The 56,162-nt window shown below is 69.3% G+C and carries 55 protein-coding genes (1 of these 55 running past the window's edge); 25 read left to right on the forward strand and 30 right to left on the reverse strand.

The genetic code is table 11. From position 1 onward, the window contains the following. Positions 1-134 precede the first annotated feature (134 nt). The gene (locus ACFYPC_RS12810; RefSeq protein WP_388674344.1) at positions 135-908 is read right to left on the reverse strand and encodes a class I SAM-dependent methyltransferase; all 774 of its coding nucleotides are present in this window, start codon (positions 906-908) and stop codon (positions 135-137) included. A gap of 73 nt (positions 909-981) precedes the next feature. Then, positions 982-2,646, reverse strand: coding sequence for an FAD-dependent monooxygenase (locus ACFYPC_RS12815; protein WP_388674346.1), 1,665 nt, complete (start codon positions 2,644-2,646; stop codon positions 982-984). A 99-nt stretch (positions 2,647-2,745) separates the two neighbouring features. Here ACFYPC_RS12815 and ACFYPC_RS12820 point away from each other — a divergent pair, with 99 nt between their 5' ends. Continuing rightward, on the forward strand, positions 2,746-3,333 hold the full coding sequence (locus tag ACFYPC_RS12820) for a TetR family transcriptional regulator (RefSeq protein ID WP_388674348.1): 588 nt from the start codon (positions 2,746-2,748) through the stop codon (positions 3,331-3,333). 172 nt (positions 3,334-3,505) lie between these two features. Here ACFYPC_RS12820 and ACFYPC_RS12825 read toward each other — a convergent pair whose 3' ends face one another. The 3 genes from ACFYPC_RS12825 to ACFYPC_RS12835 all read right to left on the reverse strand — a co-directional run bounded on the left by ACFYPC_RS12825 (position 3,506) and on the right by ACFYPC_RS12835 (position 6,228). After that, positions 3,506-3,757, reverse strand: coding sequence for a hypothetical protein (locus tag ACFYPC_RS12825; protein ID WP_388674350.1), 252 nt, complete (start codon positions 3,755-3,757; stop codon positions 3,506-3,508). 104 nt (positions 3,758-3,861) lie between these two features. After that, a complete protein-coding gene (malQ, locus tag ACFYPC_RS12830; protein WP_388674352.1) occupies positions 3,862-5,967 on the reverse strand; it encodes a 4-alpha-glucanotransferase in 2,106 nt (701 codons plus the stop codon). After that, the gene (locus ACFYPC_RS12835) at positions 5,968-6,228 is read right to left on the reverse strand and encodes a hypothetical protein (RefSeq protein WP_388674354.1); all 261 of its coding nucleotides are present in this window, start codon (positions 6,226-6,228) and stop codon (positions 5,968-5,970) included. A gap of 245 nt (positions 6,229-6,473) precedes the next feature. On the opposite strand from ACFYPC_RS12835, the gene ACFYPC_RS12840 reads away from it, so the two are divergent. From ACFYPC_RS12840 to ACFYPC_RS12850, 3 genes are read left to right on the forward strand one after another with little or no spacing between them, the layout of a single operon-like run. Then, a complete protein-coding gene (locus ACFYPC_RS12840; protein ID WP_388674356.1) occupies positions 6,474-7,007 on the forward strand; it encodes a PadR family transcriptional regulator in 534 nt (177 codons plus the stop codon). Beyond that, positions 7,004-7,792 carry an ABC transporter ATP-binding protein gene (locus ACFYPC_RS12845; RefSeq protein WP_388674358.1) on the forward strand — a complete coding sequence of 263 codons (789 nt, stop codon included), beginning with the start codon at positions 7,004-7,006 and terminating at the stop codon, positions 7,790-7,792. Before ACFYPC_RS12840 ends, ACFYPC_RS12845 begins: the two co-directional genes overlap by 4 nt. Beyond that, positions 7,789-9,132: an ABC transporter permease gene (locus tag ACFYPC_RS12850; protein ID WP_388674360.1), complete on the forward strand. Its 1,344-nt coding sequence runs from the start codon at positions 7,789-7,791 to the stop codon at positions 9,130-9,132. Before ACFYPC_RS12845 ends, ACFYPC_RS12850 begins: the two co-directional genes overlap by 4 nt. Positions 9,133-9,342: 210 nt before the next feature. On the opposite strand, the gene ACFYPC_RS12855 is transcribed toward ACFYPC_RS12850, so the two are convergent. Then, positions 9,343-9,879 (reverse strand): HNH endonuclease, encoded by a 537-nt coding sequence (locus tag ACFYPC_RS12855; protein WP_266699227.1) that lies wholly within the window; start codon positions 9,877-9,879, stop codon positions 9,343-9,345. Between the two features lie 272 nt (positions 9,880-10,151). Here ACFYPC_RS12855 and ACFYPC_RS12860 point away from each other — a divergent pair, with 272 nt between their 5' ends. Together ACFYPC_RS12860 and ACFYPC_RS12865 are read left to right on the forward strand one after the other, a co-directional pair. Beyond that, the gene (locus ACFYPC_RS12860) at positions 10,152-11,246 is read left to right on the forward strand and encodes a mechanosensitive ion channel family protein (protein WP_388674363.1); all 1,095 of its coding nucleotides are present in this window, start codon (positions 10,152-10,154) and stop codon (positions 11,244-11,246) included. A gap of 148 nt (positions 11,247-11,394) precedes the next feature. Continuing rightward, positions 11,395-12,015 (forward strand): Uma2 family endonuclease, encoded by a 621-nt coding sequence (locus ACFYPC_RS12865; protein WP_388674365.1) that lies wholly within the window; start codon positions 11,395-11,397, stop codon positions 12,013-12,015. A 64-nt stretch (positions 12,016-12,079) separates the two neighbouring features. Here the strand turns inward: ACFYPC_RS12865 and ACFYPC_RS12870 are convergent, their stop codons facing one another. The 5 genes from ACFYPC_RS12870 to ACFYPC_RS12890 form a co-directional block, all read right to left on the reverse strand. Further along, positions 12,080-12,262, reverse strand: coding sequence for a hypothetical protein (locus ACFYPC_RS12870; protein ID WP_388674367.1), 183 nt, complete (start codon positions 12,260-12,262; stop codon positions 12,080-12,082). After that, positions 12,255-12,665, reverse strand: coding sequence for a hypothetical protein (locus ACFYPC_RS12875; RefSeq protein WP_388674369.1), 411 nt, complete (start codon positions 12,663-12,665; stop codon positions 12,255-12,257). The genes ACFYPC_RS12870 and ACFYPC_RS12875 overlap by 8 nt, the downstream gene beginning before the upstream one ends. 260 nt (positions 12,666-12,925) lie before the next feature. Further along, on the reverse strand, positions 12,926-13,876 hold the full coding sequence (locus ACFYPC_RS12880) for a hypothetical protein (RefSeq protein ID WP_388674371.1): 951 nt from the start codon (positions 13,874-13,876) through the stop codon (positions 12,926-12,928). A gap of 152 nt (positions 13,877-14,028) precedes the next feature. Then, a complete protein-coding gene (locus ACFYPC_RS12885) occupies positions 14,029-14,532 on the reverse strand; it encodes a hypothetical protein (protein ID WP_388674373.1) in 504 nt (167 codons plus the stop codon). Positions 14,533-14,538: 6 nt separating this feature from the next. Further along, positions 14,539-14,868, reverse strand: coding sequence for a hypothetical protein (locus tag ACFYPC_RS12890; protein WP_388674375.1), 330 nt, complete (start codon positions 14,866-14,868; stop codon positions 14,539-14,541). A 325-nt stretch (positions 14,869-15,193) separates the two neighbouring features. Here ACFYPC_RS12890 and ACFYPC_RS12895 point away from each other — a divergent pair, with 325 nt between their 5' ends. From ACFYPC_RS12895 to ACFYPC_RS12955, 13 genes are all read left to right on the forward strand, one after another. Further along, entirely contained in the window at positions 15,194-16,405 is a 1,212-nt protein-coding gene (locus ACFYPC_RS12895) for an ROK family transcriptional regulator (RefSeq protein WP_388674377.1), read from the forward strand. Positions 16,406-16,468: 63 nt separating this feature from the next. Beyond that, positions 16,469-17,806 (forward strand): ABC transporter substrate-binding protein, encoded by a 1,338-nt coding sequence (locus tag ACFYPC_RS12900; RefSeq protein ID WP_388674379.1) that lies wholly within the window; start codon positions 16,469-16,471, stop codon positions 17,804-17,806. A gap of 7 nt (positions 17,807-17,813) precedes the next feature. Then, entirely contained in the window at positions 17,814-18,758 is a 945-nt protein-coding gene (locus tag ACFYPC_RS12905; protein ID WP_388674381.1) for a carbohydrate ABC transporter permease, read from the forward strand. Between the two features lie 4 nt (positions 18,759-18,762). Continuing rightward, positions 18,763-19,659 (forward strand): carbohydrate ABC transporter permease, encoded by an 897-nt coding sequence (locus ACFYPC_RS12910; protein WP_388674383.1) that lies wholly within the window; start codon positions 18,763-18,765, stop codon positions 19,657-19,659. A gap of 5 nt (positions 19,660-19,664) precedes the next feature. Further along, positions 19,665-20,930 carry a 6-phospho-beta-glucosidase gene (locus tag ACFYPC_RS12915; protein ID WP_388674385.1) on the forward strand — a complete coding sequence of 422 codons (1,266 nt, stop codon included), beginning with the start codon at positions 19,665-19,667 and terminating at the stop codon, positions 20,928-20,930. Further along, positions 20,927-21,931, forward strand: a complete 1,005-nt coding sequence (locus ACFYPC_RS12920) for an N-acetylglucosamine kinase (protein WP_388674387.1) — start codon at positions 20,927-20,929, stop codon at positions 21,929-21,931. Before ACFYPC_RS12915 ends, ACFYPC_RS12920 begins: the two co-directional genes overlap by 4 nt. 432 nt (positions 21,932-22,363) lie before the next feature. Further along, positions 22,364-23,872, forward strand: coding sequence for a hypothetical protein (locus ACFYPC_RS12925; protein ID WP_388674389.1), 1,509 nt, complete (start codon positions 22,364-22,366; stop codon positions 23,870-23,872). A 29-nt stretch (positions 23,873-23,901) separates the two neighbouring features. Continuing rightward, the gene (locus tag ACFYPC_RS12930; protein WP_388674391.1) at positions 23,902-24,927 is read left to right on the forward strand and encodes a glutamate ABC transporter substrate-binding protein; all 1,026 of its coding nucleotides are present in this window, start codon (positions 23,902-23,904) and stop codon (positions 24,925-24,927) included. Between the two features lie 89 nt (positions 24,928-25,016). Continuing rightward, positions 25,017-26,342: a hypothetical protein gene (locus ACFYPC_RS12935; RefSeq protein WP_388674393.1), complete on the forward strand. Its 1,326-nt coding sequence runs from the start codon at positions 25,017-25,019 to the stop codon at positions 26,340-26,342. 71 nt (positions 26,343-26,413) lie between these two features. Continuing rightward, positions 26,414-28,903 carry a tetratricopeptide repeat protein gene (locus ACFYPC_RS12940; RefSeq protein WP_388675221.1) on the forward strand — a complete coding sequence of 830 codons (2,490 nt, stop codon included), beginning with the start codon at positions 26,414-26,416 and terminating at the stop codon, positions 28,901-28,903. Next, a complete protein-coding gene (locus ACFYPC_RS12945; protein ID WP_388674395.1) occupies positions 28,904-30,259 on the forward strand; it encodes a PP2C family serine/threonine-protein phosphatase in 1,356 nt (451 codons plus the stop codon). A 103-nt stretch (positions 30,260-30,362) separates the two neighbouring features. Then, the gene (locus ACFYPC_RS12950; protein ID WP_388674397.1) at positions 30,363-31,709 is read left to right on the forward strand and encodes a VWA domain-containing protein; all 1,347 of its coding nucleotides are present in this window, start codon (positions 30,363-30,365) and stop codon (positions 31,707-31,709) included. Between the two features lie 73 nt (positions 31,710-31,782). After that, positions 31,783-33,114: an FHA domain-containing protein gene (locus tag ACFYPC_RS12955; RefSeq protein ID WP_388674399.1), complete on the forward strand. Its 1,332-nt coding sequence runs from the start codon at positions 31,783-31,785 to the stop codon at positions 33,112-33,114. Between the two features lie 175 nt (positions 33,115-33,289). Here the strand turns inward: ACFYPC_RS12955 and ACFYPC_RS12960 are convergent, their stop codons facing one another. Beyond that, positions 33,290-34,270: a methyltransferase domain-containing protein gene (locus tag ACFYPC_RS12960; RefSeq protein WP_388674401.1), complete on the reverse strand. Its 981-nt coding sequence runs from the start codon at positions 34,268-34,270 to the stop codon at positions 33,290-33,292. A gap of 194 nt (positions 34,271-34,464) precedes the next feature. On the opposite strand from ACFYPC_RS12960, the gene ACFYPC_RS12965 reads away from it, so the two are divergent. Beyond that, complete coding sequence (locus tag ACFYPC_RS12965; RefSeq protein ID WP_384373772.1) at positions 34,465-34,869, forward strand: globin; 405 nt, start codon at positions 34,465-34,467, stop codon at positions 34,867-34,869. A gap of 25 nt (positions 34,870-34,894) precedes the next feature. Here the strand turns inward: ACFYPC_RS12965 and ACFYPC_RS12970 are convergent, their stop codons facing one another. The 3 genes from ACFYPC_RS12970 to ettA are packed head-to-tail and all read right to left on the reverse strand — an operon-like array spanning position 34,895 to position 37,665. Beyond that, positions 34,895-35,587 carry a hypothetical protein gene (locus ACFYPC_RS12970; RefSeq protein ID WP_388674403.1) on the reverse strand — a complete coding sequence of 231 codons (693 nt, stop codon included), beginning with the start codon at positions 35,585-35,587 and terminating at the stop codon, positions 34,895-34,897. Further along, positions 35,584-35,994 (reverse strand): acyl-CoA thioesterase, encoded by a 411-nt coding sequence (locus ACFYPC_RS12975; protein ID WP_388674405.1) that lies wholly within the window; start codon positions 35,992-35,994, stop codon positions 35,584-35,586. The genes ACFYPC_RS12970 and ACFYPC_RS12975 overlap by 4 nt, the downstream gene beginning before the upstream one ends. 6 nt (positions 35,995-36,000) lie before the next feature. Next, a complete protein-coding gene (ettA, locus tag ACFYPC_RS12980) occupies positions 36,001-37,665 on the reverse strand; it encodes an energy-dependent translational throttle protein EttA (protein ID WP_388674407.1) in 1,665 nt (554 codons plus the stop codon). Positions 37,666-37,843: 178 nt separating this feature from the next. Between ettA and ACFYPC_RS12985 the strand changes: the two genes are divergently transcribed. After that, complete coding sequence (locus ACFYPC_RS12985) at positions 37,844-38,116, forward strand: DUF1876 domain-containing protein (RefSeq protein WP_388675223.1); 273 nt, start codon at positions 37,844-37,846, stop codon at positions 38,114-38,116. A 117-nt stretch (positions 38,117-38,233) separates the two neighbouring features. Here the strand turns inward: ACFYPC_RS12985 and ACFYPC_RS12990 are convergent, their stop codons facing one another. Together ACFYPC_RS12990 and ACFYPC_RS12995 are read right to left on the reverse strand one after the other, a co-directional pair. Next, positions 38,234-40,297: a sigma-70 family RNA polymerase sigma factor gene (locus tag ACFYPC_RS12990; RefSeq protein WP_388674409.1), complete on the reverse strand. Its 2,064-nt coding sequence runs from the start codon at positions 40,295-40,297 to the stop codon at positions 38,234-38,236. A 184-nt stretch (positions 40,298-40,481) separates the two neighbouring features. Beyond that, positions 40,482-41,129, reverse strand: a complete 648-nt coding sequence (locus ACFYPC_RS12995; protein WP_388674411.1) for a TetR/AcrR family transcriptional regulator — start codon at positions 41,127-41,129, stop codon at positions 40,482-40,484. 149 nt (positions 41,130-41,278) lie between these two features. On the opposite strand from ACFYPC_RS12995, the gene ACFYPC_RS13000 reads away from it, so the two are divergent. Together ACFYPC_RS13000 and ACFYPC_RS13005 are read left to right on the forward strand one after the other, a co-directional pair. Then, positions 41,279-43,477 (forward strand): MMPL family transporter, encoded by a 2,199-nt coding sequence (locus tag ACFYPC_RS13000; protein ID WP_388674413.1) that lies wholly within the window; start codon positions 41,279-41,281, stop codon positions 43,475-43,477. A 194-nt stretch (positions 43,478-43,671) separates the two neighbouring features. Then, the gene (locus ACFYPC_RS13005; RefSeq protein ID WP_388674414.1) at positions 43,672-44,676 is read left to right on the forward strand and encodes a TIGR01777 family oxidoreductase; all 1,005 of its coding nucleotides are present in this window, start codon (positions 43,672-43,674) and stop codon (positions 44,674-44,676) included. Positions 44,677-45,473: 797 nt separating this feature from the next. On the opposite strand, the gene ACFYPC_RS13010 is transcribed toward ACFYPC_RS13005, so the two are convergent. The 11 genes from ACFYPC_RS13010 to ACFYPC_RS13060 all read right to left on the reverse strand — a co-directional run bounded on the left by ACFYPC_RS13010 (position 45,474) and on the right by ACFYPC_RS13060 (position 54,444). Beyond that, entirely contained in the window at positions 45,474-48,044 is a 2,571-nt protein-coding gene (locus ACFYPC_RS13010) for a phage/plasmid primase, P4 family (protein ID WP_388674416.1), read from the reverse strand. Positions 48,045-48,503: 459 nt separating this feature from the next. Continuing rightward, positions 48,504-48,713, reverse strand: coding sequence for a hypothetical protein (locus ACFYPC_RS13015; RefSeq protein WP_388674418.1), 210 nt, complete (start codon positions 48,711-48,713; stop codon positions 48,504-48,506). Continuing rightward, positions 48,710-48,955 carry a hypothetical protein gene (locus tag ACFYPC_RS13020; protein WP_388674420.1) on the reverse strand — a complete coding sequence of 82 codons (246 nt, stop codon included), beginning with the start codon at positions 48,953-48,955 and terminating at the stop codon, positions 48,710-48,712. Before ACFYPC_RS13020 ends, ACFYPC_RS13015 begins: the two co-directional genes overlap by 4 nt. A 577-nt stretch (positions 48,956-49,532) precedes the next feature. Continuing rightward, positions 49,533-49,919, reverse strand: a complete 387-nt coding sequence (locus ACFYPC_RS13025; protein ID WP_388674422.1) for a hypothetical protein — start codon at positions 49,917-49,919, stop codon at positions 49,533-49,535. Continuing rightward, entirely contained in the window at positions 49,903-51,222 is a 1,320-nt protein-coding gene (locus ACFYPC_RS13030) for a hypothetical protein (RefSeq protein ID WP_388674424.1), read from the reverse strand. Before ACFYPC_RS13030 ends, ACFYPC_RS13025 begins: the two co-directional genes overlap by 17 nt. 214 nt (positions 51,223-51,436) lie before the next feature. Next, positions 51,437-51,670, reverse strand: coding sequence for a hypothetical protein (locus ACFYPC_RS13035; protein WP_388674426.1), 234 nt, complete (start codon positions 51,668-51,670; stop codon positions 51,437-51,439). Beyond that, positions 51,667-51,879, reverse strand: a complete 213-nt coding sequence (locus tag ACFYPC_RS13040) for a hypothetical protein (protein WP_388674428.1) — start codon at positions 51,877-51,879, stop codon at positions 51,667-51,669. Before ACFYPC_RS13040 ends, ACFYPC_RS13035 begins: the two co-directional genes overlap by 4 nt. 80 nt (positions 51,880-51,959) lie before the next feature. Further along, entirely contained in the window at positions 51,960-52,448 is a 489-nt protein-coding gene (locus ACFYPC_RS13045) for a hypothetical protein (protein WP_388674430.1), read from the reverse strand. Further along, positions 52,445-53,014 carry a hypothetical protein gene (locus ACFYPC_RS13050; RefSeq protein WP_388674432.1) on the reverse strand — a complete coding sequence of 190 codons (570 nt, stop codon included), beginning with the start codon at positions 53,012-53,014 and terminating at the stop codon, positions 52,445-52,447. The genes ACFYPC_RS13045 and ACFYPC_RS13050 overlap by 4 nt, the downstream gene beginning before the upstream one ends. A gap of 159 nt (positions 53,015-53,173) precedes the next feature. Continuing rightward, positions 53,174-53,602 (reverse strand): hypothetical protein, encoded by a 429-nt coding sequence (locus ACFYPC_RS13055; RefSeq protein WP_388674434.1) that lies wholly within the window; start codon positions 53,600-53,602, stop codon positions 53,174-53,176. Positions 53,603-54,144: 542 nt separating this feature from the next. Next, positions 54,145-54,444 carry a hypothetical protein gene (locus ACFYPC_RS13060; RefSeq protein WP_388674436.1) on the reverse strand — a complete coding sequence of 100 codons (300 nt, stop codon included), beginning with the start codon at positions 54,442-54,444 and terminating at the stop codon, positions 54,145-54,147. Between the two features lie 244 nt (positions 54,445-54,688). Between ACFYPC_RS13060 and ACFYPC_RS13065 the strand changes: the two genes are divergently transcribed. Then, complete coding sequence (locus tag ACFYPC_RS13065; RefSeq protein ID WP_388674438.1) at positions 54,689-54,964, forward strand: hypothetical protein; 276 nt, start codon at positions 54,689-54,691, stop codon at positions 54,962-54,964. 107 nt (positions 54,965-55,071) lie between these two features. Here ACFYPC_RS13065 and ACFYPC_RS13070 read toward each other — a convergent pair whose 3' ends face one another. Both ACFYPC_RS13070 and ACFYPC_RS13075 read right to left on the reverse strand, forming a co-directional pair. Further along, the gene (locus ACFYPC_RS13070) at positions 55,072-55,296 is read right to left on the reverse strand and encodes a hypothetical protein (protein WP_388674440.1); all 225 of its coding nucleotides are present in this window, start codon (positions 55,294-55,296) and stop codon (positions 55,072-55,074) included. Further along, on the reverse strand, positions 55,289-55,675 hold the full coding sequence (locus tag ACFYPC_RS13075; protein ID WP_388674442.1) for a DUF6415 family natural product biosynthesis protein: 387 nt from the start codon (positions 55,673-55,675) through the stop codon (positions 55,289-55,291). Before ACFYPC_RS13075 ends, ACFYPC_RS13070 begins: the two co-directional genes overlap by 8 nt. A 151-nt stretch (positions 55,676-55,826) precedes the next feature. Between ACFYPC_RS13075 and ACFYPC_RS13080 the strand changes: the two genes are divergently transcribed. Further along, positions 55,827-56,162 carry the start of a helix-turn-helix domain-containing protein gene (locus tag ACFYPC_RS13080; protein WP_388674444.1) on the forward strand. The gene runs 816 nt beyond the window's last position, so 336 of the gene's 1,152 nt are visible here — the first part of the coding sequence; the start codon lies at positions 55,827-55,829; its stop codon lies beyond the right edge, outside the window.

The following is a 56,162-nucleotide window of genomic DNA, read 5'->3' on the forward strand; positions in this document are numbered from 1 at the left end:
GGGGGGGGCGGCCGCCCCCCCCCGCCCCCCCCGGCGGGGGGGCGGGGGGGGGGGGGGGGGGGGGGGGGGCCCGCCGCCCCCCCCCCCCCCCCCCCCCCCGCCGGCCATGACCCGTTCTCGCCGGTCATGGCCGCTTACCGCTTGCGCGCCGAGAGGACCGGCTGGAAGAAGCCGCTGACCTCCGGTGCCGCCCACTCGGCCTCGATGAAGCCGGCGTCGGCGACGAAGCCGGTCAGCCTGCGCCGGGTGAGGGCCCAGTAGGTGGTGCGCCGCACTGTGACGCGCCAGTCGTCTGCGTCGGGAAGGAGCTGGAAGAACTCCAGGTCGTAGTGTTCACCGTCGTCGTGCCAGTCCCAGAGCTGGAAAGTGACGGCTCGGCCGCCCGGTGTCCGCGCGAGCTGCGGAGGGGCCGAGAGGGGCCGGGACGCGAGGATCTCATCGTAGGGGCGGGTGCTGATGACCAGCAGTCCCCCGCTGCGGAGGACGCGGCGCATCTCGGCGAGTGCCGCAAGAACGTCCTCCTCGGTGAGCAGGTGGGGAAGGGCGTTGTCGGCGCACAGGACGACGTCGAACGCGGCGTCGGCGAAGGGCAGTTGCCGCATGTCGGCCACGGCCGCGGGCAGTCGCACCTCGCGGAGAGCCGCCTCCCGCGCCGCGCGGCCGACCGCCACCGGACTGATGTCGGAACCCGTGACCCGGTGACCGCACCGGCCGAGACCGATCGCCTGGGTACCGATCCCGCAGGAGCAGTCGAGCACCGAGGCGGGACCCGCGCCGAGCCTTGTCCGGATCATCGCGTCCAGAGCCTCACCCTGCCGGGCCATGCTCGCGTCCCAGTCGGCGAAGATGAGGTGGTAGTCGGCCGCGAGCTGATCGTAGAAACCTGCCACCGAAGCGTCGTCGCCCATACCGCTGAGGCTAGTCGGCGGGGCCTGTTCCGGATGACGAACATACAGGCCAACTGACCGCCTACCGGGGCAGTTACTGAGGGACTCGGCCGGCCAGCGCCTGCCCGCCCAGCGCCCCGCTCAGCGCCCCGCCCAGCACCACGGCGAGCGCCGCCTCGACGGTCTCCGCGTCCGGCGATTCCGCGGCCCAGGCCACGTACCCATCGGGCCGCACCAGCAGGGTCGTACGCCGCTCACTCGCCCAACTCTCCACGGCGAGGCGGTCCTTGCGAGCCTCGTGCTCCCCGGCCCGGTACGCCCGTGCAGCCACCCCCGGGGTGACGAGGACGAACCTGCCGCCGCGCAGGGCCTCGTAGAGACGGCCGTTCTCCAGAGCGACGTCCGGTACGCGCTTGCCGACGAGGGGGTGGGAGCCGCGCGCCGCCCCGTACTCGTATCCGATGCCCGTGATCTGGCCGGCGGCCTTGCGGCCGGCGGGGCCGACGTGGTTGAGGAGCGTGGTGGCGACGGCACGGAGCGCCAGCGTCCAGGGGTCCTTGGCCATCGCGAGCCGTACGATGCCGCCACTGCTGCGCAGCACCGACCTGCCCACGGGGTGGCGCTCGGCCTGGTAGGTGTCCAACAGGCCGGTGTCCGCATGGCCGTTGACGACCGACGCGAGTTTCCAGCTCAGGTTCGCCGCGTCCTGAAGGCCGGTGTTCATCCCCTGACCGCCGGCCGGGGTGTGGACGTGGGCGGCGTCCCCGGCGAGGAACACCCGGCCCACCCGGTAGGCCGGCGCCTGGCGCTCGTCACTGTGGAAACGGGACATCCAGCGGGCGTCGCGCATGCCGTAGTCGCGGCCGAGGGCGAGGCGGGTGATCTCCCTGATCTCGTCGAGCCCGACCGGCTCACTGTCGGGGATTTCGCGGCCGCGCTGCCAGCAGATCACACGGTGGTAGCCGTCGCCGAAGGGCGCGATGAAGGCGAAGGCGTCACCGGCGGCGTCGGCGGTCAGGACCTTCTCCGGCTGCTCATCGAGCAGCACGTCCGCGAGGATGACGGACCGGATGACCGACTTACCGGGGAACGACAGCCCGATCGCGTCACGGACCGCACTGCGCATCCCGTCCGCACCGACCACGTACGCGGCCCGCAGCCCCGCCTGCTTCCCGTCGGCACCCCGGACTTCGAGGTTCACCCCGTCCGCGTCCTGGCTCAGTCCGGTCACCTCGGTCTCGTACACGAACCGCACCCCGGCCTCCTCCGCCCGCCGCCGCAACGCCTTCTCCACCTCGTACTGCGGGATCACGAGGAGGTGGTTGAAACGGGAGGGGAGAGAACCGAGCTGGACGGTGAGCCGCCCGAAGAGCCGGATACGGTCGAGGGTCTGCCCCTTGGCCTCCAGGTCGTCGGCGAGGCCGCGGGCGTCGAGCTGCTCCAGGCTGCGGGCGTGCAGGACGAAGGCGCGCGAGAGATTGCTGATCTTCTGCGGGCGCTTCTCGACGAGCGTGACGGGGACGTGGGCGGTGGCGAGGTCACCGGCCAGCAGGAGCCCGGTGGGACCGGAACCGACGACGATGACGGCGCTGGGCGCGGCTGACTCCCCGGGCGCCCCGGTCGCGGCGGACTCGGCGGTCTCCGCGGAGTCGGCCGATTCGGCGGTCTCCGCGGAGTCGGCCGATTCGGCGGTCTCCGCGGACTCCGCGGAAATGGCGGCCTCGGTGGCGGTGGATGCGGTACGGGTCTTGCCGTTCATGGCGACCTCCTGATGCCAACGCTTGTTTGCCAACGCTTGTTTGCCAACATAAGGCGACCGCACTGGACTGTCAACGCATGTTGGCCTACGGTTGTTGGCATGGCAGTGAAAGAACCCCCCGCGAGCGCCGACTCCCCCCGCCGTTCCGACGCCACCCGCACCGCGATCCTCGCCGCGGCCCGCGAACGCTTCGCGGCCGACGGCTACGAGCGCGCCACGATCCGCGCCATCGCCAAGGACGCGCGGATCGACCCCTCCATGGTGATGCGCTACTACGGCTCGAAAGACGGGCTGTTCGCCGCCGTCCTCGACGTCGATCTGCGACTGCCGGATCCACAGGACATGGACCCGCACGACGTGGGCCGCGTCCTGGTGGGCCACTTCCTCGACCTCTGGGAGCAGAACGAGGTGTTCACCGCGATGCTCCGCGTCGGCGTCACGAACGAGGCCGGCGCCGAGCGGATGCAGAGCGTCTTCAGGGACCAGATCGCGCCCGTCGCCCTGCGCGCCTGCCCCGATCCCGAGCAGGCGCCGGCCCGGGCCGCGCTCTGCGCCTCACAGCTACTCGGGTTGGCGCTCACCCGCTATGTCCTGCGGTTCCCGCCGACCGTGGCGCTGTCCCGCGAGGAGATCGTGGTGTGGCTGGGACCGACGGTGCAGCGGTATCTGACGGCGCCCAACCCCTAGGGGCACCAGCGGCCCCGGGAAACACGTCGAGGGAGCCCGCAGGCCCCAACGGGCGCGGACTCCCTCGACGGAACGGAAAGAGGCGGAAGCGGGCCTAGCTCTGCTTGTAGCCCTGCTTATAGCTCTGCTTATAGCTCTGTTAGTAGCTCTACTTGTAGCCCCGCTAGTAGCTCTACTTGTAGCTCTGCTTCTGGCCCAGGTTCTTGTCGGACTTGTCGAGAACCATCACAAGACCGGCGATGACCGCGAACAGCAGGAGCGGAGCGGCGACGAAGAGCCCCAGCGTGTCGATCACGCTCAGGCCCGTGCCGGGGTCGTCGCCGTCGTCGCGGGTCAGCGCGAGCGCGGGAGACGTCATGAGCAGCATCATCAGCGTCGTACCGGCAGCCAGGGCGCCGGCGCGCAGGGCGTTCTTCTTGTCCACGGTGCCAACGTAGCGAACGCCCGAGTGGCCCGCGCGCCCGGGGGTGCCGTAGGGAGGGCTCAGCGGGTGCCGTAGGGAGGTTCGCGGGGTGCCGTAGGGAGGGCTCAGCGGCTCCCGCCCGCGTGCCCGCCGTCTCCCGCGCGGCCCCGGAGCACATCGATCAGCGCGTGCAGCCGGGGCGAGGCGGCCAACTCCTCCAGCGTCACCGGCCGCCCCTCCGCGTCGGCGATGGGCAGCCGCCAGTTCGGGTACTGGTCCCACGTGCCCGGCAGGTTCTGCGGGCGGCGGTCGCCGACCGTGTCCGGGAGCCAGACACCGATCATGCGGGCCGGGGTGCGCAGCAGGAACCGGTGCACGGCCTGGATCTCGGCCTCCTCCGACACGGTGGAGCACCCACCGCCCGCGCCCCACAGCAGCCCGAGCCGGGCCAGCAGCGCCAGCCACTCCCCCGTCTCGGCGGCCGCGGCGGCCCGCTCATCCTCCAAGGTGCCGGTCAACAGGCCGAGCCGGTCGCGTAGTTCGACGTGCTCGCCGGTGAGCCGGGCGGCGGTGGACGGGAGGTCGTGGGTGGTGGCGGTGGCCAGGCAGTCGGCGCGCCAGCGTTCGGGGGGAAGCGGCAGTCCGTCGCCGTCCCAGTCCCGTTCGAACCACAGCACCGACGTGCCGAGCACGCCGCGCTCGTGCAGCGACTCCCGCACCCCGGGTTCCACGGTGCCGAGGTCCTCGCCGATCACCAGCGTCCCCGCGCGTGAGGCCTCCAGGGTCAGTATCGCGAGCATCGCCTCGGCGTCGTAACGGACGTACGTCCCCTCTGTGGGCGGCTGCCCCTGCGGGACCCACCAGAGCCGGAACAGACCCATGACGTGGTCGATGCGCAGGGCGCCCGCGGAGCGGAGGAGGGCGCGCAGGAGGCGGCGGTAGGGGGCGTAGCCGGACTCGGCCAGGCGGTCCGGTCTCCAGGGCGGCAGGCCCCAGTCCTGGCCGCGCGCGTTGAAGGCGTCCGGGGGTGCGCCGACCGACATGCCCGCCGCGAAGTACTCCTGCTGGGCCCAGGCGTCGGCCCCGTCCGGATGCACCCCGACGGCGAGGTCGTGCACGAGCCCGACGGCCATGCCCGCGTCGCGCGCGGAGCGCTGGGCGGTGGCGAGTTGGGCGTCGGTGAGCCAGGCGAGGCGGCTGTGGAAGTCGACGCGGTCCATCAACTCCCCCCGGGCGCGGGTGGTTTCGGGTGAGCGCGGGTCGCGCAGGCCCACGGGCCACTCCTGCCACCGGGAGCCGTACACCTCGGCGAGCGCGCACCAGGTGGCGTGGTCCTCCAGCGCCTCGCCCTCCTCGGCGAGGAAGTCGACGTACTCGGCCCGCCGTCCGGGACCGAGCGGCACCTCGCGCACCAGTTCCAGCGCCTCGCGCTTGAGCTCCCACACCGCGTCACGGTCGATCAACGCGCCCTTGTGGAGCACAGATTCGCGAAGCCGGTCGGCGCGGTCGAGCAGGGTCCGGATCTGGTCGCGGTCCTCGACGTGGGCGAACTCCGGGATGTTTTCGATCCGCAGATGCACCGGGTCCGGAAAGCGCCGGGAGGAGGGCCGGTACGGGGAGGGGTCGGTGGGGGAGCCGGGTACCGCCGCGTGCAACGGGTTGACCTGCACGAATCCGGCGCCGAGTGTCCGGCCCGCCCAGGCGGTGAGCTCGGCGAGGTCACCCAGGTCACCCATGCCCCAGGAGCGGCGGGAGGGGAGGGAGTAGAGCTGGACGAGGAGTCCGTACGTGCGTCCGGGCGGCGCGGGCAGCCGGGCGGGGGCCACCACGAGGTGGGTGTCGGCGGTGCGGCCGTCGGGGGCGGTGGCATGCAACGCGTGGACGCCGAGCGGGAGTTGCTCGGCCGATGCACGGGTCTCGCCCTGTTCGGTTTCGATGCGGACGCGCGTGCCGTCCGGCAGCCCGGCCAGTTCCTCGGGTACCTGGCCGCCCCAGCACACCACGGTCGGCGGCAGCAGCCGGTCACGCACCTCGGCCTCCCGGGACGCGAGGGCGGCGGCGATGGCCTCAGGCGTGCTCGCGTCGACACCGAGGGCCGCGAGAACCGCGACGACGGCGGTGTCCGCGGCCGCGACCGTACGGTCGGGGGACGGGCTGTAGGAGGTGGCGACGCCGTGCAGTCCGGCGAGCCGGGTCAGCGGCGTCGGGGGCGGGTCCGCGGGCCGTGCCATCTAGATCCCCGACGCGGCGCCGGTGGAGGTGGGCTCGCTCGTCAGGTGCGCCGCGTCGGCCAGCGGCGGCTCACTGGTCAGCGGCTCGGCGTCGGGGAGCGGGGGTTCGCTGGTCAGCGGGGTCTCCGCGCAGGCGCCCTCCGCGCCGAAGACGCACAGCTGCGGGTCGTCCTCACGCAGGTACGGGCCCCGAAGGTCCGCTGACGGCTCCGCCCCGCGTCGGGAGAGGGCCGAGAGCAGAAGGTGTGCCGAAGCGGCCACGAAGGTCTCCTTGTCGTCGTACGGCTGGAAGCGGGTTCACCGCAGCCCTACCCAGCGGGCGCGACGACAGACGTACACGTACGAACAACGTGGTACTGGTCACGTTCCGTTCCCGGCAACCCTTCCAGATTGGTGCAAATACGGGGTTTCGGCCACTCACCTGGGCGCAGTCCACAGGTATCTCCGGCCAATCCCCGGCCCTCAGCTATTCACTCACTACATATACCGAGTACATAATGATCGCCATGAGCACCCGCCACATCCTGCTGGGGCTGCTCGCCGGAGGTCCCAGCCACGGGTACGACCTCAAGCGACGCCATGACGAACGCTTCCCGCAGGCCCGCCCGTTGGCCTACGGGCAGGTCTACACGACCTTGCAGCGCCTGGTCCGCGACGGTCTCGCCGAGGTCGACGGCACCGGCTCGGACGGCGGGCCGGAGCGGACGCTGTACCGCTCCACCGATGACGGCTCCCGTGAACTGGCCCAGTGGGCAGGGGAGATCACACCGCCGGCGCCCTTCGTGACGAACGAGATCTTCGCGAAGGTCGTCGTCGCGATCCTCACCTCGGCGGACCCGGCCGGCTATCTGAGGGCGCAGCGCGCCGCGCACATGGCGCGGATGCGTGAGCTCACGGCGGTGAAGACCGCACCGGGCGCCGATCTCGCGACCGTCCTCTCGGCCGACTACGCCCTCAACCACCTTGACGCCGACCTCCGTTGGATGACCACGACGGCGGCCCGGCTCACCACTCTGACCGCGGAGGTCGACGCAGCATGAACAACCCACTCCTGGCGGCCAGGAGCCTGTTCAAGGCGCACGGTTCCACCCCGGCGCTGCGCGGCGCCTCGGTGGACCTGCGCGCGGGCGAGATCCTGGCCGTCACCGGGGCCAGCGGCAGTGGCAAGTCCACGTTGCTGCACTGCCTGGCCGGCATCGTGCGCCCGGACACGGGCACGGTGGACTACGACGGTGAGCGTCTCGACCGCTTTCCCGAGAAACGGCTCAGCGAGCTGCGGCGTACCGACTTCGGGGTGGTGTTCCAGTTCGGCCAGCTGATCCCCGAGCTGACCGCCCTCGACAACGTGGCGCTGCCGCTGCTGCTCGCGGGCGTCTCGCGTACGGCGGCCCAGGAGCGGGCGGGCGAGTGGCTGGAGCGGTTCGGCGTACGCGGGCAGGAAGCGCTGCGGCCCGGCGAGATGAGCGGCGGGCAGGCCCAGCGGGTGTCCCTCGCGCGGGCCCTGGTGACCGGCCCGAAGGCCGTCTTCGCGGACGAGCCGACCGGCGCGCTGGACTCCCTCGCCGGGGAGCAGGTGATGACCGCGCTGGTCCACACGGCCCGCGAGTCCGGTACGGCGGTCCTGCTGATCACGCACGACGCGCAGGTGGCGGCGTACGCGGACCGGGAGGTCGCGCTGCGGGACGGGGTGATCGTCGGTTCCGAGGCCGAGCCCGCGGGAGGCTCGGAAGCCGAGTCCACAGCAGGCTCGGCAGCCGAGCCCGCGGCAGGCTCCGAAGCGGTCGGCTCCGAGGCCGCCGACGCGTCCGTGGAGGTGACCCCGTGAGAGCGGATCTCCGGCTCGCGCTGCTGCTGACCCGTGGTTCCGACCGGCGGGAGTGGTGGCGCGTCATGCTCACGGCCGTCGGGGCGGGGCTCGCCACCGGGTTCATGCTGGCGGCGGTCGCGGTCGCCTCGCTGCGGGGGCAGTACCACGTGTCCATAGGCAACGGTCTGCTCAATCAGCCCGGCGAGCGCTCCGGCATCGTCCTCGCCCTGCTCCTCCTGCTCGTCCCGGTACTCGGCTTCCTCGGCCAGTGCGCCCGGATCGGTGCCGTGCACCGCGACCGACGGCTGGCAGGGCTGCGCCTGGCGGGGGCCGCCCCCGCCCAGGTCCGGCGGATCGCCGCGCTGGAGACGGGGCTCGCGTGCCTCGCGGGGTCGGCCGTCACCACCGTGTTCTCCGTGCTGTTCGTGCTGGGCGAGTGGCGGAATCCGCCCGCCTCCGCCTGGGCGGCGTTCGCGGGTGTCGCGGTGGCCGTGCCGGTGCTGGGCGCCCTGGTGAGCACACTCGCGCTGCGCCGCGTGGTCGCCTCACCGCTGGGCTGGGTGCGGCGGGTGCGAGCGAGCAGGGGCCGGGGACCGGGCGCCGCGTTCCTCGGGGCGGCACTGGTGATCCTGACCGTGGGGCTCTTCACCGCCCCGGTCACCTTCGGCGGGTTCGAGACGGCGCCGGCGCTCGTCTTCGGCGTGGTGATTCTCACCGGCGCGGGTGCCGTCTGGCTGGCCGGCGCCGCCGCCCGCGTCACCGGCCGCCGGCTCGCCGCCCGCACCGGAGACCCGGCGACCCTCATCGCCGCCGGACGGCTGCGCGACGACCCGTGGGCCGCCGCCCGCACCCACGCGGCGGTCCTGCTGGTGACCGTCGTGGGGACCGGATTCGTCGGCATCCGGCAGGTGCTGCTGGACATACTCCACTCGCGCGGCCCCGAGATGATGGCCTGGGACATGTCCTTCTACACGACCGGCGTCAATCTGACAGGAGCGGCGATCCTGGTCGCCCTGGCGATCACCTTCTCGGGCCTCGCGGTCGGCACCGCCGAGTCACTGGCCACCCGCCGCCGCGGGCTGGCGGCACAGGCCGCCGCCGGGGTGCCGCACTCCGTACTCGGCCGGGCGCTGCTCCTGGAGACGGCCCTGCCGCTGGCCCCCGCGATCGCGCTGGCCGGCGCCGGGGGCATGGCGATCAGCACCTGGTACGCATGGCTCGCCGCCGGAGGCGCAGCGGTGCCGCTGCTGCCCCTGCTGGTCCCCGTGGCCGTGTACGCCGCCTGCCTGCTCGCAGCCGCCACCTCACTGCCGCTGCTGCGCCGCTCCGTCCACCCGACCGAACTGCGCTATACGTGACATTTCACACAGCTCCGGCGCACGGATATGTGTGGAAACGGCTGCCGGCTCCCCGGGAGGTACAGGGGTCCTCCTGGGGAGCCGGAACGGGGCGACAGGGTGCCGTACGTGCGTAGCGGGCTCCCCGCGACCCGCCGAGGGCTCGCCCTCGCCACCATCGCGCCCCAGTGGCGCCGTACGACGGTGAACGGCAACACGAAGGCCCGGATCTCAGGCGGAAATGCCGTCAATCCGGGCCATCGCGTCCTCCGCGCCGTACGGCTGCAGGTAAGGCAGCCAACGCGGGTCCCTGTGTCCGGTTCCGATGATGCGCCAGGCGAGCCCCGTCGGCGGGGCGGGTTTATGGCGCAGGCGCCAGCCGATCTCGACCAGGTGACGGTCGGCCTTGGTGTGGTTGCAGCGGCGGCAGGACGCCACCACGTTGTCCCAGGCGTGCTGACCTCCGCGGGAGCGCGGGATGACGTGGTCGACGCTGGTTGCGACGCCACCGCAGTACATGCACCGGCCGCCGTCGCGGGCGAAGAGCGCGCGACGGGTAAGTGGAACGGGCCCCCGATAAGGGACCCGTACGAACCTCTTCAGCCGGACCACGCTGGGTGCGGGGACAGTAACGGTCGCGCTATGCATGAAGGCGCCGGATTCCTCGAGGCTGACAGCCTTGTTCTCCAGGACGAGGACGAGCGCGCGGCGAAGCGGTACGACGCCGAGCGGCTCGTACGACGCATTGAGGACCAGGACGTGCGGCACGGATGCCTCCTATTACGCCGGCGGCGCGTGGCTCGCGCCGGGACGATCTGTGGCCAGTGTCCCCGAACGCCTGGTGGAAGCGCCACCATGTGCCGGTAACGGGCTGGGAGTGTTTTCGACCACACCCCCTACTTCCCCAGGTGGGCACGGCCTCTCCCCTCAACATGGCAACGATCGACACACAATGCCCCGTTAGTGTGGTGGTTCTGCCCGATCGGTGCCCCTCATATGTCCCTGCCGCGGGCGGACAGCTACGCCTGGAGGTACCAGCTGTGTCCTTGCACGTCCTACTCGCCGCCGTCACGCCGTCGCCCTCCCCCACCCCGTCGACGACGGGCCCGGCGACCGCCACGCTCCAGGACGCCCAGGAAAGCGCGACCAACGCCGCTAGCTGGGTCGAGCAGAACTGGTCGACGTGGCTCAGCATCGGCCTGCGGGTCCTGCTGATCGTGGTGATCGCGGCGGTGCTGAGAGTGGCGGTACGGCGGGCGATCAGCAAGCTGATAGAGCACATGAACTCCACCGCCCAGGCGGTGGACGGCACGGCGCTCGGCGGTCTCCTCGTGAACAACGAACGCCGCCGCCAGCGTTCCCAGGCCATCGGCTCGGTGCTCCGCTCGGTCGCGTCCTTCGTGATCATGGGCACGGCCTCGCTGATGGTCCTCGGCACGTTCGAGATCAACCTGGCGCCGCTGCTCGCCTCGGCGGGTGTCGCGGGCGTGGCGATCGGTTTCGGCGCCCGCAATCTCGTCACGGACTTCCTCTCCGGCGTCTTCATGATCCTGGAGGACCAGTACGGCGTCGGGGACACGATCGACGCCGGTGTCGCCTCCGGCGAGGTCATCGAGGTCGGCCTGCGCGTGACCAAGCTCCGCGGCGACAACGGCGAGATCTGGTACGTCCGCAACGGCGAGGTCAAGCGCATCGGCAACCTCTCCCAGGGCTGGGCCACGGCCGGCGTCGATGTCACGGTCCCGCCCTCGGAGGACCTGGACCGCGTCCAGTCCGTCCTGAACGAGGTCGGCGAGGCCATGAGCAAGGAAGAGCCCTGGAGCGAGCGCCTGTGGGGTCCGATCGAGGTCCTCGGCCTCGACACCGTCCTCCTCGACTCGATGGTCGTCCGCGTCTCCGCGAAGACGATGCCCGGCAAGGCTCTGAGCGTCGAACGCGAACTGCGCTGGCGTATCAAGCGCGCCTTCGACGCCGCGGACATCCGCATCGTCGGCGGCCTCCCGGTCCAGCCGGAGGGCGAGCCCGCGGCCGACCCGACGGCGGGCATGGCGGCCCCGTCCGCCTACGCCTCCTCGACGTCCCCGCAGTCCCAGGCGGCTTCACCGCTGACGCCGCCGACGAACGTGTCGAAGTAGGCGGTCGGCAGCCGTAACGGTTCAGCACGCTCGTTCGAGTGAACCGGTGCGATATTCCCAGGTCGTGGGACCTCCAGGTGCCTCATGGTTCTGCCGGGGCACCCAGTGCGGGCGTAGCCTGGCACCACTGCGACAAGGAGAACCAGCGATGAGCGCCGAACCGATTACGGAGCCGGTCATGACGCAGGTGGACCCCATCGATCTGTTGATCGCGTTCGAAGAGGCGTCTCCGATGCCGATTCGGCCCGAGTACATCGAGGGGACGGTCATCGTGCCGCCGCAGCCGGATTACCACCACAGCAAGAGCGCCGTCGGGCTCACTGTCCAGTTCTGCACCGCCGGGTTCGAGCTGGCGGGTATGGGCATGGGGTTCCGCGCCGCCCACAAAGACGGCAGCACGAGGGACCTCGTCATTCCTGACTTCTACGTCCTGCACCGCGAACCCACCGAGTTGGACGTGTCGTACCTCAAGGCCCACAAGGGCTGGTACCCCATCGGCATGATCGCCCTGGTCGGCGAGGTCACCTCCACCAACCACGAGACGGACACCGGCCCCAAGCTGCGCACCTACGCCACCACCGGCGTCCCCGTCTACGTCCTGATCAACCACGACACGAAGACAGCCCACTGTTACTCGGACCCGATCCTCCCCGGCGACGACCCCACCAAGGCGTACTACGACACGGAGACGAAGGTCGATCTGGGGCAGCCGCTTCCGCTTCCCTCCCCGTACCCGACCCTCGACACGGCTCCGTTCCTGGAAGGCTGAAGGGGAGCGGGGCATCCGAACCAGCTCACCCGGACCACCATGATCCGCTCGCCGCGTACGTCGGTCAGATGAGCATGCTTTCGGTCCGCACGCCCGGCCTCGGTCCTGCGTAGGCGGCACCTTCCGGAAAGACCATCGACTCACGCACGGCGATCTCGTTGGCCAGCCGCTCGGTCTCGGCGCGCGCCACATCTGAAAGCCCGTCAAGCAGATCGTCCTGAAACGGCTCCCAATGCCAATCAGCCACCCGCGACCTCACGATGCGCGGCGCGCACGATCTCACCGGCCTCGCGAATGGCCAGGTCACAGACGGCCGGATCCGGGTTGCTGATCTCCTGCTCGGCCGCATGCAGCCGCCGTGCGGTCTCCGGGTGCCGCTCGATCTCCACGACGACGCCCCACTCCCGATAGAACATCCGGATCGGTACGACGCTGTCCTCGTCGCCGGCCCGCACAAAGGCCTTCTGGAGGTCCTCGAAGAACTCGGGGAGGCGGGACGGAGCGACCGTGGCCACGGCCTGGCGCAGGGCCGGAAGCGTGAACTCGGGCCGGGGAATGAGCGGACCGCCCCCGTCCGCGTACGGCATGGTCATCGGCCGCCCCTTCTGCTCGTTCAGCGCCCTTCCGGCACGTCCCCGCGCTAGCGCCATTCCCGTCACTCCTCCGCACTCGCGAGCAGATCGGACGACCCAGCAAGATCCCACTCGAGCTGCACCTCGTTTGGTGGAGTCCCCGGACTGTCCCGAGTTGGGTGGAGTCGCGTTGCTTGGTTTCCCCGTCGGTTCAATTCCAGGACCCCGTTGCCCAGCTGCCTGCGCGGCGAGGTGCGACGCCCGAGTCAAGGCTTCGGCGAAGTCATGCGCAACGCCCCGTTCCCGGCCCCGGCGCGCCACTCGCGTTCGGCAATGGCTCAGAGCAGATCCTCGTCGGGCGCGCGGACGCCGCCCTTCTTCTCCCGCAGCGTCGCGCGGACGCGCTCAAGCACCTGCGGGAAGTCCAGCGGGTCGTTCGAGTCGACGGTGACGTCGGCGGCACTCGACACCCTGAGGGTGACCGCGGTGCTGTGACCGCTGGACACGACGATCTGCATCCGCCGCACGGTGTCGAACCGCGCGAAGGCCGCGATCTGCGAGGGCCTCGGCTCGATGGCGATGCCGCCCCGGTACAGCGGCACGGACTCGGTGCGCACGGCCACCACGTCCTGGTAGTGGTACTCGTGCGTCTGCTCCGCCTTCAGCTCTCCGCTGTAGAGGTCCAGCTCGCAGCGGTAGATGGCCAGCAGGTAGTGGGTCGGGCAGATCACCATGAACTCGTACTTCGAGTACCGGATCCGCCCGTCGTCACCCATGGCGCTGCGGCAGGGGAACGCGGGGCCCGAGACCACCAGCTGGTTGTTCCCCGGTCCGCCGGAACCGCCCTGTCCGGCGTTGGCGGCGATGTCGTCGAAGCTCGCCCCGCCGGATCCGGTGACGCCACGGGGCGCCACCAGGTCGGCGGGGGTGAGTCCGAGCTGCGGCAGCGACCGGTTCACGATCGAGAAGCCGTCCGTGGCGATGAGCTGGTCGATGTCCATGTCTGAGGGGCGCGGCATGGCCAGGGCGTACGCGGCATCGTACGCGCGCTTGGCGTTCCAGCCCTTGACCCCGAGGATGAAGCCGACCACGAACGAGACGGCGCCCAGGGCGGCAGCCTCTGTCCCGGAGACGAGCAGCACCAGTCCGAGCACGAGACCGCCGCCGCCGATCGCCAGCTTCAGTTGTGCGGCCTTCAGATCGTCCGGGTTGGGCGGGTCGACGAAGTAGCGGGCGATCCACTGCGCCGGGGGACGCATGGGGGCCATGGGCGGCGGCGGAAAGGTCACGAGGGTTCTCCCTGGAGTTCTGGCGGGGTTTGGAGCGCGGTGTCGGGCACCGCGGCGGACGGGATGCGGACGGGATGTCGAGCGCGGTGGCGATCGGCATGTCGAGCAGGTTTCGAACGGGATGTCGCGCCATCTGTCGAGCGAGCGGGGTGTCAGTCGCGCAGCGAGCGGTCGAGCAGGACCCAGGTCGGGCTGTCCGGCACGGGCACGTGCGCGAGGATCTCCCGGCCTCTCGCCGGGTCGACGAGGGCGACGAGCCGCCGGGTGTCGGCCGTCGGCTGCCTCGGCCGACCGCTGCCACGCGTGAGCATGCCGTCGTTGATGACGAGCGCGAGCACCTTGGCGTGGTGGCAGTCGGGATCGTCGGCGGCCAGCCGGACAAGGCGCTCTGTCAGGGCCTGGGTCTGCCGTGCGCCGTAGTGGTCCGGGTGGCGGCCGCGCAGCGCGGCGAGCACCAGCCGGAAGCGGGCGAGGGCGTCGCCGGGATCCTTCTCGACCACCTGCTTCAGATGGCCGATCGCGCTCTCGTACTCCCGCGCTGAGAGCGCGGCCTCGGCCGCCGCCCGGTGATCCACCGGTGGGGCGGCGTAGTTGTAGATGTTGTCCGCTTGCTGGATGAGGTCGGCCTGCTGGCGACCGATCCGGAAGTCCGCCATGCCGGCTCAGCCGAGCGGCAGCGACGCGGCGATCGCTTCGAGCGAGCCGACTATTCCGGCCGCCGTCGCGACTCCGGCGAGCAGTTCCGCGGCCTTGGTGAGCGCCGCGTGGATACGGCCCGGACGCGCGTCGGGTGACGAGGCCTCCTCCAGCGCCCCCACCAGTTCGGTCGCGGCCAGGGCCGCACGGTCGTCGCCCTGCGTGGACTGCGCCCGCAGCTCCGCGACGAGCCGGGTCAGCGTCTGCGTCAATTCTCCCGGTGGACCGGCGTGGTTGTGGATCACGTCGGCCTGCTGGATGTTGCCGCTCTGCTGATTGATGTTGAAGGTCGCCACAGTAGCCCCCGATGTGTCCAATACGCTCAGCTAGCAGCGTAGGACTCCGAGTGCCCTTGGTCATACGGGAATTGCAAATTTCGTGGGGCGAAGCCGTGCCACCGGGCGGATCAGTACCGCCCCGGTCGTGCCCGACGACTAGGTACGCACCTCACCGCCTCCGCAAGTAACGACTTTGTTGCCACCAGCGGCCGCTATTGACGCCCCCATCTGCCTCGGATTAGCTTCTCGCACCAATAGGAAACCTTCCTAACAATGGACTTCCGGTGGACTTCTCGGCGGCCACGCTGGGAGGCTGAGCGGCGGAAAGGCAGGTGGCGCACTCATGGCAGGATCCGCCGGCACGCCGGGCACCCCGCGCGTCCTGCGTGCCATGAACGACCGTGCCGCCCTGGACCTGCTGCTCGCGCACGGCCCGCTGTCGCGGACCAGGATCGGGAAGCTCACCGGCCTCTCGAAGCCGACCGCCTCCCAGCTCCTGGCGCGCCTGGAGGCGGCCGGACTCGTGCTCGCCACCGGGACCATCGAGGGCCGCCCCGGCCCCAACGCCCAGCTGTACGCGGTCAATCCGGGCGCGGGTTACGCGGCGGGCCTGGACGTCACCCCCAAGCGCATCCTCGCCGCCGTCGCCGACGTGACCGGGCGGACGGTGGGCGAGTACGAGCTCCCCACGCCCGGCCGACGCCCCGCCGGGTCCGTCGTACACCAGGTCACCGACGCCCTCGACGGTGCGGTGAAGGCGGCGGGGCTCGCCAGGGACGACGTCCGCCGGGTCACCATCGGGACGCCCGGCGCCTTCGACCCCAACACCGGGCGGCTGCGGTACGCCTCACACCTGCCCGGCTGGCACTCCGCCGGGATCCTCGACGAGCTGGCGGCCGCTCTGCCGATGCCCGTCGAGTACGAGAACGACGTCAACCTCGTCGCCATCGCCGAGCAGCGGCTCGGTGCGGCGCGGGGACACGAGGACTTCGTGCTCCTGTGGAACGAAGAGGGACTCGGTGCCGCGCTCGTGCTCGGCGGGCGGCTGCACCGCGGCTGGACCGGCGGCGCGGGCGAGGTCGGCTTCCTGCCGGTGCCGGGAGCGCCGCTCGTACGGCAGGTCACCAAGGCCAACAGCGGCGGCTACCAGGAGCTTGCCGGTTCGCAGGCCATCCCCCAGCTCGCCCGCGAACTGGGCATCGGGCCCGTACCCAGTGGTTCGTACGCCGAGGTCGCCGCCGCCCTCGTCCAGCGGGCCGCCTCCCACGAGGACGGCCCCCACCGGCAGCTTCTGGAGACGTACGCGACCGGGCTCGCCACCGGTCTGGCCTCGCTCGTCTCCGTGCTCGACCCCGAACTGGTCGTACTCAGCGGCACCTCGCTCACCGCCGGCGGCGAACCGCTGCGCGCCCTTGTCCAGGCCGAGTTGGAGGATCTGGCCGCGTCCCGGCCGCACCTCGTGCTCGGCGACGTACACGAACACCCCGTGCTGCGCGGCGCGTTGGAAAGCGCACTGGCGGCCACCCGCGACGAGGTGTTCGACACCTCCCGCTGACCCGTAAACCCGCTTCCAGCATCATCACTGCCCAGTCCCGCCCTGCCCTAGGGAGACCCCGCCATGCCCGGAATGTCCCGACAGGTGGCCGTCGCGCTCGCCGCCTCCGCCTCCATAGCCCTCCTCACCTCCGCCTGTACCGGCCAGACCGAATCCGGCGCGAACGACGACGCGTCCAAGGAGACGACGATCAACTTCTGGCACGCCTGGAGCGCGCCGGCCGAGGTCGCGGCGGTGAAGTCCCTGGTCGCGGGCTTCCAGAAGGCGCACCCCAACATCCACGTGAAGATCGTCGGCAACATGACGGACGACAAGATCAACCAGGCGCTGCGCGCGGGCGGCGACAACGCCCCCGACGTCGTCTCCTCGTTCACCACCAACAACGTGGGCAAGTTCTGTTCGTCGGGCGCCTTCGTCGACCTCAACCCCTTCTTCGAGAAGGCGGGCATCGACCCGGAGAAGACCTTCCCGAAGGCGATGAACGAGTACACCCAGTTCGAGGGCAACCGCTGCACGGCGCCGCTGCTCGGTGACGCGTACGGCCTCTACTACAACAAGACCGCCTTCGAGAAGGCGGGCATCACCAGCCCCCCGAAGACCTGGTCCGAATTCGAGGCCGACGCCAAGAAGTTGACCGTCTCCAAGGGCGACAGTTACTCCCAGCTCGGCTTCATGCCGAACTACCACGGCTGGGAGTCGACGACCGAGCACTACTTCGGGCAGTTCTCGCCGACGTACTTCGACTCGGCCGGCAAGTCGAACATCGCCAAGGACCCCGCTTTCGAGGCCGGGTTCACGCTCCAGAAGAAGCTCGTCGACGAACTCGGCGGCTTTCAGAAGCTGGAGACGTACCGCTCCAAGCTCGGTGACGAGTGGGGCCCCAAGCACCCCTTCCAGACCGGTCAGGTCGCCATGCAGCTGGACGGAGAATGGCGGCTCGGCATGGCCGAGGAGGCCAAGCCCGGCTTCGAGATCGGCGTCGCGCCGCTGCCCGTACCCGACGACCAGGCGGACCAGTACGGCAAGGGCTACATCACCGGCACCATCGCCGGTATCGCCGCCACCAGCACGAAGCAGAACGCGGCCTGGGAGCTGGTGAAGTACATGACCACGGACACGGACGCCGTGGTCGGCTTCGCCAACGCCATCCACAACGTGCCCTCGACACTCGCCGCCCTCAAGTCGCCCGACCTGAAGTACGACCCGCGTTTCAAGACCTTCCTGGACATCGCGGCGAACCCGAACTCGACGACAACTCCGGCCTCGATCAACGGTGGTTCGTATCTCGTGACGATCCAGGAGTTCGGATACGACTACGAGAGCGGCAAGGAAACCGATCTGAAGGCGGGCCTGAAGAAGGCCGCCGCGCAGATCGACACGGACATCGCGCAGGCGAAGTAGCAGCATCATGAGCGCCACGTACACACTGCGCGCCAAGCGCCGCCGGGCGGCGCTGAAGACGGCCGCCTTCATGTCGCCCTGGCTGATCGGATTCGCCGTCTTCTTCGCGTATCCGCTGCTCTCGACGGTCTACTTCTCGTTCATGCACTACGACGGCTTCCAGCCGCCGACGTGGGTCGGGACGAAGAACTGGGTCTACGTCTTCCAGAACTACCCGCTGTTCTGGCCCGCGTTGAGGAACACCCTGTGGCTCGTCGTCATCATGGTGAGCCTCCGGGTCCTCTTCGGGCTCGGCGTCGGCCTGCTGATCACGAAGATCAGGACGGGCCCGGGGGTCTTCCGGACCCTCTTCTACCTGCCCTACCTCGCCCCGCCGGTCGCCGCCACGATGGCCTTCGCCTTCCTCCTCAACCCCGGTACGGGACCGGTCAACTCGATCCTGGAGAGCATCGGGATCCCGGCGCCCGGCTGGTTCAACGACCCGGCGTGGTCGAAGCCGGCCCTGACCATGCTGGCCCTGTGGGGTGTCGGCGACCTGATGGTCATCTTCATGGCCGCGCTGCTCGACGTACCCAAGGAGCAGTACGAGGCCGCCGAGTTGGACGGCGCGTCGGCGTGGCAGCGCTTCCGGTACGTGACGCTGCCGAACATCTCGCCGATCGTGATGTTCGCGGTGGTCACCGGCGTGATCCAGACCATGCAGTACTACACACAGCCGCTGATCGCCGGGAAGGTCGCGTCGGGCGTCATCCAGGGCGCCGGAACCCAGTTCGTGCCGGGTTATCCCGACAAGTCGACGCTCACCCTCCCCCAGCTCGTCTACAACCTCGGCTTCCAGCGCTTCGACTACGGCTCCGCCTGTGTGGTCGCGCTGGTGCTGTTCGCCCTGTCCATGGTGTTCACCGCGTTCCTGATGCGGCGCCGGGGCGGTCTCATCCAGGCAGGTGAATGACACCATGACCACTCAAGTACTGGACAAACCCACGGAGTTGAAGGCCCCCGTCTCGCCCGCCGAGCGCACCGCCCGCCGCAGGGCGCTCCTGGAGTGGATCGCCGTGCACGCCCTCGGCGTCGCGGCCGCCCTCTTCTTCGTGCTGCCCTTCGTGTTCGTCTTCCTGACCTCGCTGATGAGCGACACCCAGGCACTCAGCCGCGACCTGATCCCGCACACCTGGGAGTGGGGCAACTACCGGAAGGTCTTCGACACCCCGGGCTTTCTGACCTGGTGGAAGAACACTCTCCTGTACGCCGGTGCCGGCACCGTCCTCACCGTGGTCTCCTCGATCCCCGTCGCCTACGCACTCGCCAAGTTCCGCTTCCGGGGCCGGAATCTGTCGCTGATGCTGGTCATCTCGATGATGATGCTGCCGCCGCAGGTCGTCGTCATCCCGATGTACCTGTTCTGGGCGAAGCAGCTGGACCTGTCCGGCACCCTGTGGCCGCTGATCATCCCGATGGCGTTCGGAGACGCGTTCTCGATCTTCCTGCTGCGCCAGTTCCTGATGACGATCCCGAACGAGTACCTGGACGCGGCGAAGGTGGACGGCTGCGGAGACCTGCGGGTGCTCCTGAAGATCGTCCTGCCGATGGCCAAACCGGGTATCGCCGCGGTCGCCCTCTTCCAGTTCTTCTACGCGTGGAACGACTACTTCGGGCCCCAGATCTACGCTTCCGAGAACCCCGGCGCCTGGACGCTCTCCTACGGTCTGGAGTCGTTCAAGGGCGTCCACCACACCGACTGGAACCTGACCATGGCCGCGACCGTGCTGGTCATGGCCCCCGTGATCCTCGTGTTCTTCTTCGCGCAGAAGGCGTTCGTCGAAGGTGTCACGCTCACCGGAGTGAAGGGTTGACACGCATGAAACTCACCGTGGTCGGCGGAGGGTCGACCTACACCCCCGAACTCATCGACGGCTTCGCCCGGTTGCGGGACACCCTGCCCGTCGAGGAGCTGGTGCTCGTCGACCCGGCGGCGGAACGCCTGGAGCTGGTGGGCGGCCTGGCCCGGCGGATCTTCGCGCGGCAGGGGCACCCCGGCAGGATCGTCACGACCGCCGATCTGGACGCGGGCGTCGAGGGCGCCGACGCCGTACTGCTGCAACTGCGCGTCGGCGGGCAGGCGGCACGCAACGAGGACGAGACCTGGCCGCTGGAGTGCGGCTGCGTCGGGCAGGAGACGACGGGGGCGGGCGGCCTCGCCAAGGCGCTGCGCACGGTGCCCGTGGTCCTCGACATCGCCGAGCGCGTCCGCCGCACCAACCCGGACGCCTGGATCATCGACTTCACCAACCCGGTCGGGATCGTGACCCGCGCCCTGCTCCAGGCCGGCCACAAGACCGTCGGACTGTGCAACGTGGCGATCGGCTTCCAGCGGAAGTTCGCCGCGCTGCTCGGGGTCACACCCGCCGAGGTGCACCTGGACCATGTGGGACTCAACCACCTCAGCTGGGAAACCGGTGTGCGCCTGGGCGGCCCCGAGGGGGAGGACGTCCTGCCCCAACTCCTCGCCGAACACGGCGACACCATTGCCGACGACCTGCACCTGCCGCGCAGCGTCGTCGACCGCCTCGGCGTCGTCCCCTCGTACTACCTGCGCTACTACTACGCGCACGACGAGGTCGTACGAGAACTGCGGACCAGCCCTTCCCGGGCATCCGAAGTGGCGGAGATGGAACGGCAGTTGCTGAAGATGTACGGCGACCCGACGCTGGACGAGAAGCCGGAGCTGCTCGCCCGGCGCGGCGGCGCCTACTACTCGGAGGCGGCCGTGGACCTCGCGGCGGCACTGCTCGGCGGGGGCGGCAGCCCCTACCAGGTGGTGAACACGTACAACAACGGGACGCTGCCCTTCCTGCCGGCCGACGCCGTGATCGAGGTGCAGGCCGCGATCGGCTCCCAGGGACCGGCACCGCTGCCGGTGCCGCCCGTGGACCCGCTCTATGCGGGCCTGATGGCGAACGTCACGGCGTATGAGGACCTGGCCCTGGAGGCGGCCCTGCGCGGCGGCCGGGACCGTGTGTTCCGCGCTCTCCTCGCCCACCCCCTCATCGGCCAGCACGCGTACGCCGACGCCCTCACCGACCAGCTGATCGCGCACAACCGGGAGCACCTCGCGTGGGCATGACCTCATCGGGATCCGGCGCCGCCGGGTCCGGCCCCGCGGCCCTGGTCCTGGCCATCGACGCCGGGAACAGCAAGACCGACGCGGCCGTACTGGCCGCGGACGGACGGGTGGTCGGGACGGCGCGCGGCGGCGGTTTCCGGCCGCCGGTGGTCGGCGTGGAGACGGCGGTGGACTCGCTGGCCGAGACCGTCGGCCGGGCCTTCGCCGAGGCGGGCGTCACCTCGGTCGCCCATGTCTCCGCCTGCCTCGCCAACGCCGATCTCCCCGTCGAGGAGGAGCGGTTGGCGGCGGCGCTGGACGCGCGTGCGTGGGGGGCGAGTGTGGAGGTGCGCAACGACACCTTCGCGATCCTGCGGGCCGGGATCGCCGAGCCGCGCGGGGTCGCGGTGGTGTGCGGGGCGGGCATCAACTGCGTCGGCATGCGGCCCGACGGGCTCACCGCGCGCTTCCCCGCGATCGGTCGTCTCTCCGGGGACTGGGGCGGTGGTGGGGGGCTCGCGGAGGAGGCCCTGTGGCACGCGGCGCGTGCCGAGGACGGCCGGGGCGGGCCCACCGCTCTCGCCCGCACCCTGCCCGCGCACTTCGGCCTGCCCTCCATGTACGCCCTCATCGAGGCGCTCCACCTCGAACACCTCGATGAGGCCCGGCGGCACGAGCTGACGCCGGTTCTGTTCGCCACGGCGGTCGACGGCGACCCGGTCGCCCGCTCCCTCGTGGACCGTCTCGCGGAGGAGGTAGTGGCCATGGCCACGGTCGCCCTGACCCGCCTGTCCCTCCTGGAGGAACCCGTCCCGGTCCTCCTCGGCGGCAGCATCCTCGCCGCCCGCCACCCCCAACTCGACACCGGTATACGGGACTTGCTGGCCGACCGGGCCCCCAAGGCGGTCCCCCAGGTGGTCACCGCCCGCCCGGTCCTGGGCGCAGCGCTCCTGGGCCTGGACCACGTACGGGCCCCGGCCGACACCCACACCCGCGTGCGAGCGTTCTACGAGGGGAACTGAAAGGCTTCTTTCGCCCCCTCCGCCCCTTCCCATTCCCGTCACTTGGAGGCTCCGCCCCCAAACCCCCGCTCCTCAAACGCCGGAGGGGCTAACCCCCATTAGCCCGTCCGGCGCTTGAGGACGAGCGCGTCCAGCGCGAAGCGGGGGTCTGGGGGCGGCAGCCCCCAGAAACAAGGGACGGGCAGGGGCGGAGGGGGCGAAAAAACCCGCCCCCCGCCCCCACCCCGGACGGGAACCGAACACATACCGAGGGCGTGTTCAGGGGAAGGGGGGCGTTGCGGGGAGCTTCGCGCTGCGCTGTGATCCGCACAAGATCGAGTCAAGAGCTGTGCGGATGACAGTCCCTGCGACGATACTTGCGGCCGTGCACCTCCTCCGTGCTCCTCGCACACGGACCAGAGGTGACCGACGGATGACCATGGGGGAGGTCGGGTGACACACCCGCCGAACGGCAGCGCAGCTCCACCGGGAACACCGGGGGTCCCTCCGGCACGCCCGGCCGCACCCACCATGCCGGCCCTGCCGCCGCAGTCCGGCCTTCCTGCACCGCGTTCGACCGGACCCGACAAACCCAACAGCGCACACACGCCCGCGCCCACCCCCTCCCCCGCTCCCCCACGCCGCACGGCCTGGGCGGAAGGCGTGGACACCCTGCGCGCCGCGGCGACGACGGAACCGGGCCGCCTACGGATCATCGGCGCCGTACTCGCCCTGCTGGTCGTCGCGTTCGGCGCGGTCACCGCCTGGCAGATGACGGACCGTTCGGGCGCCGCGGACGACGTACTGAACAGCAGCCAGCCGCTGAGCGCCAGCGCGGCGGACATCTACCGCTCGCTCGCGGACGCCAACACCGCGGCCTCCAGCGGCTTCCTGGCGGGCGGCCAGGAGACGGAGGCGTCCCGCACCCGGTACGAGGCGGACATCCAGACGGCCGCCGAGAAGCTGGTGACGGCCGCGGCCAACTCGCAGCCGGGCTCCCCGTCGGCCGACACGATCACCAAGCTCAACAAACTGCTGCCGGAGTACAAGGGCCTGATCGAGCGGGCCCGCGCCAACAACCGGCAGGGCTTCCCGCTCGGCGGCGCCTACCTGCGGTACGCGAACGCGACGATGCAGGACGAGATGCTCCCGGCGGCCAAGGACCTCTACACCAAGGAGAACCAGCGCCTGGAGGCCGACTACGCCGACGCCACGCCCTACCCGTGGGCCGCGATCGGCCTCGGGCTGCTCGCACTCGGCGGGCTCGCCTGGGCGCAGCGGCGCAACTACCGCCGTACGAACCGGGTGTTGAACCAGGGCATGGCCGCCGCCACCGCCGCCTCCACGGTCGTACTGCTCTGGCTCGTGGTCGGGCACAGCGTGGCCAGGGCGGGACTCAACGAGTCCTACGACCACGGCGTCCGCTCCCTGAACGTGCTGAACGACGCCCGGCTCGCGTCACTGAACGCGCGGGGCAACGAAAACCTCACGCTGGTCAGCCGGGGCGCGGAGACCGAGGAGCTGAAGGACGGCACGGTCGTGGACGCCTTCGACTACGACTTCCAGCAGGAGATGGACGACCTCACCGAGAAGCTGGCCGCCGCCGCAGCCCTCGCCGACGACGAGGCGGGCGAGCAGCCCGTGGCGACCGCGACGGGCAACATGAAGGAATGGAAGCTCCGTCACCTGGACGCCCGCGCGGCCGATGACAACGGCGACTACCAGGCGGCGCTCGACAAGGTGATCGGTTCCAAGAGCGACAAACCGACGGGCGAGTGCTTCGACGGCGTCGACAAGAACCTGGCGCTGGCACTGGCGCACGAGGAGACCGAGTTCAAGCAGTCGGCGGCCAACGGCCTGGACGCGATGACCGGTCTGCCGGTGGGTGCGGCGGTCCTCGCGGTGCTGGCCGCGGCGGGCGCGGTGCTGGGCATCGGACGCAGGCTTTCGGAGTACCGGTGAGAGGAGGAGCGGTGAGAGGAGGAGCGGCAATGAGTGCACGACGTCTGAGGGCAAGCCTGAAGGGCTGGGGCGGCGTGGGTGCGATGGCCGTCGCCTGCGCACTCACCGCGGTGTTCGCCCTGTTGCTGCCGCTGAGCAGCACGCGCGGGGACGGCAGTACGGGCATCGGCGGCCAGGGCGTGGGCCAGGGCAAGCAGGCGAAGGCCGAGGAGTGCACCGCTCCGCAGGACCAGAGCCTGACGCCGTCCGGCCTGGACGGCGCGACGATCGAGGCCATCAAGAACCGCCCTGTCAAGGACCGGCGGCTGATCGTCGGCGTCGACCAGAACAGCTTCCGCTGGGGCTACCGCGACCCGAACAGCACGCAGAGCGGCAGCGACCTCGAAGGCTTCGACATCGACCTCGTCCGCGCGATCGCCGGTGACATTCTGGGCGACCCGACCGCCGTGCAGTTCCGCGCCATCCCCACCAACCAGCGCATCCCCGCGATCCAGAGCGGCGAGGTCGACATGGTGGTCCGCACCATGACCATCACCTGCTCCCGGCTTGAGGATGTCGCGTTCTCCGCGCCCTACTTCGAGACCGGCCAGCAGGTTCTGGCCCCGAAGACCTCGACCATCACGGGGTACGACAAGTCGCTGGCGAACAAGAAGATCTGCACGGCGACGGGCTCCACCGCCTACGAGAAGCTGGACGCCGACAGGAAGACGGGCAAGCTCGTCTCCACCGCCGACATCTCGACGACGGTTCCCAATCAACTCGACTGCCTGGTAAGGCTCCAGCTCGGTGAGGTCGACGCCGTGGTGACGGACGGCGCGCTGGCCGCGAGCCAGGCCGCACAGGACCCCACGGTCGAGCTCAAGGGCAAGTCCTTCACCACGGAGTACTACGGCGTGGCGATGAAGAAGGGCGCCGACGATCTGGTACGCCGGGTCAACCAGGTCCTGGAGAACTACCGCCAGAGCGGCTGGCAGGCGTCGTACGACAAGTGGCTCTCCCCGACCCTCGGGGCCGACTCCCCCTCGTCGGATCCGCCCGTCGCGCAATACAAGTAGCGGTACGGGCAGCAGTAGCGGTACGGGCAGCAGTGGCAGTACTGGTAGCGGTACACGTGGCCGACACGGCCGAAAGCGAGAGGTGATCGATGGGCGTCACGGGACCCCCCGAGCCGGTGATGGACCGGGACGAGGTGGACCGTGCGCTGGCGCGGCTCGGCGCGGAGCACGAAGCCATCGAGACCTCGCTCCTCGCCCTGCAGGACCACGCGGGCCGCAGGCTCCTCGAAGGCGCCGAGCTCACCGGCACGACCAAGGAGCGCTGGTCTGCCGCCGAGGCGTCGATCAACCTGCTGTGGGCGTACTTCGACGCCTACTCGGACGCCCTGAACTCCGCCCGCCGGATCCGCTCCCGCAGACGCTGGTCCAGCCGCGAGGACCTGGTGGAGCTGACCGAACTGCTGCGCGGCGCGAGCATCACGGTCGCCGGGTCGGCGACGGCCACCGCGAACGCGCCGACACTCGCCGGCTCCGGCAAGCTCAGCGAGCGGTTCTCGCTGGTCGCACTGGTGGAGCGGATGAACGAGCTGTACGCGTCCTCGCTCGACATGGTCATCGCCGCGGACGCGGTCTGGTCCGCCCTGCCCGCCCGGATCGATCTGCTGGCCGCGGAACTCCAGCGCACCCGCCGGCTCGCCCACTCCGTCGGCGTACGCCCCGGTGAGCACCCTTCGGGTGACGACCTGGAGCGGATCACCCGCACACTCACCGCCCTGCGCGAGCGCGTGGTGTCCGACCCGCTGGCCTTCTGGCTGCCCGCACAAGGGAGTTCGGCGCCCGGCGGCGGCCGCCCGGACACCACGAGGTACGACCGCGAGGCGCGCTCCCTGGAGGACGTGCGCCGGGAGATCGACGCCGTGCTCACCGTCCGGCAGGACGCCGAGGCGCGCCTGGTGAAGCTGCGGGACGTGCTCAGCCGCGCGGACCGCACCCTCGCCGAGGCGAGGAACGCCCGCGGTGAGGTGCTCGCGAAGATCGCCGCGTCCGAGGTGCCCGCGGTCAGCGGCCCGCCGACCGTGCTCCAGGAGCAGTTGGCGACGGCCGCCGAGTACCGCAGGCACGCCCAGTGGCACCGTCTCTCACCGCTCCTGGAGGCGCTGGAGGAGAAGGCGGAGGACGAACTGCTGCGCGCCCGCGAGTCGTTGACCGCGGTCACCCAGCCACTGGCCGTCCGCGCGGAGCTGCGCGGCCGCCTCGACGCGTACAAGGCGAAGGTCGCCCGGCACGGGCTCGCGGAGGACCCGTTCCTCATCGAGCGCTACGACGCGGCGCGCCGCATGCTGTGGAGCGCGCCCTGCGACCTGCGCGTCGCTGAGGACGCCGTACTGCGCTACCAGCACGCGGCGGCCGACCTGCTCAGCCCGCGGGTGCCCGAGCAGGGCAACGGACCACAGGACCGTAGGGGGGAATCGTGAGTCAGCAGTCCGAGTCTGCAGGGGAGCAGCGGAAGTGCCAGCGGCCCGGTTGCTCGGGGTCGTACGAGGACATGGGCGGCGGTGAGCTGTACTGCGACACGTGCGGTCTGGCGCCGGTCGTGTCCGCGGGCGGGATGGTGGGCTCGCCGCCGACCGGGATCACGGCGGGCGGCCGGAGCTCGCGCGGTTCGGGCAGCTCCAACAGCCGTGGTTCACGGGCGAGTTCGCGTACGTCGTCACGCTCCTCGCAGTCGCGGCGCTCGGTCTCCGGTCGCCTCTCGCGCTCGCTGTCCGGTTCCTCGACGGGCCGCTCGGTGTCGGTGCGCAGCTCCGGTTCGTCCGCCGGTTCCACCGGGCGCGGCCGGCTCGGTGCCGGCCTGGTCGAGGTGCCGGGCGTGCCGCGCCCCGACCCGCGCGGGATGGTCCAGGAGAACCCGGAGGTGCCCGAGCGCAAGCGCTTCTGCTCGCGCTCCGACTGCGGTGCTCCGGTGGGACGTTCACGCGGTGAGACACCGGGGCGCACGGAGGGGTTCTGCACGAAGTGCGGCAACCCGTACTCGTTCGTGCCGAAGCTGGCCACGGGCGACATCGTGCACGGCCAGTACGAGGTCGTGGGCTGTCTCGCGCACGGCGGGCTCGGCTGGGTGTATCTGGCCGTCGACCGCGCGGTGTCCGACCGCTGGGTGGTCCTCAAGGGCCTGCTCGACACGGGCGACCAGGACGCGATGGCGGCGGCGATCTCCGAGCGCCGCTTCCTCGCCGAGATCGAGCACGCCAACATCGTGCGGATCTACAACTTCGTCGAGCACCTCGACCAGCGCACCGGCTCCCTCGACGGCTACATCGTCATGGAGTACGTCGGCGGCAAGTCCCTCAAGGAGATCGCCAACGACCGTCGTACGGCGGCCGGGAAGCGGGACCCGCTGGCGGTGGAGCAGGCCTGCGCATACGGGATCGAGGCGCTTGAGGCGCTCGGCCATCTGCACAGCCGCAACCTGCTGTACTGCGACTTCAAGGTCGACAACGCGATCCAGACCGAGGACCAGCTCAAGCTGATCGACATGGGCGCGGTGCGCAGGATGGACGACGAGGAGTCGGCCATCTACGGCACGGTGGGCTACCAGGCGCCGGAGGTGGCCGAGGTCGGCCCGTCGGTCGCCTCCGACCTGTACACGGTCGCCCGCACGCTGGCCGTGATGACCTTCGACTTCCAGGGCTACACGAACGTGTTCGTGGACTCCCTGCCGGACCCGGACCACATCGAGGTCTTCCGCCAGTACGAGTCCTTCTACCGGCTCCTGGTGCGGGCCACCGATCCCGACCCGGCCCGGCGGTTCGCCTCCGCGCAGGAGATGGCCGAGCAGCTGACCGGTGTGCTGCGCGAGGTCGTCTCCGTCCAGACCGGCCGCGCCCGTCCCTCGCTCTCCACCCTGTTCGGGCCCGAACTCAGGGTCACGGACACGGAGTTGTTCGGAAAGCTGGACGGGGACGTGTCGCGTCTCGGCGCGCGGGCCGTGCCGGTGGGTCGCCGGCAACGAGCACTGCCTGCCGCCAACGGTGGTGGACTCGCGATCACTTCGGGTGCCGCCGCGGCCTCCGTCGGCTCCGGCAATCTGGTCAAGTCCGTCCAAGCCGCCGCGACCGCACTCGCGCTGCCCGTTCCCCGGGTCGATCCGGGGGACCCCAACGCGGGCTTCCTCGCCGGGCTCATGGCCTCGGCGCCCGCGGAGCTGATCACCGCACTGCGCGCGGCGCCCACCGGCTCCCTGGAGCTGCGCCTGCGCGAGCTGCGGGCCCGCCTGGAGATGGGCGAACTGGCAGCCGCCACCAGAGCACTTGAGGCCCTGGAGGCGGACCACCCGGACGACTGGCGGGTGGTCTGGTACCGGGGCGTCGCGGCGCTCGCGAACGGCGAGCAGGAGACCGCGGCGCTGTCCTTCGACGCCATCTACGACGCGTTTCCCGGCGAGCCGGCGCCCAAGCTGGCCCTCGGCGTGTGCGCGGAGGTGCTCGGGCAGCTGGACAACGCCGCCGAGTACTACCGCCTGGTGTGGACGACCGACCCCAGTTATGTGAGTGCGGCGTTCGGCCTGGCCCGCGTGCAGCTCGCCTCGGGCGACCGCCGTGGCGCCGTACAGACGCTGGAATCCGTACCGGAGTCGTCGATCCACTACACGGCGGCGCGGGTCGCGGCCGTGCGGGCGCGGCTGCGGCAGCGACTCGCCGAGGAAGCGCCCGCCACGCCGGTCCTCGACGATCTCACAGCCGCCGCGGGGCAGGTCGAGGCGCTGGGCGGATACGGTCTCGACGCGGTGCGACGCGAGCAGTTGTCGACAGAAGTACTGGGCTGCGCCCTGGACTGGGTACTCTCCGGTAGCCAGGTGTCCGCTCCGGCCTCCGGCGGTGGACGTGCGCTGCTCGGCAGCGAGCTGGACGAGCGCGGCCTCCGCTTCGGTCTGGAGCGCTCGTACCGGACGCTGGCCCGCCTCGCGCAGGGCGGCGAGGAGAGGATCGATCTGGTGGAACGTGCCAACCGTTACCGCCCCCGGACGTGGGTGTGATTGATGTCCCAGATGCCCCAGCCGACGGCCCTTTCGCGGTGCCCCAGTTGCGAGGAGCCACTGGAGGCGGGTGACCGCTTCTGCGGCGCGTGCGGGTACGACCTGTCGGCGGTGCCCGCACCGCCCCAGGACGAGCCGACGATCGCCATGAACGGCACGTCGCCGCGCCCTCCTTCGGCCGTCCCGTCCGTGGACTGGCCCGTCGCGCCCGAGGTGGACAGTTCCAACACACCGGCGCCGGTGCACCGGGCGGCGGACATCCGGGGCACCGACTCCGGCGGCTCCGAACTCCCGCACCCGGCGGGCGAATCCGCGGGCGTACGGTTCGACAGGCCACGGGAGCCGGACGAGTACCCCTTGGCACCCCCGGCCGAAGCGCCTCTCGCCGACCCGCCTCTCACCGACCCGCGCACCGCCGAGCTCGCGACACCCGCCGCGGGCACCAGGCTGTGCGTCGCCTGCCGCTCGGGCAGTGTCGACAGCGACGGCTACTGCGAGAACTGCGGGCACGCGCAGCCGCGCGAACGCGACCACATGGAGCAGGAGTTGAGCGCCGTCTCCGCGGTCAGCGACCGCGGCCTGCGCCACCACCGCAACGAGGACGCGTTCGCGATCTCCTCAACCGCGCTGCCCGACGGTGCACCCGCCGTCGTGGCGATCGTCTGCGACGGCGTCTCCTCGGCGACCCGCCCCGACGAGGCCTCGCTCGCCGCGTCCCGGGCGGCCAACGAAGCACTCCTGGCGGCCCTGCCGCTGGGTACGCACCCGCAGCAGGCCATGCACGAGGCGATCATCGCCGCCTCGGAGGCCGTCAACTCCCTCGCGGACGCGCCCGCTCCGCACGACGAGCACACCCCGCACGTGAACGCGCCCGCCTGCACCCTCGTCGGCGCCATCGTCACCCCCACCCTGCTGATCATCGGCTGGGTCGGTGACAGCCGCGCCTACTGGGTCCCCGTCGACCGCGCCTCGCCCCCGGCCCGGCTCACCGAGGACGACTCGTGGGCCGCGCAGATGGTCGCGGCGGGCCTGATGAACGAGGCGGAGGCCTACGCCGACGACCGCGCCCACGCCATCACGGGGTGGCTCGGCGCCGACTCCTACGAACTGGAGCCGCACACCGCTTCCTTCAAGCCGGACCGGCCGGGTGTAGTGGTGGTGTGCACCGACGGGCTGTGGAACTACGCGGAGGCGGCCGAACACCTGGCCGAGGTCGTACCCCTGGACGCCGCCGAACGTCCGCTGCACAGCGCGCAGGTCCTGGTCGGCCACGCCCTGGACGGCGGGGGCCACGACAACGTAACAGTGGCGGTCCTGCCGTTCCCGGCCCCCGCGCAGGGGGCAGGATCGGCCTGAGGCCGCGAACGGCGTGCGGCCTCGGACCGGAGGGGACCGGTCCGGACACAGTCATCACTCCCGTAGTACGTACTACGGGTGCCTTGAGGGGGACGAAGAAGGCATGGCCAATTTCTCGAAGTCGAACGTGCCGCAGTTCTCGGTCGACGTCTACCAGAACGAGTACCTGCCCGACGGGGCCCGCGAGGTCAACGCGATCGTGACGGTGAGCTCGACGGGCGGCGGCACCATCGGAAGCGCGGTCGCCGCGCCCCACCTGTACACCGCCGGGCAGGGCCCGGACGCGGCCGTGGCGATCATGGTCGACAATTCGGGCTCGATGGACTACCCGCCCACCAAGATGCGCAACGCCCGGGACGCCACGGCCGCCGCGATCGACACCGTGCGCGACGGCGTTGCAGTCGCGGTGATCGGCGGCACGCACGTCGCCAAGGAGGTCTACCCGGGCGGCGGGCGGCTCGCGGTCGCCGACGCGGCCACCCGCGACCAGGCGAAGCAGGCCCTGCGCAAGCTGAGCGCGGGCGGAGGTACGGCGATCGGCACCTGGCTGCGTCTCGCCGACCGCCTGCTGTCCTCGGCGGACGTCTCGATCCGGCACGGCATCGTGCTCACCGACGGCCGCAACGAACACGAGTCACCCGAGGACCTGAAGTCCGCCCTGGACTCCTGCGCCGGGCGCTTCACCTGTGACGCGCGCGGTGTCGGTACGGACTGGGAGGTCAAGGAGGTCACCCAGATCGCCTCGGCCATGCTCGGCACCGCCGACATCGTCGCCGACCCGGCCGCCCTCGCCGCCGACTTCACGCACATGATGGAGGCGGCCATGGGCAAGGAGGTCGCGGACGTGGCGCTGCGGCTGTGGACGCCCGTCGGCACGGAGATCAAGTTCGTCAAGCAGGTCGCTCCCACGGTCGAGGAGCTGACCGGCCGCCGTACCGAGGCGGGCCCGCGTGCCGGTGACTACCCGACCGGATCCTGGGGCGACGAGTCCCGTGACTACCACGTGTGCGTGGAGGTCCCCTCGGCCGGCATCGGCCAGGAGATGCTGGCCGCCCGGGTCTCGCTGGTGATCCCGCAGAGCGACGGCAGCGTACAGAACCTCGGCGCCCAGGGGCTCGTACGAGCAGTGTGGACCGACGACATGGCGGCTTCCACGTCGATCAATCCGCAGGTCGCGCACTACACGGGCCAGGCGGAACTGGCACAAGTCATCCAACAAGGCCTGGACGCACGCAAAGTGGGAGATGTCGACGGAGCAACGGCCAAGCTGGGACGTGCCGTTCAGCTCGCGAGCGCTTCGGGCAACGCCGATACTGCGAAACTGCTTGCGAAGGTGGTGGACGTGGTCGATGCCGCTGCAGGTACTGTGCGATTGAAGGCAAGGGTCGAGGAAGCAGACGAAATGACCCTTGAGACACGGTCCACAAAGACTGTTCGTGTAAAGAAGTAAGCGAGCCCGGCTCTCCCAGGAGCCGGAGAAACCCGGCCGTACCGGCCGGAAAAGGAGAGGGGGAAGCGCCGACATGCCGACCTGCCCGAACGGACACCAGTCGGGTTCCGACGACTGGTGCGAGGTCTGCGGTCACCGCATGGCCGGTGCCGTGCCCCCGCCCCCACCACCACCGCCGCCCGCGGCCGGGTACGGCTACCCCTCGCCTCCCGGTCCCGGCGGTCCCGGTCCCGGCGGTCGCGGCCACCTCTCCGCCGTGCCCGACCCCGCTTCGGAGCTGTGCCCGCAGTGCCGTACGCCCCGTGAGGGCGCCGCGCCGTTCTGCGAGCAGTGCCGGTGGAACTTCCTCACCAACACGGCGACCTCGTACACGCCCGCCGCGCCGCGCCCGCAGGCGCCCCTACCCGGGGCACCCGGCGGTCCCGGGGGGCCTGGCGGCGCTCCTGGAGGCCCCGGGGGACCTGGCGGTCCAGGGGGCCCTGGGGGCCAGAATCCGGCGCAACGCTTCCAGCAGGGACCGCCCACCGGAGCCGGTCCCGGTCCCGGTCAGGACCCGTACGAGTACCAGGGCTCGCGGCCCTCGCAGGTGAACCGCCCCGCCGAACCGATTCCGCCGGGTCCGCCCGCCCCGTACGGCGGCGGCCCCTCGCCCTTCGGCGGCGACCCGTCACGTCCGGCCCCGCCGCCCCCCGGGCCCACGCCCGGCGGCCCCGACGCCCGACAGGCCTACACCCAGCAGCCGGCCTCGCCCGGCTACCCCCAGACCACCCAGCCCGGACCCCCCGGCCAGCCCCTCGGGGGTGGTGACGACGACTGGGTGATCTCCCCGCCGTCGGCGGGCAGCCCCGCCGGACCGGGCACGCAGCCCCGCCCCGGCGGCCCGAACGGTCCCGGCCCGGCCCAGGGCGGCGGCTACGGCTACCCGCAGCCCGGCTCGCCCCGGACGCCGCCCGGCCCAGGCGCCCGCCCGCCCTACCAGGAGCAGCAGCAACAACAGCCGCAGTCCTGGACCGCGACGATCGGCCCCGACCGTGAGTACTTCATGGCGATGATGCAGCGGTCGGGCCCCGAAGCCGCGGGCCTGAATCTGCCCGCGTACTCCCCCGAGCAGCAGCGCCCGCTCATCGGCAACCAGTTGACGATCGGCCGCCGCCGCCACTCGACGGGCGACACCCCCGACATCGACCTGTCGGTGCCCCCGGAGGACCCCGGCGTCTCGCACCAGCACGCGGTCCTTGTCCAGCAGCCGGACGGCAGCTGGGCGGTCGTGGACCAGAACTCGACGAACGGGACCACGGTCAACGGCGGCGAGGATCCCATCCAGCCCTTCGTGCCCGTACCGCTCCAGGACGGCGACCGGGTACACGTGGGCGCCTGGACGACGATCACGATCAGGCGACGCTGACACCAGGACAGGCCACTTGCGACACGGCCGGCGTCAGCACGGCCGGCGTCAGCACAGCCGGCGTCAGCACAGCCGGCGTCAGCACAGCCGGCGTCAGTACAGCCGGCGTCAGCACAGCCGGCGTCAGCACAGCCGGCGTCAGTACAGCCGGCGTCAGCACAGCCGGTCAATGGCGTCACGGGAGCGGCCAGGCGCACGGCCCCTCGGGGTCGTCCAGCCACGCCCAGGCGCGCTCGCCGCTGACCGTGACCCCGTACCGCTCCCGCACCGGCCGCTCCTCGCGCTCCCACAGCGCGTACGCCTCGTACGGATCCAGGCTGCCCGCCGTCAGGGCCAGCAGGAACCGGAACAGTTCGTCGCTCCTGGCCCGGGGCGGCAGCCCGCCCAGGTGCGGCGGCTCCGGCTCGGGCCGGCTGCCGCCGCGCAACGGCACGAAGTAGGCGGCCGTGTGCAGAAAGCGCCCCTCTGCGTGCCCGCCGTCCCGCACCCGCAGCGTGATCAGGCCGGTGGCCAGCGGCGCGAGGATGCGGGCGCCCGGAGTGCACTGGGGCAGCCAGGCGTGGGGGACCGTGGTCAGCGTGCAGGTGGCGATGATCCGGTCGAACGGGGCGCGCTCGGGGGCTCCGCGGGCGCCGTCGCCGGTGACGACGGTCGGGTGGTAGCCGGCGGCGGCCAGATGACGGCGCGCGGACTCGGTGATCTCCGGGTCGAGGTCGACCGTGGTCACGAGCGCATCACCGAGGCGATGGGCGAGGAGAGCCGCGTTGTACCCGGTGCCGGCCCCGATCTCCAGAACAGCGTCCCCGTCCCGCACCTCCAGTTCGGCCAGCATCTTCGCCATCAGCGAGGGCTGGCTGCTGGACGAGATCAGCTCGCCGTCCCGCACCCGGGTGGCCAGCGGGCCGTCCGCGTACGCGCCGCGCAGCCAGCGCTCCCGGTTCCGCGGATCGCGATCCCCGCCCCACACACGCTCGTAGCCGCCCTCTCCTCCGACGTAGTAGTACGGCACGAAGAGATGGCGCGGAACCGCCTCGAACGCCTCCCGCCAGACCGGATCGGCACCCCAGGCCCCGCTTCTGTCGATCTCCCGCACCAGCGCCGCCCGCATCCCCATGGCGAGGTCGTCGGGCTCCTGGTCGAGAGCGTGCGCACCCATACCTCCACTGTGCTGCCGGAGACGCCGGGAGGCGAGCGCCGGGGCCCACGACGTTGACCGGTGACCGTTGACCGGTGACCGGTGACCCATGACCGGCGACCCATGGCGGTGATCGGTGGTCCGCGGCCGATGGTCCGCGGGCCGGTGGTCCTAAGCCTTGAGTCCTCGGCCACTCCGTCTGAGACCATGGACGGGTGACAGAGATCCGGCGCGGCACGCTTCAGGAGCAGACCTTCTACGAGCAGGTCGGCGGGGAGGAGACCTTCCGCCGCCTGGTGCACCGTTTCTACGAGGGAGTCGCGGGCGACCCGCTGCTGCGGGCCATGTATCCCGAGGAGGACCTGGGTCCGGCCGAGGAGCGCTTCACCCTGTTCCTGATCCAGTACTGGGGCGGCCCGACGACGTACAGCGAGAACCGCGGCCACCCCCGGCTGCGGATGCGGCACGCCCCGTTCGCCGTCGACCAGGCCGCGCACGACGCCTGGCTGAAGCACATGCGCGTCGCCGTGGACGAGCTCGGCCTCTCCGAGGAGCACGAGCACACGCTGTGGAACTACCTGACGTACGCGGCCGCTTCGATGGTGAACACGGCCGGCTGACCTGGCTCAGATCCGTCCCCTCGAGTCAGCGGACGCTGACGTCCAGGGTGCCGAGTCCCGCCCGGCGTACGGCGATCGACCCGAACGGGGTGCGCAGCCGCAGCCACGCGCCGGACGAGTACAGCCCCAACGGGCTTTCGTCGGGCGGCACTTGGCGGGCGGGGCGGAGGAATCCCAGGGACTGCGCCGCGTGCGCGGCCCGTACCGGCAGGCTGGTGTCGCCGATCGGCCGGGACCAGATCTCCCGCCCGATCCGGTCGAGTTCGCCGCGGGTACGCCGCTCGACCGCCAACTCCTGCGTACGGGCGCGGAATTCGGCCACGGCAGCGGCGACCATCGCCCGTACGGCGTCCGGCGCGGGCAGCCCCGGCTCCGGACGCCAGCCGCGGCGGGGCGGCAGCACCCCGGCCCACGGCGGCCCCGTGACGGCCCCCGGGACGGCCATCGTCGCCGCCGACTCGTCGACGGACTCCAGGAGTTCACCGGCCGAAACGGTCACATCCAGCAAAACGTCGAGGCCGTCCTCGTACGGCTTGGCAAGGCGCGCCGTGCGGATGGCGAGGACCTCGAAGGACGGCGGGCGCCCGAAGACCGCGAGCGTGCTGCCGGACGCCTGGAGGCGTACGGCGGCGGCGCGGTCGTAGTGGATCAGGCGTCCGAGGAAGGCGGCGAGGTCCGCCGCCTCCCCTTCGTCGGCAAGGTGCAGCAGGGCCGTCATGCGGCGACGGCCTCGTCCTTGTCATCTCGGTACTCCGCGAGGAACTCCCGTTCCTCGACGGTGAGACGGCGCGGCCGCTGGGCCTCGAAGTCGAACGGCACAACCACGGTCGCCGCCCGGACGTAGAGCTGATCCGCGTCCTTGACCTCGTAGGCGATCGTGAAGGACGCCGCCCGGATCTCCGAGACCCACAGCTCGATGGCCACCGGCGTGTGCCGGTGGACCAACTGCCGCTTGTAGTCGATCTCATGGCGCGCCACCACGGACCCCTCCTTGAACTCCTTGTCCGGGCGGTTCAGGAAGTCGATACGCGCCTCCTCCAGATAACTGAGGAAGACCGCGTTGTTCACGTGGCCGTACGCGTCCATGTCCACCCAGCGCAGTGGGCAGTGGTAGGTGTGCCGCAAGATCGATCAGCCCCGGGTCAGCTTCTTGTAGGTGGCACGGTGCGGGCGCGCCGCGTCCGGGCCGAGTCGCTCCACCTTGTTCTTCTCGTAGGACTCGAAGTTGCCCTCGAACCAGTACCACTTCGACTCGCCCTCGTAGGCGAGGATGTGCGTCGCGACCCGGTCCAGGAACCAGCGGTCGTGGGAGATGACCACGGCCGCACCGGGGAATTCGAGCAGCGCGTTCTCGAGCGAGGACAGGGTCTCCACGTCGAGGTCGTTGGTGGGCTCGTCGAGGAGGAGCAGGTTGCCGCCCTCCTTGAGCGTCAGCGCCAGGTTCAGGCGGTTGCGCTCACCACCGGAGAGGACACCGGCGGGCTTCTGCTGGTCCGGACCCTTGAAGCCGAAGGCGGACACGTACGCCCGCGACGGCATCTCGACCTGACCGACGTTGATGTAGTCGAGCTCGTCGGAGACGACGGCCCACAGCGTCTTCTTGGGGTCGATGTTGGCGCGGCTCTGGTCGACGTAACTGATCTTGACGGTCTCGCCGACCTTGATCGCACCGGAGTCCGGGGTCTCAAGGCCCTGGATCATTTTGAAGAGGGTGGTCTTGCCGGCGCCGTTGGGGCCGATGACCCCGACGATCCCGTTACGCGGCAGCGTGAAGCTGAGGTCGTCGATGAGGACCTTGTCGCCGAAGGCCTTGGAGAGGTTGTTGACCTCGACGACGATGGAGCCCAGCCGCGGGCCCGGCGGGATCTGGATCTCCTCGAAGTCCAGCTTCCGCATCTTGTCGGCCTCGGCAGCCATCTCCTCGTAACGGGCCAGGCGCGCCTTGGACTTGGTCTGGCGGCCCTTGGCGTTGGACCGGACCCACTCCAGCTCTTCCTTGAGCCGCTTCTGCCGCTTCTCGTCCTTGCGGCCCTCGACCTTGAGACGGGTGGACTTCTTGTCGAGGTACGTGGAGTAGTTGCCCTCGTAGGCGATCGCACGGCCGCGGTCCAGCTCGAGGATCCACTCGGCGACGTTGTTCAGGAAGTACCGGTCGTGAGTGACGGCGATGACGCAGCCCGCGTACTTCGAAAGGTGCTGCTCCAGCCAGTTCACCGACTCGGCGTCGAGGTGGTTGGTGGGCTCGTCGAGGAGGAGCAGGTCCGGGGCCTCGATCAGCAGCTTGCAGAGCGCGACGCGGCGCTTCTCACCACCGGAGAGGTTGGTGACCGGCCAGTCGCCGGGCGGGCAGCCCAGCGCGTCCATGGCCTGCTCCAGCTGTGCGTCGAGGTCCCAGGCGTTGGCATGGTCCAGGTCTTCCTGGAGCTTGCCCATCTCGTCGAGGAGCGCGTCCGAGTAGTCGGTCGCCATCAGCTCGGCGACCTCGTTGAAGCGACCCAGCTTGCCCATGAGCTCGGCCGCACCGTCCTGGACGTTCTCCAGGACCGTCTTGCTCTCGTCCAGCTTCGGCTCCTGCATGAGGATGCCGACGCTGTAACCGGGCGACAGGAACGCGTCACCGTTGGACGGCTGCTCGAGGCCCGCCATGATCTTGAGAACGGTGGACTTACCGGCGCCGTTCGGGCCGACCACACCGATCTTCGCTCCGGGCAGGAAGTTCAGGGTGACGTCATCAAGAATCACCTTGTCGCCGTGCGCTTTGCGCGTCTTGCGCATGGTGTAAATGAACTCAGCCAAGAGAAACCGTCCGGACGCTTGAAATCGGCAGTGGGCAGATACTCCCCATCTTGCCTGACGGCCGGGCCTGGGGGGAAACCAGTTCAGGCAGCCCTCCGTGACCTGGCCCTTCCCCGCGGCGGAGGAGGACACTCGTAGGCAGGGGGCCGTCGTAGACAGCGACCCGGAGGTGATCATGATGGCGCAGACCGCTGTCGGATGGCATGTCGAGCTGGAGTTCGAGGAGGATCCGCACCGCACGCGCGCCGCCGCACTCGTACGGCTGCCGGACGGGAGCGAGGTGCGTTCGCACGGTTACGCGAGCAGGCACCCCTCCGACACGAACCAGCCCAGGGTCGGCGAGGAGGTCGCGGGAGCCAGGGCGCTCAACGAACTGGCGATGAAGCTGCTGACCAAGGCGCACGACGAGATCGACGAGGAGTCGGGCAGGACGTCCCGTCCGTTGACGTGAGGTGAGCCACCACGCCGCATACGTGAGGTGAGCAGGGCCGGGTGCCGCGCCAGTCGCGGTCACCCGGCCCTCAGGTACTCGGCCCTCAGGCCCTCAGGTACTCAGTTACTCAGGCCCTCATCGTGGATGTGCCGTGAACACCTCGTGCAGTATGTCCATGTAGGCGCCGTGACCGGTGGAGCTCGGCCAGTCCGTGCTCGACTCGGCGGCCGTGCCCTCGCCCCACTCGTTGTAGGTCACCACGAGCTGGAAGGGCTCACCCGAGGTGGCGACGCCGGTGGCCTCCTCGCGGAACCGGTCGAGGTCGCGCGGGACGGTCGGCTCCTTGGCGGTGTTCAGCCAGAAACCGGGTGACACGATCGCCGAGTACCCCTTCTGGACGTCGAAGCCGGAGGCGTACTGGTGCCAGCCCTCGGGCTGGTTCGCGCAGTCCTTGTAGCCGCCGAACACCTTCAGGACGACGTAGTAACCCTCGGTCTCGTTGGCCTGCGACCACCGGGTGGCCATGTCGCACGAGTCGCCGCCACCGCCGTACACGAAGATCACCGGCTTGCCGTCGACATGCAGCCAGGTCTGCTGGTCGGAGTACTTGCGCAGATAGGTCAGGCTCTCCCTGATCTCCGTGGCCGAGGGGTTGGCGTACGCCTCGTTCTCGTAATACACCGTCCAGGAGAAGCCGAGTTCCGCTCCCTTGGACATCAGCAGGGGCAGCCGTACGTCCTCGCGCTTGCCCGCGCCCCACCAGGAGGAGATGCCAGCCTGCAGACCGCCGTACTGCATGTCCTTGATCTGGCGCTCGACGGTGGCCGGGTCGTCGACGTCGTACTTGCCGGCCGAGGGCGTGTACTGGCTGCCGCCCTCGGTGAAGTTCTCGTCGTACCAGGGGTAGTAGAAGGCCGCCCGTACCGGCAGTTTCGTGTCGGTGACGGTCGCCGCCTTCTCTGCGGCCGGCTTCGGTGCCGCGGCGGGCTTGGGCGAGGCCGAGGGCTTCGGCTTCGCGGTCGCGGAGGGCGAGGGTGTCGGGCTCGCGGAAACGGTGGCGGACGGCTGGGCGCTGGAGGCCTGCGGCGCCGATACGGTCGTAGCGGCCGAGGACTGTTCGCCGCGGTCGTCCTGCCCGAACACTCCGAGCGTGTAGGCGACGGTGGTGGCCACGAGGGACAGTGCGACGGCTGACGAGATGACGGCGGCCTTGCCGAAGGCCATGCCCGCCGACTTCCGTACGGCGTGGCCGGCCGTCCTGCCCGCCGACCTCCGTACGACGTGACTCGCCGCCTCGCCCGCCGTGGACGGAACGTGGAAGGCCGCGGTGACCGCGTCGCCTCCGCCGGCACCGGCGCCGGCACCCGCCCCCAACGCCATCAGCCCCAGCAGAGCAGCCGGAACGGACACCAGCGCCAGGTCGGCCAGCAGCCGCTCCGCCGGCACCACGCCGACCGATACGCCGCCGCACACCGGGCAGCCGCGCACATGCCGGGCGATCCGCTTGCGCCACAGGCCGGCGGGGCGCCCGTCCCAGCCGCGCAGCACCGTGTTCATCTCCGCGCAGCGCGGCACGGCCCCCAGCGCGCGGACCACCGCCCGAGCGGACTCCAGCCGGGCCTTCATCCGCTGCACCGCGACCGCGGCATGCGGGGTCGGCACCTCCATCGCGGTGGCCAGTTCGGCCCGGGTCAGCCGGCCCGCGACCTCCATCCACCACAGGGACAGCAGCTGCCGGTCGTCGGCGTCCAGCCAGCGCGTGGCCTCGGCCGTCTCCTGCCGCTGCCCCGACAGGTTCAGCACGGTGATCGTCAGGTCGACGAAGTCGGCTCCCGGATCCGCGAGGAACGCCATGTCCTCCAGCGCCTCGATCCCGGTGGTCGCCGGGGCGCTGCGCCGCAGCCGCCAGTGCCGGCGCACCTCGCGCATCGCGATGGCCACCAGCCAGGACCGGAACGCCTCCGGGTCACGCAGCTTGGGCACATCCCGGATCATCTGCAGCATGACGTCCTGCACGACGTCATCGGTGTCGGCGGGAGCGTCCAGCGCACGTCCCACGATGTTGTAGATCAGGGGCAGGTAGTCGGCCACGAGTGTGTCGAGGGCACGCTGGTCACCGCCCTGCGCGGCCCGCACCAGGGCGGCCTGCGTCCGGGGCTCGTCCGGCCCGTCGTATCCGCTGTGTGATGTCTCGGTCATGGCTGGAGGAGGGTTCCTCGTCGGCGTCGGCATAACAGAAATCGCTGCGCCATCATCACATCGCGCCGTCAGCACGCGTGCAGGGGCCCCTGGACCGGCCCCTCCAGGGCAGCGTGAGCCCGGCCGCGGCGGTCCGAGGTCAGCTGCGGCGGGCGGCCCACACACCGCTCAACTCCCCGCCTCCCTACCGCGTGAGCCCCGCGACGATCGTCGTAAGGGTGCCCTCGACCACCGCGTCGCGCTGTTCGGCGGGCAGGCGCGACAGCGGGCCGTCGAGGATGAGCAGGGAGAGGCCGTGGACGGCCGACCAGGCGGCGACCTCGGCCGCGGGCCGGTTCTCCGGCCGCATCCGCCCCGTCGCCACCAGCGCGTCGAGCGCGCTCGACAGCTCCAGGAACGCCGCGAACTCCGGTCTGTCCTCGGGGATTTCGATGCCGGTGAAGCCGCTGCCCTCCGTCGGCGTACGACAGAAGGCGGTGCGATAGAGCCCCGGGTGCTCGATCGCGAAGCGCACGTATCCACGCCCGATCGCCTCGGTCCTGCGCACGGCCTCCTCACCCGGATCGTCGAGCGCGGGCAGTACACGCACCGCCTCGACCATCGACTCGGCGAGCTCCTGCTGACCGCGGATCTTCACGGCTTCGAGGAGATCCACTTGGCCACCGAAGTGGCGGTACGCGGCGGTGGGCGACACGCCGACGCTGCGGGCCGCCTCGCGCAGGACGACCCGCTCGGGACCGCCCTCCGCCGCGAGTTCGAAGGCGGCCTCGATCAGCGCGTTGCGGAGGTCGCCGTGGTGGTAGCGGGACTTGCCGCCCGTGATCGATTCCATGAGCCCATTCTGCCGCTGCCCTGGCTTCATCCTGCCCCGTCCCGACTTCATCCTGCCCTGGGTTGACGCCATTAACTTCCCGAAGTTGACGTCGTTAACTTTGTATGTCACGGTCTATGTTAATGGCGTAAACATCAAGGGGGATCACCATGTACGACCGAATTACGGAGCTGGCCCTGCGCCGGGGACGACTCGTACTGACACTCACCGTGGTGGCCGTGGTCGCCATGGGGGTCATCGGCTTCGGGGCGTTCGGCAAGCTCCTGGGCGGTGGCTTCGAGGATCCGAGCGCGCCCTCGACACACGCCCAGGAGCTCATCGACGAGAAGTTCGGAGGTGAGAGCAACCTGGTCCTGCTGGTCCGGGCCGACGAGGGCGCCATCGGCTCCCCCGCCGCCGAGCGCGCGGGCAGCACCCTCACCTCGGAGCTCAAGGCCGAGCCGACGGTGGCGAACGTGATCTCGTACTGGGACACCGACGCCTCCTCGCTGACCTCCCGCGACGGGAACCAGGCGCTGGTGCTGGCCCACATCAGGGGCGACGAGACCGAGCAGGCCGACAACGCCTCGGCGATCATCGACGAGTACACCGGCGACCGGAACGGGCTGACGGTGGAGGCCGGTGGAGCGGCCGCGGTCGGCCAGGATGTGACCAGCCAGGTCGCCAAGGACCTCGCGGTGGCCGAGTTGATCGCCGTGCCACTGATCCTGATCCTGCTCGTGATCGCCTTCGGCAGCGTGGTCGCCGCGCTGATCCCCCTGGTCATCGGGCTGATCGCGATCGTCGGCACCTTCGCCGAGCTCTACGTCCTCGGCAGCCTCACCGACGTGTCGGTGTTCTCCATCAACCTCACCACCGCCCTCGGCCTGGGCCTCGGCATCGACTACGCGCTGCTCATGATCAGCCGGTTCCGCGAACACCTCGCGGAGGGCGCCGACGTCTCCGAAGCGCTCCGGCACACGGTGCGCACGGCAGGCCGGACCATCACCTTCGCCGCGGCGACCGTCGCCATCGCGCTCTCCGCGCTGCTGGTCTTCCCGCAGTACTTCCTGCGCTCGTTCGCCTACGCCGGCATCGGCGTCGTGATCATCGCCGCCGTCAGTGCCCTGCTGGTCGTACCCGCGCTGCTCGCCGTGCTCGGCCACCGGGTCAACAACGGCCGACTGCCGTGGGCGAAGACCGTACGCAACGCCGAGGCACCGTTCTGGGGCCGGCTGGCCCGCACGGTCATGCGCAGGCCCGCCCTGACCGCGCTGCCGGTCCTCGCGATCCTGCTGCTCGCCGCGAGTCCGCTGCTCGGCGTCACCTTCGGCACGCCGGACGAGCGGGTACTGCCGGAGAGCGCCCAGAGCCGGCAGGTCGCCACCGCCGTACAGAGCGACTTCACCGGCAGCGACGAGTCCGCCGTGCAGATCGTCACGACCGGTCCCGTGGCTCCGGCCGAGCTGAGCGCGTACGCGACCGACCTGTCGCGGCTCGACGGCACGGCCCGCGTGGAGACCTCCGCCGGCACCTTCACCGACGGCCGATCCACCCCGCCCGGCCCGGCAGCCGCCGCACTGAGCCGGCCGGACGCCCAGCGGATCACCGTCGTCAGCGAACTCACGCCCAAGTCGGACGAAGCGCAGGACCTGGTCAAGGACGTACGGGCGGTCGATCCGCCCGCCGGGACCGAGGTGTTGGTCGGTGGCAACGACGCGCGGCTCGTCGACTCCAAGGACTCGATCGCCGACCGGCTCCCGTTGGCCATCGGTCTCGTGGCCATCACCACGTTCGTGATCCTCTTCCTCTTCACCGGCAGCGTGATCCAGCCACTGCGGGCGCTGGTCCTCAACGGCATCAGCCTCACGGCGGCCATCGGCGTCATGGTGTGGATCTTCCAGGACGGCCATCTGTCCTCCCTGCTGGGCTTCACGCCGCAGCCCATGGACACCTCGATGACCGTGCTCATGTTCTGCATCGCCTTCGGTCTGTCCATGGACTACGAGGTCTTCGTGACCAGCCGGATCAAGGAACTGCACGACGCGGGCGCCGACACGGAGACCGCGGTCACCAGCGGCCTCTCCCACACCGGCCGCATCGTGACCATGGCAGCCGGCCTCCTCGCGGTGAGCTTCTTCGCCTTCGGCACGGCCAACGTCAGCTTCATCCAGATGTTCGGCCTCGGCAGCGGCCTGGCGATCCTGATCGACGCGGTGGCCGTCCGCGGCGTACTCGTACCGGCGGCCATGCGACTGCTGGGCCATGCGGCCTGGTACGCGCCGAAGCCGCTGCGCGCGGTGCACAAGCGGCTGGGCATCTCCGAGGCCGCGCCCGCCGAGGAGAGGCGGACGCCGGCCAAGGTCTGACCCTGTCGTACGACGCCGGGGGGGGGGGGGGGGGGGGGGGGGGGGGGGGGGGGGGGGGGGGGGGGCTGGGGGGGGGGGGGGGGGGGGGGGGGGCCCCCCCCCCCCCCCGCCCCGCATTTTTGAACGCGTTCAACTCTCTGGGCTAAGCTCCCCCCACAGGCCGTTCAAGCCGTCGCACGCCGAGGGGGAGCCCGATGAAGATAGTCATACCCGGAGGAACAGGCCAGGTAGGAACGATCCTGAACCGTGCCCTGACCGCCGCGGGCCATGAAGTCGTGGTCCTGACCCGACGGCCGACGCGCGCCCGCGAAATCCACTGGGACGGCGAGAACCCGGGCCCCTGGACCGAGGCGATCGACGGCAGCGACATCGTCGTCAACCTGGCCGGACGCAGCGTCAGCTGCCGCTACACCCCGGCCAACCTGCGGGCCATGATGGATTCACGCGTGCACTCCACCCAGGTGGTCGGTGAGGCGATCGCAGCCGCGACACACCCTCCGCAGCTCTGGCTGCAGATGAGTACGGCCACCGTCTATGCCCACCGCTTCGACGCACCCAACGACGAGGCGACCGGCGTACTGGGCGGCACGGAAGCCGGTGTCCCGGACTACTGGGCCTACAGCGTCGAGATCGCCAAGGCCTGGGAACAGGCTCAGGAACGGGCCCGAACCCCGCACACCCGCAAGGTCGCCCTGCGCTCCGCCATGGTGATGAGCCCCGACCGCGGCGGGGTCTTCGACGTCCTGCTGTGGCTGGCCCGACTCGGCCTCGGCGGCCCGGTGGCGGGCGGCGCCCAGTACGTGTCCTGGATCCACGACCAGGACTTCGTCCGCGCGGTCGAGTTCCTGGCCGCCCGGGAGGACATCTCGGGGCCGGTGAACCTCGCCGCTCCCGTTCCGCTGCCGCAGCGCGCCTTCATGCGTGCGCTGCGCACCGCGTGGGGCGTCCCGGCAGGCCTGCCCGCCGCCAAGTGGATGGCGGAACTCGGCGCGTTCGCCCTGCGCTCGGACACCGAACTCCTGCTGAAGAGCCGCCGCGTCGTCCCCGGCCGCCTCCTCGAAGCGGGCTTCACCTTCGACCACCCCCGGTGGCCGGAAGCCGCCGCCGACCTCACCCGCCGCAAACGCGGCGGACCCGACTCCCCAGCCACTCCGGGGTCGAGAGAATCACGAACTCTCCCGCCGGAAAAGGGTGCGTAGTCGGATTCGGATTCCGCCTGGCCCGGGGCGTTTGCGCGGCACGCCCGGTAGGGAAGCGACCCCCTCCTGAGCGTGCCGCCGGGGAGGGCTGTACGCCCGGCAGGTCTCCGGACGGAGCCGGACCCTCCCGCGGTCACACGGGGCGGTCCGGCACCCGCCATGTTCGGGAACACAGCCCCGACCAGCAAAAAGCCCTCCGCGGGGGAGGGCGGAGACTTGCGCCCCCGGCAGGACTCGAACCTGCGGCCAAGCGCTTAGAAGCCTTATTGCCCAACGTGCCCATATTCACTGTGACATCACCACGTTAAGCAGTGGAGATACGCAGGGTCAAACGCTGTCCACCCTGCGTATCGTCTTGCCCACTGGACGCCATGGCCCACATGGGACGTGTGAATCTGAGCGGCCAATGTGCCGTTCCCGTCGAGCGCGTTCCTGGCTGGCGGGCACTCATCAAAGCCGTTCGGGGGGATAGACCCGTACCCTGTCGCACGCGTGCGGGAGTAGGCCAACACCGCTAATCCCTGACCCCTGTCCCACACCGCCCTGAGAATCGACGCTCACACTCTGCCCGCGTCTCTGTAGCCGTCCACTCTCGGCGTCACCCGTCCGTAAGTTACCGGCGAGTTCCTATGTAGTGACAGATTTTTTATCACCTGTAGGTCGGTCTTATACGCGTATGAGAACAACCTACAGATGACAGTTTTTTTGTCACGGTACGGTACTCGTGAGTAGCCACGCGCCAAACGAAACGGCGAGCACCCACACGCCCAATGCCCGCCGTCTCCAAGGGGATCACGTCACAGCTCTTGGAGCTCCTCAGGTTCGCCCGTCCCCTCCGCTTCCTCAGCAGGGACGGCGATCACCTCGAACTCACGAGCCAGGACCCCGCCGTACTGCGCGGTGAGCCTCACGCCTTCGAACACGGCCCCGAGCTTGCCACTGCGGCTCTCGGTCACCTGCCCGGTGGAAAGGAGCTTGTCCTTGACCCACCCAGGTCCGTACCGGTTCGTCGGGATCTCGTTGTGGCCCCGCCACTTCTTCAACTGGGCGTTGAACTCCGAGCGCAGGACGCGGTGACCCTCCACGAACTCGAACAGGTCGCCGATGAGGGGCCGCAGCGGGTTGACCTGCTCCCGGTGGTGCTCCGTGGCCTTGACGACGCTCTCAGCGTCCCTGAGGCCCTTCTGGTAGTAGCGCACGGCACCACGCACGACCCACGCGGCGACGCCCTCAGCCTCCGGACCCTGGATCGTCGGCTCCAGCTCGGGGTCAGTACGTCCGGCGAACGACACCCCGAAGTGGATGGCCTTGGTGCGCGCCCACAGGGCGGCACCACCCGCTGAGAACTGGGGCAGGTTGTTGGTCACGAGGACCAGCGTGAACGTGGGCTCAAAGTCGAATTGCTTGCCGTGCAGGTGCCGCGTGCTGATCCGGTCCCCACCGCTGAAGTTCTTGAGGAGCGCCGTGTTCATCGGGGTGCCCTCGTTGCCCTCCTGCGCGACGACCATCCGAGCGCCACGGAGACCCGCCACCAGCTCCGTGTGCGGCTGCTGCCCCCTCACGTTCTCGAACATGGAGAACGGCACCTCACGGATGATCCTGGGGCCGAACACCTTCTGGAGGGTGCGCACCGTCACGCCCTTGCCGTTGCGCCCGAAGTCGCCGTACCAGACGCCCAGGACGTGATCCTTCACCTCACCGGTCACGGACATGCCGATCCACGTCTGGTAGTACCGCTGGAGCTCCTTGTCACCCGGGAAGATCTCTTCCACGAAACGCAGCCAGCGCGGGCACTCGGCCTCGGGCTTGTAATCGACCTGGGTGCACTGGGTCAGCATGTCTTCGGGGCGGTGTGGCACAAGCTCACCCGTGCGGAGATCCACGGTGCCGTTGCGGAACGTCAGGAGGTGCCGCTTCGCGTCCATCACATCCACTGTCGCGTGGAGCTGGGGGAGCACTGCCATCTCCGCCACGATCTTCCGGCGCACGTCGTTGACCAACATCTTGTTGGACGCGGGCACACACCACGCGAGATCCGAGGGGTTGTCAGCCGCCCGCCGGATGAGAGCGCCCGACGCATCCGTCACAGCCTGATACGCGGCTCGAAGGTCGCCGGTCGCCTCCCAGTACATCCCGTTCCACTTGAACCAGCCGACGCCCTGAACGTGCCTCAGCTCTCGCCCGCACTGGTCGGCCACGAACTCGGCGAAGTGGACGTGCCGGATCTCAGCGGTGATGTCCAACCGCTTTTGCTGCTGGTCCCAATACGCGGTCCCAAACCGCGACTCGGGAACCGCAGATATCGCGCTAGTCTCGTCCACGAGTGAGCGTCCTTTCTCGTTTTGCCGCGTAGGTGAGGACTCATCGGAACGGCCCGTGGACTTGCCCTCCACCGGGCCGTTCCTCTCTCCTCTGGTTCCGTCTCCCTCGGTTCCGTTCTGGCGCTCCGCCTTCGCGTACACCCGCGCCACGTCGTCGGCGATCTGCCTATCCGTCCACTTGCTCTGAGCGGCCAGGCACCCAGGGTTCGGGGTGTCCTCGATACCCACGCCGAGCACCACACCCAGCGCCTCGGCTTCGGTGAGTCCCCTCTTCCGCAGGTCCCTGACGAGGCCCCCGGCGAGCTTGTGCCGCGCGTCGTAATTGCCCGCCCCGAACATCTGGTTGGCCTTGCGGAGAAGCGGCCGAGCGGCCCCGTACTTCTCGAACGTCTCAGCGGCGCTTACGGCGCTCTCTACGGCGACAGACGCACGCTGATACTCGCTCGCATCCAGAAGCTCCGTACGGAGCGCTGAGGCAGTGTCAGGGACGCTCACACGCTGACTCGCGTACGTCTCGACAGACACGAGACGACCGATGCCGTCCGCGTCGCGGTTCACCGGCTTCCAGTTCCGCGTGCCAGGCAGGCGCAGGATCACGCCCACGCTGGTCTTGCTGTCCCCGCCAAGCCGCTTGGACAACGCCTGGTTGAGCTGTTCGACCTCGTGATGGGCGGGTGTGGAACGCGAGACGTCCAGCGGCAAGTGCACGTGGTAGCGCGGGACTTCCTTGCCGGACTCGGTCAGTACCACACCGCCCGAGCGCACGAGGCAGGCGCCCTGTCGCTTCAGCCAGGCGAGCGTACGAGCCGGAAGAGCGCTCTTGTCCACGTCGGCGTACACGGTGCGAGGCACGCCGGCGTTCTCTGCTGACGGGTCGCCCTTGGCACTGCGAGGCACGGGGGTGAAGAAGACCTCCATGCCGTGGCGGTCGGACACGCGGACGATCTTGGCAACGTTCTCGTCCGTCAGGCGAAGGCAGTAGGTCATGCGCCCGGCCCAGTCCAGCTTGCCGTTCGCGGTGCCGTCGTCCAGTCGCTCAGCGACCACGACGGTGAATCGGAGGTCCGCGTAATCCTCACCATAAAGCGACGTGAGGAATTGCCGAATTTCGTTTTCCCGCGCCTCAGAAGAGCGTGTTACGCTCACAGCGGTTCCTTTCCTTTCCTGAAAGGCCCCGTGCTGAATTCCCGCCAGCACGGGGCCTTTTCGTTGGTCACTTGCCGAGGTGCCGGTCGAGCTTCCGTTCCATCCGCCTCAGAATCTCCGACGGGTTCGGCTGCTGGTCTGTCACCTGCCCGCCCTCTCACGGGGCTTACCGACCCTCGCCGACCAGTAGGGGCGGCCGTAATGGACCTTCGCGGCGATGTCCCCGTTACGCTTGACACACGGTTCGCCTCGCCCTGCTCCGCATGTGGGGCACTTACTCTTCTGGTGCTCGGGGTTCTGCATTGCTCATGGTTCCCATTCCTCCCTCGGTTCCACTAATGCCCTCACTCTCGATGTTGGTTAGGCGGGGTGGACTTCCGCGAACGCGTACGCCTCTTCGCCTTCCAGGTCGCTGATGTCGGCGACAATGAATGCATGGCCGCCGAGGCGCTGGAGCTCCCGCATTCGCCCCAGTTGGCCCTCATCGAGGTTTTCCAGCTCTTCCTGGAGCCGCGTACCGACTCGCGGGTCCTTGCTGGCCTCGAACAGGAAGTCATCTATGGCGCTCACTGCCCCACCCCATTCACGACAGGGAGGAACTGGAACACGACCACCGTGTGGTCTTCGACCTTGTGCCGAAGCCGGAGGTCGTTCTTCTTCGCGTACGCACGGGCGGCGGCGAGGAATGCCTTGGGCTCCACCTCGAAGTCTTCGCCCTTCTTCGCCTCCCACACATTGTTATCCGCCCATTCCCAGAATGGGTACTTGGACTTCTCATGTGCGAGGCGGGACCTATCCACCTGCTGGGCCATAGTCGGCTCCTCCTTTCTGCGCAATTCGCGCTGACAACAACGACTCTACGCAGCGTGAAAAAGGCGTGGCTAATAGCGCGATGATCAACGTGGATAACGTTCTGATCACGCTTCTGAGGTGCGCTTGAGGTGGGATTGAACCGAGCCGCGCTCGTGCTGGCAAGTCGCGGTCGTCACGCTCGGTAATCGAGAAAGTGTCACGTGGTCGTTAACGATCGTTAGCCGCGCAGGTCAAGGCGTCGAGTGATCTGTGCCACACCGCCCCGTCTCGCGTGTCGTTGCCGAGCCAGCAGCGGTGACAGATTTTCTGTCACGTGCACTTAGCCTTCATGCGCGTATGAGTACTGAGGTACAGATGACACTTTTTCTGTCACCTCACGGATAAGCGACCGCTACGGCTCGCGAGCGAGCAACGGGCTGGTGTGGCAGATACGACGGAAGCTCAACGCGAGAGCGTGAGACGTGCGCAGTGCAGACGCGCGATTAGGGCGCCTAGAAGCGCCTGTAAGGCGCTGAGCAGTGCTCGCCGACACACACTCACAGTCGAGTCATGAGAGCGCCCGAGAAGCGCACAGAGTCACTTCGGGATGCCGCTGATCTTGCCCTTATCCACGAGGTACTGAAGTGCCATGTCTACCAGCTCTGTAGATACATGGGGAAGTTGCCGGTAAAGCCACTCACGGTCAAACACGTACCGCCGGTCGCGGTTGGCTCGCATCCGCTTATAGATCATCCCGGACAGTACGGGAGCGGTAAGAGGTGAGCCTTTCCAGGGGTGCCCCTTGGTGTCTCGGATCTTCGGCTCCGGCTTCGGCTTGGCCTGGGAGACTGCCCGTCGCGCCTCTGGAGTCTGACTCGGGCTCACCTGCCCGCGATCTCTGCGGCGCTTCTCCCGAGCCGCGCGGGTCTTCGGGTGGCCGCAGTCCTTATGGCTCATCGGCTTGCCTCTATCGGTGGTTTCCATCAGTCACCCCCGACACCGTGATCTTGATGGGGATGTCTAGCCGTTCGATCTTGCCCCGGATCACGAGGAGTTCTAGGGAATCCTCCACAAGATCTCGGTAGTTGGCCAAGAGGTGTGGATAGTGGGACTTCACCCACTCGTAGGTGAACCGGTACCAACCCTTGTGCTCACGGTCGTTCTTCATCCGCACGTGGATGTAGTGAGCCAACTGGTAGACCGATGGGCCGCCGCCCATCCGATAGAACCCCGAGTGAGTCCGCCACCCGTAGAACTTGCCCTCGGCTTCCATCTTTTCCCGCGACAGCCGACGCCGCTCTGTCTGCCGCTCTCTGATCCCGTCCATTGGATCGAATACGCCGACCTCGTCTGCGGAGGCGGCGCAGTGCATTTCGACCTGGGTTAGCCATTGATCAGTCATGGCTAGCGAGATCTCGTCGGCCAGCTTCTCTTCCGCTGCCCTGACCTTCAACTCCGCTTTGGTCTGAGTTACCCGGGCGGGTCGGAGTTTTGCGCGTTCCTCTTTGCGCTCGGCCCTACGCCTGGCCCTGCGGCACTTGGTCATCTCGTCTCTGGTGTTCTCGTGAGCGCAGTGGGCATGACGGCCTGGCTTCCGAGACCGAGGCTTGGTAGGAGTAGGCCCCTTTTCCCGCTGCCCCTGTCGTCTTTCCCGCTCCCGCCTCGCTCGCCGATCCAGCCTTGCCTGCCTCTCCTCCTCTGTGAGGCGAGGGCCAGGCCGTCCCACTGGCTTAGGAGTGCGGGCGGCTAGGTCTGTGTCGGAGACTTCCACACCAGCCGGTGACCACCAGAGGTACTTGCCTCGGCGAGTGCCCGTGATCCGACCCTCAGCTTCCAGCGTGGTCAGGTAGCGCCGCGTCTGGTGGCCGTCGCCGTCGAAGAACTCCCGTCCGATGTCGGCGGAATGGACGGCTTGCTGCTCGTGGATGAAGGCCACGATCTGAGGCTTTAGCTCGGGCTTGTGAACTGTGCGGCGGCCGTGCGCTGAGACGGTTTTGCCCACTACCTCGCTCACGTTCCCCAGGCAGAACCTCATTCCCGTAGGGGTCTTGTGGCTCTTGACTTCCAACCCGCGTGACCGAGCGTGGGTAAACAGCTTCCGGCGGAATTCCTCGGGCGTGAGCTGGAACCTGTCTCTCAGGTCTTCCGTGGTGATCTCACGTACCTGGCCGTCTTCCCACGTACCCATTGCCCCACGGAGCAGGCCGAGCGGCTTACGTCGGCGACTGGGAGAGGCGGGCAGTTCCGCCGAGATGGCTGTCACGTTGTCGGCGTACGTTTCGATCACGGTCAACACTCCTCCATCCCGATTCGGATATGCAGAACGGGAGGTGTGGCACGGGTAGAAGGGAAGACCCGCGTACCACACCCCCCGCTCGTTTCCCGGCCACACCCTGCCCGGGAGTTGAAGGCTGGTGCGGGAGAAGTGGATACACCACGCGAGCGAAGGAGGGCCCTACAACCAACTCCGTGGACCGCTCCCACACCAGCCAGTCTGTGTGTCAGGTCCGCGCGCGATACAGACGGTGGGAGTCCACGGCCTGACCCGGGAGGATCAGGCAGCGGTACACCCTGTCCACCTCGATCTCGCCACGGTCGAGCATTCGGCCGAGAAGGCGATGCACGGCGTTGAGGGAGAGGTCAGGGAAGACCTCGAAGAAACTCCCGTACTCCGCCCCGCTCTGGCTCTCGCGGAGGATGCCGAGCACCTTCTCCCGAGCCTCACGGACCTTCACGACGCCGCGTTGACGTCGGCGAGGACGGCGGAGATGGCGGGTGCCGCAGTGTTGTGGTCGAAGATCTGGACGGCAGACACGGCGGCCTTGCCGTTCTTCACACGGATGGCGTTGTAGAGCGCCATGCCACGGACCTTGCGGGCCTGGCCTTCGATGAGCCAGCCGACGAGGGTCTCCAGCTCGGTGGTGTCGATGGATGCAGTAGCCATGGTGGCTGTCCTTTCAGTGAGTCCCGCCCACGGTGTGAACGGGCCTATGGATAGGTGGGTGGTGCAGTCGGCCGGCTGGCTCAGGTGGCGTGGTACGCGCCGGTGATGGCTCGCAGCTTGGCCACCAGGACTTCGTCCGCCTTCTCGCGCCGCTGCCGGGTCGCCTCTCGGGTCCGCTCACGAAGGTTCTCCGTGGAGTTGCCCTCGTACTCGGCGCGGTTGCTGGCGACCATCTGGTCGTAGACGGCCCGCTTGTCGGCCTGGCGCTTGGCTTCCAGGTCCTCAAGGCGGAGTTGTTCGCGAGCCTTCTCCTCCGGGTACTGGCCGCCCTCGTGACGCTCGGCGAGTTCTCGGACGCGCCGAGCCACGCGACGCTCGAACTCCCGCTTCGCCGCGTAGTTCTGGTTGTGGTGCTCGGCCTGCGCCTTGCGGGCGTCCCGCTCTGAGCCGCCGCGCAGACCGTCCATGATCATCTGCGCACCCGGGTCTACCGGTCGTCCCTGAGCCGGGCTGGGTCGCGAGTCGCCACGCATCACGGCCATGAGCCGTGCTGCCATGTCGTCGGTCATGCTTCCTCCTCGAATTCCGGCACGGCGTCGCCGTAGCCCTCGCGTACGTCTTGGGTGTGGCGCGAATTCCGAGGCGGCAGGTTCACCCATGTCGCCAGGGCCTCGCTCATCTTCCGAGCCAATTCCTCATCCGCCTTGAGGCGTTGGACGAGCGCGGCGCGCTCTGCCTCGCGTTCACGCTTGACCCGCGCCCAGAATTCCTGCACCTCTGGTTCCAGTTCTTCGACGCCTTGGCCGAGCATCTTGGCCAGCTCGGCGTCGAACCCCTTCTCCCACGGCGGAGTGGGGTCGGGTTGGTTCCTCTTCTGGCGCGCTGCCCTGACCTCGGCTGCCCATTCCCTACGCTGGCGAAGCTCACCATCCGACAGCTTCCGCGTCTTGCATCCCCTCGGAGGCTCGGGCTCCTCGGGCGGGAAGTGCTTACCCAAGTCGTACCGCTCGAAGAACAGACGGACCCGGTGATCTCTGGGCGGGTCCTCGTTCCCCCGAGTGAATTCCTCGGGCACTTCATAACCGGCGTCCGCCAGTTCCTTCAACCGGCCCAATAGGTGACCAGTCCAGGCCATCTCTACTAGGTCCTTGCTAAGTTCGTCGTTCCGCCGCTTTCGCTCCTGAACGGCAGGGTGATCCGGGTGCTTCTCGCAGCAGGGACCGTGAGTGAGGCAAACTGCCACACCAGCCGCTGCACGCTCGCGGAAGAGCCGACCCGACTTGAGAGGCATGGGTCAGTCACCCCATACCGGGTCGGGCTGGAGCTGGAGAATCTCCAGGGTCTTTTCCATCTCAAGCGTGACCTTGGCGGGAACCTCCAGGCCAAGGAGCTTGGCCACCTTCATGTTCAGGTCCGCGATGGTCCGAACGCACGCGTTACGCTCGGCCACGGTATCGGCATTCTCCAGGTTCTTGTGAGCTTCCCGGATCATGTCGGTGAGCGAGGATTCGCGGTCGGTCCGCATGTCGGCGAGAGAATCCTCACCCAGGTTCTTCCGAGCCCGAGCCAGGCGCCGTTCGACCACATCCATGGACATTCCGAGAGCGCGGCAAATTGAGACCTTGCTGTTGCCTCGCTTGAACAGGCGGTAAACCTTATCGGCTTCTTTGTCCAGCTCGGCGGGCGTCAGCGTTCCCGCTCCCAGCGGCTTATCACCAGCCATTCTTAATCCTCCTCCCAGCCAATAGAGTTCCGTACCGAATACCGTTCATCGGTAATTCGAGAATGACATAGTCTTGACAAAACGGCAAGGAATCGTATATGGCGAAGAATTCCTTCTATTCAGCGCGGATTTATTGACCGGCCCCCGTGGCTCAGTGGATAGAGCAAGCTGGCACGAAGTGACAGCGTGGGCGCCTTTCCAAGCGCTGACCGCATTACCCGCTAACCCTGTCGGGGCGGTGTGGTACAGCCCGGATACGTTCCACACCGCCCCGTGTCGAGTGCGCGCCGGCATGCGCTGACCAGCCAGGATGTCTGCATTGCGGAGCGGAATCGCTGAGAGCGCGTCTAACGAGATCGGTTGCTGAGTGCGTCTCTTCTATCGCTCGCACTCTGCTGGGAGCCGAGAGACGCGATTCTGTCGCCCTAACGCGCAAGAGAGCGCGTGACGTTCGCTCGCACTCGCGAGACGACGCGAACTCACGAGACCATGAGAAAGCCCGGTCACTCTCACGAGTGCCGGGCTTCTCTGCTGGCGCTGGATTACTTCGCGGCGTCGTCGGCCTTCGGCTCGACAGCCTTAACGGGCGACTTGGGAGCGGGCGTTGCCTTCTTCGCTGCCGTCGCACGGACGGGCGACTTCTTCTCGGCGGGCTTGGCAGCGGCAGTCGTGGTCTTCTTCGCCGTGGCCTTCGCGGTCGTCGTCTTCGCGGTGCCGGGCGTCGCGGTGCTCGCGGTGTCGGCAGGCTCAGCAGCGGCGCGGAGAGCCTTACGGCAAGCGGCACGCCCGGCCTTCGTGGAGGGGTGGGTGCAGGCTGCGTGAGAGAAACGCTCGCGGGTCATGTCGTGCTCCTTCGTGGGTCGTTGTCGTGCTGGCAGGACGACACTCCCAAGAGGCGGCATGTGAACCCAAGGGATATCGCGCGACTCCATGGAGAACCGTTATCCGACCATGTGGCTAGCGGTAATTGGCAGCGTTGCCAAGGTCACGATCCGCCTAGGAATCCAGGCGTGACCCTTCGGACGCGGAGCCGTGCGTTCTTAGCGTCTCCCGTGTACGCACCAACTACGCGAAAGCGAGAGCGACATGGGAAAGCACACCCGACGATTCAGCTATACCCGCCAGCAGGGAAAGACGTGGGTCTCCTGCACCTCGTGCGGGAATAACCTGGTACCCGCTCCGCGCACATTCGAGGAAGACCCGATCTGCCGTGACTGCCGCCCGGTCTCTCAGCGCCGTCACTTCGCCTGGCTCGTCGCGGGACTCGTTACCGCGTGGCTGACCGTCGTCTGCACCGTGCTCGGGTGGGACGGAATCATCACTCTCGTCAGGGTGGTGTGGGACATGATCACGCCGTGGTGATCTGACGTACCACACCCGCCGTCGCATGACGTGAGAGAGCCCCGCCGCGATAGAGGCTAACTACCGCGCCGGGGCTCTCGTCTGGGCAGTGTACGAGCCGCCCTCTCTCAGACTTCCGTCTGTGGCTCGGGTCTCATCTTGGCGGCCCAGATGCGGAGCATGATCCGCAAGAGGTCATCGCCGATCAGGTCGACCTGATCCGCATGGTCGCGGTGGGCGTAGACGTCCCAGCCGGGCCCAGAGTTGCCGAGTTCGTGCGCGACCACGACGGCGTCACCAGGGTCTGTGATCACCTCGTCGCAGTGGCGGCATACGCGTACGCGGTCACTCATGCTCGGCCCCGAGGTTCACATGGTGCTCTGCCAGGGCGCGGACCGAGCGAGCGAGCCTTTGTGCGTGCGCGACCTGTTGGGGCAGGTTGCCGCCCGGCTCCAGTCGGAGGCGCATCCTGGCTTCCCCGATGCAAGCCCGCGCACACGTGGCGGGGATGTCGTCCTTGGGGAACTTCCCGATGAGGATCTCCACGTCGGGGATCGCCACCATGATCATTCCCCGCAGGCGGAGCGTCAGGGTCTCGACCTCTTCCAGCGAGGGAAGCTCGGCGTCCTCCGCGAGTAAGCGCGCGGCTGTCTCGCGCATCAACTCCACGTCGATTGGAGCACCTGTTGAGGGCTTCCCGTCGGGCGGTCCCGTGACGGTACCGTTCGGCATGGTCGACTCCTAGTCAGTCGGCTCCCCCGGGTCACCCTGCATGTGGCTCGGGGGTCACTTGCGCGTCTGACGACTCAATCGATTCGGAGACCCCGCAGGGCAGTTGACCAGCGTTGACTATGCTCGAAGTCAACAGTCAACGGGAGCCACCATGACCGACTTCGGGACCGAGGTACGAGCGGCACTCAAGGCACAGGGCAAGAGCCTTCGTGGTGCAGCCAGGGAGCTCCACTACGACGTGGCTTATCTGAGCCGCGTCCTCGGCGGCAAACAGGCTCCGTCTCCCGAACTGACCCAGGCTCTGAACGAATACCTCGGTCTGTCTCTGGCGGTAGAGGACAGCGGCTCCCATGACGACGAAATGGACGCCTGGGAACTTGCCCGCCGCGTGACGGCGAGCGACGTGGGGAATGCCACCCTTGAGCGGCTAGAGCGCGCGTTCGACGGCTTGGCCATGGCCTACCCCAGAGCCAGGCCCGAGGATCTG

Origin of the sequence: Streptomyces sp. NPDC005808 (assembly GCF_042871385.1) — a bacterium.
In the GTDB taxonomy this organism is placed as follows: Bacteria; Actinomycetota; Actinomycetes; order Streptomycetales; family Streptomycetaceae; genus Streptomyces.

What these genes read in the sequence shown, in the direction of transcription:
- ACFYPC_RS12815 (WP_388674346.1), bottom strand. Translation starts at nt 2,646, where the DNA reads ATGAACGGCAAGACCCGTACCGCATCCACCGCCACCGAGGCCGCCATT.
- ACFYPC_RS12935 (WP_388674393.1), top strand. Translation starts at nt 25,017, where the DNA reads ATGGGCGTCACGGGACCCCCCGAGCCGGTGATGGACCGGGACGAGGTG.
- ACFYPC_RS12970 (WP_388674403.1), bottom strand. Translation starts at nt 35,587, where the DNA reads ATGACGGCCCTGCTGCACCTTGCCGACGAAGGGGAGGCGGCGGACCTC.
- ACFYPC_RS13050 (WP_388674432.1), bottom strand. Translation starts at nt 53,014, where the DNA reads ATGGCCTGGACTGGTCACCTATTGGGCCGGTTGAAGGAACTGGCGGAC.
- ACFYPC_RS12865 (WP_388674365.1), top strand. Translation starts at nt 11,395, where the DNA reads ATGAGCGCCGAACCGATTACGGAGCCGGTCATGACGCAGGTGGACCCC.
- ACFYPC_RS13065 (WP_388674438.1), top strand. Translation starts at nt 54,689, where the DNA reads ATGGGAAAGCACACCCGACGATTCAGCTATACCCGCCAGCAGGGAAAG.
- ACFYPC_RS12930 (WP_388674391.1), top strand. Translation starts at nt 23,902, where the DNA reads ATGAGTGCACGACGTCTGAGGGCAAGCCTGAAGGGCTGGGGCGGCGTG.
- ACFYPC_RS12900 (WP_388674379.1), top strand. Translation starts at nt 16,469, where the DNA reads ATGCCCGGAATGTCCCGACAGGTGGCCGTCGCGCTCGCCGCCTCCGCC.
- ACFYPC_RS12820 (WP_388674348.1), top strand. Translation starts at nt 2,746, where the DNA reads ATGGCAGTGAAAGAACCCCCCGCGAGCGCCGACTCCCCCCGCCGTTCC.
- ACFYPC_RS12940 (WP_388675221.1), top strand. Translation starts at nt 26,414, where the DNA reads ATGGGCGGCGGTGAGCTGTACTGCGACACGTGCGGTCTGGCGCCGGTC.
- malQ (WP_388674352.1), bottom strand. Translation starts at nt 5,967, where the DNA reads ATGGCACGGCCCGCGGACCCGCCCCCGACGCCGCTGACCCGGCTCGCC.
- ACFYPC_RS12995 (WP_388674411.1), bottom strand. Translation starts at nt 41,129, where the DNA reads ATGGAATCGATCACGGGCGGCAAGTCCCGCTACCACCACGGCGACCTC.
- ACFYPC_RS12910 (WP_388674383.1), top strand. Translation starts at nt 18,763, where the DNA reads ATGACCACTCAAGTACTGGACAAACCCACGGAGTTGAAGGCCCCCGTC.
- ACFYPC_RS12990 (WP_388674409.1), bottom strand. Translation starts at nt 40,297, where the DNA reads ATGACCGAGACATCACACAGCGGATACGACGGGCCGGACGAGCCCCGG.
- ACFYPC_RS13000 (WP_388674413.1), top strand. Translation starts at nt 41,279, where the DNA reads ATGTACGACCGAATTACGGAGCTGGCCCTGCGCCGGGGACGACTCGTA.
- ACFYPC_RS12845 (WP_388674358.1), top strand. Translation starts at nt 7,004, where the DNA reads ATGAACAACCCACTCCTGGCGGCCAGGAGCCTGTTCAAGGCGCACGGT.
- ACFYPC_RS13060 (WP_388674436.1), bottom strand. Translation starts at nt 54,444, where the DNA reads ATGACCCGCGAGCGTTTCTCTCACGCAGCCTGCACCCACCCCTCCACG.
- ACFYPC_RS12915 (WP_388674385.1), top strand. Translation starts at nt 19,665, where the DNA reads ATGAAACTCACCGTGGTCGGCGGAGGGTCGACCTACACCCCCGAACTC.
- ACFYPC_RS12985 (WP_388675223.1), top strand. Translation starts at nt 37,844, where the DNA reads ATGGCGCAGACCGCTGTCGGATGGCATGTCGAGCTGGAGTTCGAGGAG.
- ACFYPC_RS13025 (WP_388674422.1), bottom strand. Translation starts at nt 49,919, where the DNA reads ATGGAAACCACCGATAGAGGCAAGCCGATGAGCCATAAGGACTGCGGC.
- ACFYPC_RS12810 (WP_388674344.1), bottom strand. Translation starts at nt 908, where the DNA reads ATGGGCGACGACGCTTCGGTGGCAGGTTTCTACGATCAGCTCGCGGCC.
- ACFYPC_RS12950 (WP_388674397.1), top strand. Translation starts at nt 30,363, where the DNA reads ATGGCCAATTTCTCGAAGTCGAACGTGCCGCAGTTCTCGGTCGACGTC.
- ACFYPC_RS12905 (WP_388674381.1), top strand. Translation starts at nt 17,814, where the DNA reads ATGAGCGCCACGTACACACTGCGCGCCAAGCGCCGCCGGGCGGCGCTG.
- ACFYPC_RS12875 (WP_388674369.1), bottom strand. Translation starts at nt 12,665, where the DNA reads ATGGCGCTAGCGCGGGGACGTGCCGGAAGGGCGCTGAACGAGCAGAAG.
- ACFYPC_RS12960 (WP_388674401.1), bottom strand. Translation starts at nt 34,270, where the DNA reads ATGGGTGCGCACGCTCTCGACCAGGAGCCCGACGACCTCGCCATGGGG.
- ACFYPC_RS13070 (WP_388674440.1), bottom strand. Translation starts at nt 55,296, where the DNA reads ATGAGTGACCGCGTACGCGTATGCCGCCACTGCGACGAGGTGATCACA.
- ACFYPC_RS13020 (WP_388674420.1), bottom strand. Translation starts at nt 48,955, where the DNA reads ATGGCCCAGCAGGTGGATAGGTCCCGCCTCGCACATGAGAAGTCCAAG.
- ACFYPC_RS12885 (WP_388674373.1), bottom strand. Translation starts at nt 14,532, where the DNA reads ATGGCGGACTTCCGGATCGGTCGCCAGCAGGCCGACCTCATCCAGCAA.
- ACFYPC_RS13005 (WP_388674414.1), top strand. Translation starts at nt 43,672, where the DNA reads ATGAAGATAGTCATACCCGGAGGAACAGGCCAGGTAGGAACGATCCTG.
- ACFYPC_RS12920 (WP_388674387.1), top strand. Translation starts at nt 20,927, where the DNA reads ATGACCTCATCGGGATCCGGCGCCGCCGGGTCCGGCCCCGCGGCCCTG.
- ACFYPC_RS12955 (WP_388674399.1), top strand. Translation starts at nt 31,783, where the DNA reads ATGCCGACCTGCCCGAACGGACACCAGTCGGGTTCCGACGACTGGTGC.
- ACFYPC_RS13040 (WP_388674428.1), bottom strand. Translation starts at nt 51,879, where the DNA reads ATGGCTACTGCATCCATCGACACCACCGAGCTGGAGACCCTCGTCGGC.
- ACFYPC_RS13055 (WP_388674434.1), bottom strand. Translation starts at nt 53,602, where the DNA reads ATGGCTGGTGATAAGCCGCTGGGAGCGGGAACGCTGACGCCCGCCGAG.
- ACFYPC_RS13075 (WP_388674442.1), bottom strand. Translation starts at nt 55,675, where the DNA reads ATGCCGAACGGTACCGTCACGGGACCGCCCGACGGGAAGCCCTCAACA.
- ACFYPC_RS12895 (WP_388674377.1), top strand. Translation starts at nt 15,194, where the DNA reads ATGGCAGGATCCGCCGGCACGCCGGGCACCCCGCGCGTCCTGCGTGCC.
- ACFYPC_RS12840 (WP_388674356.1), top strand. Translation starts at nt 6,474, where the DNA reads ATGAGCACCCGCCACATCCTGCTGGGGCTGCTCGCCGGAGGTCCCAGC.
- ACFYPC_RS13045 (WP_388674430.1), bottom strand. Translation starts at nt 52,448, where the DNA reads ATGACCGACGACATGGCAGCACGGCTCATGGCCGTGATGCGTGGCGAC.